Origin of the sequence: Verticiella sediminum (assembly GCF_007558815.1) — a bacterium.
GTDB classification, from domain to species: Bacteria; Pseudomonadota; Gammaproteobacteria; order Burkholderiales; family Burkholderiaceae_B; genus Verticiella; species Verticiella sediminum.
This window is the reverse complement of the sequence record NZ_VLTJ01000010.1, coordinates 57,053-113,556: the sequence shown is the minus strand read 5'-3', so window position 1 is coordinate 113,556 and position 56,504 is coordinate 57,053. Positions and strand designations below refer to the sequence as shown.

General features: G+C 68.1%; 50 protein-coding genes and 1 pseudogene (2 of these 51 running past the window's edge). 22 read left to right on the top strand and 29 right to left on the bottom strand.

Annotated features, from left to right (window positions below):
• Positions 1 to 603, top strand: partial view of an alpha/beta hydrolase gene (locus FOZ76_RS06540; protein WP_143947331.1) — the 3' portion only. Its footprint begins 375 nt before the window's first position; only the last 603 of its 978 coding nucleotides appear in the window; its start codon lies beyond the left edge, outside the window; the stop codon is at positions 601 to 603.
• Between the two features lie 3 nt (positions 604 to 606).
• Here the strand turns inward: FOZ76_RS06540 and FOZ76_RS06535 are convergent, their stop codons facing one another.
• The 8 genes from FOZ76_RS06535 to FOZ76_RS06500 form a co-directional block, all read right to left on the bottom strand.
• A complete protein-coding gene (locus FOZ76_RS06535) occupies positions 607 to 2,709 on the bottom strand; it encodes an acetate--CoA ligase family protein (RefSeq protein WP_143947330.1) in 2,103 nt (700 codons plus the stop codon).
• Positions 2,706 to 3,860, bottom strand: coding sequence for an acyl-CoA dehydrogenase family protein (locus FOZ76_RS06530; RefSeq protein ID WP_143947329.1), 1,155 nt, complete (start codon positions 3,858 to 3,860; stop codon positions 2,706 to 2,708). The genes FOZ76_RS06535 and FOZ76_RS06530 overlap by 4 nt, the downstream gene beginning before the upstream one ends.
• A gap of 3 nt (positions 3,861 to 3,863) precedes the next feature.
• Positions 3,864 to 5,027, bottom strand: a complete 1,164-nt coding sequence (locus tag FOZ76_RS06525) for an acyl-CoA dehydrogenase family protein (protein ID WP_143947328.1) — start codon at positions 5,025 to 5,027, stop codon at positions 3,864 to 3,866.
• Positions 5,028 to 5,044: 17 nt separating this feature from the next.
• Positions 5,045 to 5,815: an enoyl-CoA hydratase/isomerase family protein gene (locus FOZ76_RS06520; protein WP_143947327.1), complete on the bottom strand. Its 771-nt coding sequence runs from the start codon at positions 5,813 to 5,815 to the stop codon at positions 5,045 to 5,047.
• A 73-nt stretch (positions 5,816 to 5,888) separates the two neighbouring features.
• Positions 5,889 to 6,653, bottom strand: coding sequence for an SDR family oxidoreductase (locus FOZ76_RS06515; RefSeq protein WP_281282953.1), 765 nt, complete (start codon positions 6,651 to 6,653; stop codon positions 5,889 to 5,891).
• Between the two features lie 163 nt (positions 6,654 to 6,816).
• The gene (locus FOZ76_RS06510; protein WP_170235316.1) at positions 6,817 to 7,815 is read right to left on the bottom strand and encodes a Bug family tripartite tricarboxylate transporter substrate binding protein; all 999 of its coding nucleotides are present in this window, start codon (positions 7,813 to 7,815) and stop codon (positions 6,817 to 6,819) included.
• Positions 7,816 to 7,871: 56 nt separating this feature from the next.
• Positions 7,872 to 8,663, bottom strand: a complete 792-nt coding sequence (locus FOZ76_RS06505) for an alpha/beta fold hydrolase (RefSeq protein WP_170235315.1) — start codon at positions 8,661 to 8,663, stop codon at positions 7,872 to 7,874.
• A 19-nt stretch (positions 8,664 to 8,682) separates the two neighbouring features.
• Positions 8,683 to 9,732, bottom strand: coding sequence for an amidohydrolase family protein (locus FOZ76_RS06500; RefSeq protein ID WP_143947324.1), 1,050 nt, complete (start codon positions 9,730 to 9,732; stop codon positions 8,683 to 8,685).
• A 134-nt stretch (positions 9,733 to 9,866) separates the two neighbouring features.
• Here FOZ76_RS06500 and FOZ76_RS06495 point away from each other — a divergent pair, with 134 nt between their 5' ends.
• Together FOZ76_RS06495 and hppD are read left to right on the top strand one after the other, a co-directional pair.
• On the top strand, positions 9,867 to 10,790 hold the full coding sequence (locus tag FOZ76_RS06495; protein ID WP_143947323.1) for a LysR family transcriptional regulator: 924 nt from the start codon (positions 9,867 to 9,869) through the stop codon (positions 10,788 to 10,790).
• Between the two features lie 339 nt (positions 10,791 to 11,129).
• A complete protein-coding gene (hppD, locus tag FOZ76_RS06485; RefSeq protein ID WP_143947321.1) occupies positions 11,130 to 12,206 on the top strand; it encodes a 4-hydroxyphenylpyruvate dioxygenase in 1,077 nt (358 codons plus the stop codon).
• On the opposite strand, the gene FOZ76_RS06480 is transcribed toward hppD, so the two are convergent.
• Positions 12,142 to 13,173 carry a LysR family transcriptional regulator gene (locus tag FOZ76_RS06480; protein WP_143947320.1) on the bottom strand — a complete coding sequence of 344 codons (1,032 nt, stop codon included), beginning with the start codon at positions 13,171 to 13,173 and terminating at the stop codon, positions 12,142 to 12,144. The two genes, hppD and FOZ76_RS06480, sit on opposite strands and share 65 nt — an antisense overlap.
• A 108-nt stretch (positions 13,174 to 13,281) precedes the next feature.
• Between FOZ76_RS06480 and FOZ76_RS06475 the strand changes: the two genes are divergently transcribed.
• From FOZ76_RS06475 to FOZ76_RS06465, 3 genes are read left to right on the top strand one after another with little or no spacing between them, the layout of a single operon-like run.
• Positions 13,282 to 14,256: a Bug family tripartite tricarboxylate transporter substrate binding protein gene (locus FOZ76_RS06475; protein WP_170235314.1), complete on the top strand. Its 975-nt coding sequence runs from the start codon at positions 13,282 to 13,284 to the stop codon at positions 14,254 to 14,256.
• 16 nt (positions 14,257 to 14,272) lie between these two features.
• Entirely contained in the window at positions 14,273 to 15,715 is a 1,443-nt protein-coding gene (locus FOZ76_RS06470; protein WP_143947318.1) for a sulfatase-like hydrolase/transferase, read from the top strand.
• Positions 15,716 to 15,731: 16 nt separating this feature from the next.
• A complete protein-coding gene (locus FOZ76_RS06465) occupies positions 15,732 to 17,084 on the top strand; it encodes an FAD-binding oxidoreductase (protein WP_143947317.1) in 1,353 nt (450 codons plus the stop codon).
• A gap of 69 nt (positions 17,085 to 17,153) precedes the next feature.
• Here FOZ76_RS06465 and FOZ76_RS06460 read toward each other — a convergent pair whose 3' ends face one another.
• On the bottom strand, positions 17,154 to 18,017 hold the full coding sequence (locus FOZ76_RS06460) for an isocitrate lyase/PEP mutase family protein (RefSeq protein WP_143947316.1): 864 nt from the start codon (positions 18,015 to 18,017) through the stop codon (positions 17,154 to 17,156).
• Between the two features lie 539 nt (positions 18,018 to 18,556).
• Between FOZ76_RS06460 and FOZ76_RS06455 the strand changes: the two genes are divergently transcribed.
• A complete protein-coding gene (locus FOZ76_RS06455; RefSeq protein WP_143947315.1) occupies positions 18,557 to 20,788 on the top strand; it encodes a TonB-dependent siderophore receptor in 2,232 nt (743 codons plus the stop codon).
• A gap of 37 nt (positions 20,789 to 20,825) precedes the next feature.
• Here the strand turns inward: FOZ76_RS06455 and FOZ76_RS06450 are convergent, their stop codons facing one another.
• Positions 20,826 to 21,626: a GntR family transcriptional regulator gene (locus FOZ76_RS06450; RefSeq protein WP_143947314.1), complete on the bottom strand. Its 801-nt coding sequence runs from the start codon at positions 21,624 to 21,626 to the stop codon at positions 20,826 to 20,828.
• Between the two features lie 102 nt (positions 21,627 to 21,728).
• Between FOZ76_RS06450 and FOZ76_RS06445 the strand changes: the two genes are divergently transcribed.
• From FOZ76_RS06445 to leuD, 4 genes are read left to right on the top strand one after another with little or no spacing between them, the layout of a single operon-like run.
• Entirely contained in the window at positions 21,729 to 22,706 is a 978-nt protein-coding gene (locus FOZ76_RS06445) for a tripartite tricarboxylate transporter substrate binding protein (RefSeq protein ID WP_143947313.1), read from the top strand.
• Positions 22,703 to 23,824, top strand: a complete 1,122-nt coding sequence (locus FOZ76_RS06440; protein WP_143947312.1) for a TauD/TfdA family dioxygenase — start codon at positions 22,703 to 22,705, stop codon at positions 23,822 to 23,824. Before FOZ76_RS06445 ends, FOZ76_RS06440 begins: the two co-directional genes overlap by 4 nt.
• Positions 23,821 to 25,224, top strand: coding sequence for a 3-isopropylmalate dehydratase large subunit (gene leuC / locus FOZ76_RS06435; RefSeq protein ID WP_143947311.1), 1,404 nt, complete (start codon positions 23,821 to 23,823; stop codon positions 25,222 to 25,224). The genes FOZ76_RS06440 and leuC overlap by 4 nt, the downstream gene beginning before the upstream one ends.
• Positions 25,221 to 25,856 (top strand): 3-isopropylmalate dehydratase small subunit, encoded by a 636-nt coding sequence (gene leuD / locus FOZ76_RS06430; protein WP_143947310.1) that lies wholly within the window; start codon positions 25,221 to 25,223, stop codon positions 25,854 to 25,856. The genes leuC and leuD overlap by 4 nt, the downstream gene beginning before the upstream one ends.
• Before the next feature lie 28 nt (positions 25,857 to 25,884).
• On the opposite strand, the gene FOZ76_RS06425 is transcribed toward leuD, so the two are convergent.
• The gene (locus FOZ76_RS06425) at positions 25,885 to 26,409 is read right to left on the bottom strand and encodes a gamma carbonic anhydrase family protein (RefSeq protein ID WP_143947309.1); all 525 of its coding nucleotides are present in this window, start codon (positions 26,407 to 26,409) and stop codon (positions 25,885 to 25,887) included.
• A gap of 262 nt (positions 26,410 to 26,671) precedes the next feature.
• On the opposite strand from FOZ76_RS06425, the pseudogene queC reads away from it, so the two are divergent.
• The 5 genes and pseudogenes from queC to FOZ76_RS06400 form a co-directional block, all read left to right on the top strand.
• Positions 26,672 to 27,403, top strand: a pseudogene (queC, locus tag FOZ76_RS06420) (7-cyano-7-deazaguanine synthase QueC); the annotation flags it as partial.
• Between the two features lie 173 nt (positions 27,404 to 27,576).
• A complete protein-coding gene (queE, locus tag FOZ76_RS06415; RefSeq protein WP_143947307.1) occupies positions 27,577 to 28,212 on the top strand; it encodes a 7-carboxy-7-deazaguanine synthase in 636 nt (211 codons plus the stop codon).
• Positions 28,209 to 28,598 (top strand): 6-pyruvoyl trahydropterin synthase family protein, encoded by a 390-nt coding sequence (locus tag FOZ76_RS06410; protein ID WP_143947306.1) that lies wholly within the window; start codon positions 28,209 to 28,211, stop codon positions 28,596 to 28,598. Before queE ends, FOZ76_RS06410 begins: the two co-directional genes overlap by 4 nt.
• A gap of 192 nt (positions 28,599 to 28,790) precedes the next feature.
• A complete protein-coding gene (locus FOZ76_RS06405) occupies positions 28,791 to 29,477 on the top strand; it encodes a GAF domain-containing protein (protein ID WP_246129325.1) in 687 nt (228 codons plus the stop codon).
• A 323-nt stretch (positions 29,478 to 29,800) separates the two neighbouring features.
• Positions 29,801 to 30,607 carry a TetR/AcrR family transcriptional regulator gene (locus FOZ76_RS06400; RefSeq protein WP_143947305.1) on the top strand — a complete coding sequence of 269 codons (807 nt, stop codon included), beginning with the start codon at positions 29,801 to 29,803 and terminating at the stop codon, positions 30,605 to 30,607.
• Positions 30,608 to 30,639: 32 nt separating this feature from the next.
• Here FOZ76_RS06400 and FOZ76_RS06395 read toward each other — a convergent pair whose 3' ends face one another.
• The 6 genes from FOZ76_RS06395 to FOZ76_RS06370 are packed head-to-tail and all read right to left on the bottom strand — an operon-like array spanning position 30,640 to position 36,890.
• Positions 30,640 to 31,392, bottom strand: a complete 753-nt coding sequence (locus FOZ76_RS06395; protein WP_143947304.1) for a maleate cis-trans isomerase family protein — start codon at positions 31,390 to 31,392, stop codon at positions 30,640 to 30,642.
• On the bottom strand, positions 31,389 to 31,853 hold the full coding sequence (locus FOZ76_RS06390; RefSeq protein WP_246129324.1) for an acyl-CoA thioesterase: 465 nt from the start codon (positions 31,851 to 31,853) through the stop codon (positions 31,389 to 31,391). Before FOZ76_RS06390 ends, FOZ76_RS06395 begins: the two co-directional genes overlap by 4 nt.
• On the bottom strand, positions 31,853 to 33,016 hold the full coding sequence (locus FOZ76_RS06385; protein WP_143947369.1) for an FAD-dependent monooxygenase: 1,164 nt from the start codon (positions 33,014 to 33,016) through the stop codon (positions 31,853 to 31,855). The genes FOZ76_RS06390 and FOZ76_RS06385 overlap by 1 nt, the downstream gene beginning before the upstream one ends.
• On the bottom strand, positions 33,016 to 33,888 hold the full coding sequence (locus FOZ76_RS06380; RefSeq protein ID WP_143947303.1) for a VOC family protein: 873 nt from the start codon (positions 33,886 to 33,888) through the stop codon (positions 33,016 to 33,018). The genes FOZ76_RS06385 and FOZ76_RS06380 overlap by 1 nt, the downstream gene beginning before the upstream one ends.
• A 4-nt stretch (positions 33,889 to 33,892) precedes the next feature.
• Positions 33,893 to 35,581: an AMP-binding protein gene (locus FOZ76_RS06375; RefSeq protein WP_143947302.1), complete on the bottom strand. Its 1,689-nt coding sequence runs from the start codon at positions 35,579 to 35,581 to the stop codon at positions 33,893 to 33,895.
• A 34-nt stretch (positions 35,582 to 35,615) separates the two neighbouring features.
• The gene (locus FOZ76_RS06370; protein ID WP_211366059.1) at positions 35,616 to 36,890 is read right to left on the bottom strand and encodes an alpha/beta fold hydrolase; all 1,275 of its coding nucleotides are present in this window, start codon (positions 36,888 to 36,890) and stop codon (positions 35,616 to 35,618) included.
• A gap of 330 nt (positions 36,891 to 37,220) precedes the next feature.
• On the opposite strand from FOZ76_RS06370, the gene FOZ76_RS06365 reads away from it, so the two are divergent.
• On the top strand, positions 37,221 to 38,195 hold the full coding sequence (locus FOZ76_RS06365) for a Bug family tripartite tricarboxylate transporter substrate binding protein (RefSeq protein WP_143947301.1): 975 nt from the start codon (positions 37,221 to 37,223) through the stop codon (positions 38,193 to 38,195).
• A 101-nt stretch (positions 38,196 to 38,296) separates the two neighbouring features.
• Here the strand turns inward: FOZ76_RS06365 and FOZ76_RS06360 are convergent, their stop codons facing one another.
• The 11 genes from FOZ76_RS06360 to FOZ76_RS06310 all read right to left on the bottom strand — a co-directional run bounded on the left by FOZ76_RS06360 (position 38,297) and on the right by FOZ76_RS06310 (position 51,157).
• Positions 38,297 to 39,277 carry an AEC family transporter gene (locus FOZ76_RS06360; RefSeq protein ID WP_143947300.1) on the bottom strand — a complete coding sequence of 327 codons (981 nt, stop codon included), beginning with the start codon at positions 39,275 to 39,277 and terminating at the stop codon, positions 38,297 to 38,299.
• A 292-nt stretch (positions 39,278 to 39,569) separates the two neighbouring features.
• Complete coding sequence (locus FOZ76_RS06355) at positions 39,570 to 40,775, bottom strand: aromatic ring-hydroxylating oxygenase subunit alpha (protein ID WP_170235313.1); 1,206 nt, start codon at positions 40,773 to 40,775, stop codon at positions 39,570 to 39,572.
• 80 nt (positions 40,776 to 40,855) lie between these two features.
• Positions 40,856 to 41,854: a glycine betaine/L-proline ABC transporter substrate-binding protein ProX gene (gene proX, locus FOZ76_RS06350; protein WP_143947298.1), complete on the bottom strand. Its 999-nt coding sequence runs from the start codon at positions 41,852 to 41,854 to the stop codon at positions 40,856 to 40,858.
• 44 nt (positions 41,855 to 41,898) lie between these two features.
• Complete coding sequence (locus FOZ76_RS06345; protein ID WP_211366056.1) at positions 41,899 to 42,795, bottom strand: ABC transporter permease; 897 nt, start codon at positions 42,793 to 42,795, stop codon at positions 41,899 to 41,901.
• A 3-nt stretch (positions 42,796 to 42,798) separates the two neighbouring features.
• Positions 42,799 to 43,899: an ATP-binding cassette domain-containing protein gene (locus FOZ76_RS06340; protein ID WP_211366053.1), complete on the bottom strand. Its 1,101-nt coding sequence runs from the start codon at positions 43,897 to 43,899 to the stop codon at positions 42,799 to 42,801.
• A 185-nt stretch (positions 43,900 to 44,084) separates the two neighbouring features.
• Entirely contained in the window at positions 44,085 to 45,281 is a 1,197-nt protein-coding gene (locus FOZ76_RS06335; RefSeq protein ID WP_143947297.1) for an FAD-dependent oxidoreductase, read from the bottom strand.
• A gap of 24 nt (positions 45,282 to 45,305) precedes the next feature.
• Positions 45,306 to 46,373, bottom strand: a complete 1,068-nt coding sequence (locus FOZ76_RS06330) for an aromatic ring-hydroxylating oxygenase subunit alpha (RefSeq protein ID WP_170235312.1) — start codon at positions 46,371 to 46,373, stop codon at positions 45,306 to 45,308.
• A 22-nt stretch (positions 46,374 to 46,395) separates the two neighbouring features.
• Entirely contained in the window at positions 46,396 to 47,502 is a 1,107-nt protein-coding gene (locus FOZ76_RS06325; protein ID WP_143947295.1) for a substrate-binding domain-containing protein, read from the bottom strand.
• Positions 47,503 to 47,556: 54 nt separating this feature from the next.
• Positions 47,557 to 48,483 carry an ABC transporter permease gene (locus tag FOZ76_RS06320; protein ID WP_143947294.1) on the bottom strand — a complete coding sequence of 309 codons (927 nt, stop codon included), beginning with the start codon at positions 48,481 to 48,483 and terminating at the stop codon, positions 47,557 to 47,559.
• Entirely contained in the window at positions 48,480 to 50,108 is a 1,629-nt protein-coding gene (locus FOZ76_RS06315) for a sugar ABC transporter ATP-binding protein (protein WP_143947293.1), read from the bottom strand. Before FOZ76_RS06315 ends, FOZ76_RS06320 begins: the two co-directional genes overlap by 4 nt.
• A gap of 11 nt (positions 50,109 to 50,119) precedes the next feature.
• Positions 50,120 to 51,157 (bottom strand): alpha/beta fold hydrolase, encoded by a 1,038-nt coding sequence (locus tag FOZ76_RS06310; protein ID WP_143947292.1) that lies wholly within the window; start codon positions 51,155 to 51,157, stop codon positions 50,120 to 50,122.
• Between the two features lie 175 nt (positions 51,158 to 51,332).
• On the opposite strand from FOZ76_RS06310, the gene FOZ76_RS06305 reads away from it, so the two are divergent.
• From FOZ76_RS06305 to FOZ76_RS06285, 5 genes are all read left to right on the top strand, one after another.
• Entirely contained in the window at positions 51,333 to 52,046 is a 714-nt protein-coding gene (locus FOZ76_RS06305) for a GntR family transcriptional regulator (RefSeq protein ID WP_143947291.1), read from the top strand.
• A 119-nt stretch (positions 52,047 to 52,165) separates the two neighbouring features.
• Entirely contained in the window at positions 52,166 to 53,665 is a 1,500-nt protein-coding gene (locus FOZ76_RS06300; protein ID WP_143947365.1) for an AMP nucleosidase, read from the top strand.
• Positions 53,666 to 53,976: 311 nt separating this feature from the next.
• Positions 53,977 to 54,849, top strand: coding sequence for a DMT family transporter (locus FOZ76_RS06295; protein ID WP_143947290.1), 873 nt, complete (start codon positions 53,977 to 53,979; stop codon positions 54,847 to 54,849).
• A 434-nt stretch (positions 54,850 to 55,283) separates the two neighbouring features.
• On the top strand, positions 55,284 to 55,901 hold the full coding sequence (locus FOZ76_RS06290) for a TetR/AcrR family transcriptional regulator (protein ID WP_143947289.1): 618 nt from the start codon (positions 55,284 to 55,286) through the stop codon (positions 55,899 to 55,901).
• A 42-nt stretch (positions 55,902 to 55,943) separates the two neighbouring features.
• Positions 55,944 to 56,504, top strand: partial view of a thiolase family protein gene (locus FOZ76_RS06285; RefSeq protein ID WP_143947288.1) — the beginning only. Its footprint extends 618 nt past the window's final position; only the first 561 of its 1,179 coding nucleotides appear in the window; its start codon is at positions 55,944 to 55,946; its stop codon lies off the right edge, out of view.

The following is a 56,504-nucleotide window of genomic DNA, read 5'->3' as shown; positions in this document are numbered from 1 at the left end:
TGCCGAGTCGTCGCCGTCGACTACCGGCTCGCGCCGGAGCATCCCTACCCCTGCGGCCTGGAGGACTGCGCGCGCGTGCTCGCCGCTCTGCCCGCCTGGCTGGCGGCACGAGGCTGCGCCGCGCCGGGTGGCATCACCGTGGCCGGCGACTCGGGCGGCGGCGCGCTCACCGCCAGCCTGTCGATGCTCGCCGCGCGCCGGCCCGAACTGGCCATCGCCCGCCAGGTGCTCGTCTATCCCAGCCTGGACTACACCCTCGCCCAGCCCTCGGTCGAGGAGAACGGCAATGGCTACCTGCTCGATGCCGAGCGCATCCGCTGGTATTTCGACCACTATTTCCAAGGCGGCGAAGACCGCGCCGCCGTCTCTCCCCTGCACATGCCCGCGGCCGGTCTGCCGCCGACGCTGCTCGTCACCGCCGGCTTCTGCCCGCTGCGCGACGAGGGCTACGCCTACGCGGGGCGTCTGCGCGCGGCTGGCGTGCCCTGCCAGCACCTCAACCTGCCGGGGATGGTGCACGCATTTCTCAATCTGGAACGGTTGGTGCCGGATGCGTGCGAAGCGGTGTATCGGGCGATGGGGGCGTTCATGCGAGAAGGGTGAGGCTCAGACGGGCGCGCGCTCACTCGGGTTGCGCATTGTGATCACCGCGTCCAGCGCCACACACCCGCTCTCGCGTACCAGCAATGGGTTGATTTCGATGCTCGCCAGCTCGTGCGCATGCGTCGCCGCGAAGGCGGACAGGCGGCACAGCACGTCCACCAGCGCCTGGACGTCGACGGGTGCGGCACCACGCCATCCGTCGAGTAGCGCGCTGCCCCGCGTGGCGCGGATCAGGCGCCGCGCGCGTGCCGGCGACAGCGGCGCCGATGCGAAGGCCACATCCCGGAACAGTTCGACGAAGATGCCACCCAGTCCAAACATCATGACAGCGCCGAAGACCGGGTCGACATGGACGCCGACGATCGTCTCCACGCCGGGGCCCGCCATGGGCGCGACCAGCACACCATCGATACGCGCCTGCGGAGCCGCCGTCCGCACGCGCTGCAGAATCGTTTCGAAGCCCTGCCGGACCGCCTGCCCGCCCTGCAGGCCGAGCGCTACCCCGCCGACCTCGGTCTTGTGCAGGATCTCGGGTGACACGATCTTGAGCACGACGGCACCACCCAACCGTTCGGCATGCGCCGCGGCGTCCTCGGCCGTGTGCACCACCCGCTCGTCCAGAACCGGAACCCCGGCCTGCGCCAGCAGTGCCTTGGCGCCCGCCTCGTCGAACTCCCCTGCGGGCAGGGCCGCGCCCGGCCTCGCCGCAGGCACGGCCTCGCTCGCATCCTGCTGAAGGCGGCGCAGTTCCGCAGCCGCCGCCACCGACCGCACCGCCCGGCTCGGGTCCTCGAAGACGAGGACGCCGGCCTCTTCCAACGCCATGCGCACGCCGTCTTCCGCCGGCATGACGGTCACGAGCAGCACGTCGGGCCGCGCGTGCCGCAGCGCCAATACGGCCTGCTTGGTGGTCTCGAACACGGGCGGGGCCAGCGCATTGTTGGCCAGGTAGATCAGCAGTGCGCCATAGTCCGCATCGTCGACCATGGTCTGGCCGATGGCCGTGATGGCGGCCCGGTTGACCGCGATCTGCGCCGTCACGTCGAGGGGGTTGGCACCCGTGACGAAGGGCAGAACCTCGCGCATCGCATGGAGCGCGCTCGCGCTGGGCGCAGGCAATGCCAGCCCGGCCTCGCTCGCCGCGTCCGCCATCAGAATCCCGATGCCGCCGGAGACCGTGACGATGCCCACCCTGTCGTTGCCCGGCATCCCGCCCAGCGAGCAGGCATAGGCGACGTCGATCATTTCCTCGATCGAACGCGCGCGGTATGCGCCGCATTCGCGAAAAACCGCGTCGTACACCGCGTCGTTGCCCGCGAGCGAACCCGTGTGGGTGGCCGCCGCCGCGGCTCCGACCTCGGTCGTACCCACTTTCATGACGATCACCGGCTTGTTGCGGGCGGCTGCCTTGCGCAGCGCGGCGCGCAGCCGCTCGCCGTCCTTGCAGGCCTCGACGGCGGCGCAGATGACGCGCGTCTGCGCGTCATCTGCCAGCAGCCCGATGAGTTCGGACACGTCGACATCGGCCTCGTTGCCGGTGGCGATGACCCGGCTCAGGCCCAACCCGCGGCGCATGGCCATGACGTAGGCGCAGGAACCGAAGGCGCCGCTCTGCGTGACCATGGCGACCCCGCCGGGCTCGGGGCACATGCCCTCGAGCGCCGTCGAGAAGGTGCCGAAGTAGCGCTCGCCCGGGCTGACCACACCCAGCGCGTTGGGGCCGGTCATCCGCATGCCGGCCTCTCGCGCGATGCGGACCAGCCGGTCCTGGAGGATACGGCCCTCGTCACCCGCTTCGCCGAAACCGGAGCTGAGCACCTGGACCACCTTGACGCCCTTGGCCACGCAGCCGCGCAGGGCGTCCTCCGCCGCGGCGGCCGGGACCACGATCAGCGCCTGATCGACCTCGCCGACGACATCTTCCACGCGTGCGTAGGCCGGCAGGCCCTGGATCTCGGCCGCGTTGGCATTGATGGGCAGGATGCGCCCGGCATAGCCGTACGCCTTCATGAAGCGGATGGGCCGCCCACCGATCTTGCGCGGGTCCGACGAGGCGCCGATGATCGCCACCGAGCGCGGGCTGAACAGATGACGCAGCAGGCTCATTGCACCACTCCCCCATGCTCGGCCAGCAGACGGCCCGCATGGAACATGCGATCGCCGTATTCGAGATCGACCATGAGCAGACGCTTGCCCAGCCGGGTCGCCAGCAGCTCCTCGGTCATGCCCATGCCCCCGTGCAACTGGATCGCCTCATGGGCCGCGGCGCGGCATGCCTCGCCCAGCCGGATTTTGGTGAGGGCGATCTGCCGCATCGGCAGCGGCCCATTCGCGGCGTCGGCCACCGCACGGACGGTGTGGTTCGCCAGCGCCCGGCAGTTCTGGTAGGCCACGTACATGTCGGCCACCCGGTGCCTGAGCGCCTGGAAGCTGGCGAGCGCAACGCCGAATTGCCGGCGGTTCGACAGGTAGTCGATGGTCTGCTCCAGCAACGCACCGAAGGTAGCCACTGCCTCCACGCAGACAAGCACGGCAGCAGCAGCCTGCGTGCGCTCCACCACGTCGGCGACACGTTCGCCGGCGCACAACCTGGCCGAGGCAGGGACGATGGCATCCAGGGCCAAGTCCAGGGTCGGCCTGTCGTCGAGCCGACGCCTCGGGTGAGCGGCCAATCCGGCCGCATCGGCCGGCAGCAGGAACATGCCCGTCTGCGGCTCAGCATCCTTCGCGACGCAATGGCAGGCGATCAGGTAGTGCGTGGCCTGCGGCACCGCCTCCAGGCCCAAGGCCTGGCCATGCAGACGCCAGCCTTCCGGCCGCTGGCTCGCAACGATCGCGTCGGCGGCCGGCACGCCCGCCTGCCAGGCGCATCCCGCGCCCAGGACGGGGGCGACGCGAGCCGAGCCTGCCGCGACGTCCGCCAGCAGCGCCGCAGCCCGCGCGGCGGGCAATGCCGCCTCCAGCAGCATCGGCACGAGCACGCAGGCCCGAACGGTGGGCAAGGGCGTTGCATGGCGTCCCAACCCTTCGAGCAGGGCAGCCATCTCCAGCAGCGTGCAGCCCATGCCGCCGGCGTCGTCGGCGATCAGCGTGGCGCCCCAGCCGAGCTGCTCGGCCTGCGACCACGCGCGCTCGATCGCGGCGGTACGACCGCCGTCGTCACCGGTGCCGATCAGGGTGGTCAGGGCGGTACCGCCCAGCCGTGCCGCCGAGTCGTATAGATCCCCGGGAAACAGGGGTGTGGCTTTGAATGGCATGCTTCAATCTCCGAACAGCGCCTTGGCGATCACGTTCTTCTGCACCTCGTTGGTCCCGCCGACAATGGTGCGCGCGCGAAAGAACAGATAGCTCTGCAGCCAGTTCATGTCCTCCACCTCGCCTTCCTTCGCGCCGAAGCGGCCCGCGAGAGTCGGCCCCAGCACCTCGAAGGCGATTTCGCTGACCTGCTGCATAAGGCGGGACGAGGCCATCTTCAGCGCCGACGGAGCGAGCCCGAGCGGGCGGGCCTGCACCACATCCTCGATCGCGCGCACGCCCAGCTCGCGCTGGCCGACGATCTCGGCCTCGGCCATCAACAGACGCAGGGCGAGGTGCTCGCGACGGCGCGCTTCGGCCGGGCCCTCGAGCCGGCTGGCGACCAGCCGCTTCGTACGCTCGAGCAACTGGAACAACGGCGCGACATTGGCCGAGCCGAGACGCTCGCGCGACAGCAGGAACTTGCCGTACTCCCAGCCACGGTCCTGCTCGCCCACCCGATTCGCCACCGGCACGCGCACGTCGTCGAGAAAGACCTCGTTGACGTGATGCCAGCCGTCGATGGTCCGGATCGGACGCACGGACAGGCCGGGGGCGTCCATCGGGATCAGCAGCATCGTGATCCCCTCCTGCTTGCGGCCCGTGCTCGCCGTGCGCACCAGCGTGTACATCAGGTCCGCCTCGTGCGCATGGGAGGTCCAGATCTTCTGGCCCGACACACGGTATACGTCGCCCTCGCGCTGCGCAGCCGTCTTCAGCGAAGCCAGGTCGGAGCCCGATCCCGGCTCCGAATACCCCTGGCACCACCAGTCCTCACCGCGCAGGATCCCGGGCAGAAAGCGCTGCTGCTGCTCCGGCGTACCGTACTCGATCAGGACCGGGCCGATGTGCCGCAGCCCATGGTGGTACTGCGGCGGACAATCGCATTCGGCCAGGACTTCATCGAAGATGTGCCGCTGCCAGACGTCCCACCCGGTGCCGCCATAGGCCTTGGGCCAGCTTGGCGCACCCCAGCCGCGCTCGTACAGGATGCGCTGCCACTCGGCCAGGCGCGTGCGCGTCAGCTTGCCGCTCTCGGCAACGATGCGCCGCGTCCCGGCCGGACAATGGGCCAGCACGAAGTCGCGCACCTCGTTCTGAAAGGTCTCGTATTGCTCTGCTGCGAACATGGATCGGTCCGAAAGGTTCAGCGGCCCTGGAAGACGGGCGGACGCTTTTCGAGGAACGCACGGCGCGCTTCCTTGGCGTCCTCCGTGCGTGAGAGCTCGACCGTGAAGTTCTGCTCGAACCGGTAGGCGTCGCGCAGCGGCATCAGCTCGACCATGTTGGCGGCGTTCTTCGCATAGCGGATTGCGATCGGGCTCTTGCCGGCGATTTCGCTCGCGACGGCCATGGCCTCGTCCAGCAGTTGCTCGCGCGGCACGCAGGCTTCCACTGCGCCAAGTCGGTACATTTCCGCTGCAGGCACGCGCATGCCGGTGTAGAACATGCGTCGGGTACGCGAGCGGCCGAAGAGCTTGACCAGCGTGGACACGCCGCCGGCCAGGCCGACGTTGATCTCGGGCATGCCGAAGACTGCGTTCTCGGAGGCGAAGATGATGTCGCAGGCCGCCGCCAGGCCCAGGCCGGCGCCCAGCGCCGCGCCATTGACCGCGGCGATCACCGGCTTGGCGCACTCGCGGATGCTGTTGGACGTCTCACGCACGATGCGGTTGTGGCGGCCGAAATCGCCGGGGGTGTCGGCCGACGGCCTGTCCTTGAGGTCGGCGCCCGCGCAGAAGGTGTCGCCCTGTCCCGTGAGCACAGCCACGCGGATGTCGTCGCGGTCGTTGATCTGGTCGAATATCGCGATCATCTCGGCCCGTGTCTCGGCGTTCAGGGCGTTGACCGGGGGGCGGTTCAGGGCGACGAGAGCGATATGGTCGCGCACCTCGAGCGTCACGTTCGGTGATGACATGTCGAATGACTCCTGTTCGATGGGTGTATCCGGCAGGACGGTCCGGTGCGGCGGCCGCTGCCGGGACAGCGTGCTAGATCATCAGCACACCGCCGTTGATGTCGAAGGTCGCGCCGGTGACGAAGCCGGCCTCCTCGCCCGCCAGATAGGCCACCATGGCGCCAATCTCCTCGGGTGTGCCGAAGCGGCCGACCGGTATCGTCTGCAGCACCTGGGCCAGCACCTCGGGCGGCGAGCCCGCGGACATCGCCGTCTCGATGCGTCCGGGCGCCACGGCATTGACGGTGATGCCCGCCGAGGCCACTTCCTTGGCGAAGGCGCGGGTCATGCCGAGTACGCCGGTCTTGGTGGTCACGTAGTGCGCACCGGCCACGCCGCCGGGCGAGCGTCCCGCCCGCGACGAGATATTGACAATGCGGCCCCAGCGCCGCGCGCGCATCGGCGGCAGGCAGGTCTGGATCATCCGGAACGGTGCGGTCAGATTGATCTTGACCACCCGTTCCCACTCCTGCAGAGAAACCTCTGCCGCGGCGGCCCGGCGACCAGCATGCTTGGGCGAGATCGCGGCATTGTTGACCAGGACGCCCAGCGCCTCGAACCGGTCCCCGAGCCGCGACGGCAGCGCCGCGATCTGGGCGTCATCCGCGAGATCCAGCCGGATCGCCTGCGCCGACAAGCCTTCGGCGACCAGGGCCTGCACCGCGTCATCCAGCGCCTGTTCCAGCACGTCGATCAGCACAACGTGGTGCCCCGCCTGCCCCAGCCTGCGGGCGATTGCCAATCCCATGCCGCGGCCGGCACCCGTGACGGCCGCTGTTCTTTGCGTATCCAATCGCACAACTCCTAGGCTCGATGGAGCCGCAGCGGCTCCTTTCACGCCGGGCAGGATCGCACCTGCGAGCTATGCGATCAATGACAACACTACCCTAGCAGGTATTTATATTTTCGATATCTCGCACGGATAGCGTCTGCCGCCCGTGCAATGCCGCGGGTGGCGTGCGCTACTGCGGCGTGATACCGGCCTTCTCGATGACGCTCGCCCAATGCGCCACCTCCTCCTGCATGGACTGGCGAAACGCATCCGGCCCCAGGTCTTCCGTCATGATGCCGGCGCCCTTCAACTGGGTCTTCACAGCGTCGGTGGCCATGGCTCGCTGGATGTCCCGATACATGCGGTCGCGCACCTCGGGCACGAGGCCGGCCGGTGCGAGCACGCCGTACCAGAGCTCGACTTTGTAGCCGGGGTAGCCCAACTCGGCGATCGTGGGCACGTCCGGGAAATCCGGCAGGCGCTGCTCGCCGGTGATGGCCAGGGCACGCAGCTTGCCGGCGCGCACCTGCTCCAGGGCAATCGAGCCCTGGAAGTTCACCTTGATCTCCCCTGACAGCAGCGCGAGCGCGGTTGGCCCCGAACCCTGGTAGGGGATGTGCAGAAACTGCACGCCCGCGCGCTGCTCGAACAGCACGGCCGCCAGTTGCGGCGCCGAGCCCGCGCCCGTGTTCGCCACGGCGATCGTGCCCGGTTCGCGCTTCACCGCCGCGACGAGCTCGTCCAGGGATTGGTACGGCAGGCTTGCGTTCACCAGCACGGCCATCGGATAGCCGGCGATGCGTGCTATCGGCGTGAAGTCCTCGACCGGATCGAACGGCAGCTTGGGGAACATCGAAGGATTCATCACGTGGCTGGCGGCGGCCAACAGCACGGTGTAGCCGTCCGGCTCGGCGCGAGCCACGTTGGCCGTGCCTATCGTGCCGCTGGCGCCCGGCCGGTTCTCGACCAGCACCGGCTGGCCCCACGTCTGCCGCAATTGCTCGGCGAGCGAGCGGGCGACGATGTCGCCCGGCCCGCCGGGTGGAAAGGGCACGACCATGCGGACCGGCTTCTCGGGCCAGGCATCGGCAGAGCCGGCTGCCCAGACCGGGGCGCCAGCGCCCGCCAGCAAGGCAGAAACGAGCGCACCGATGGCGGCGCGACGCGAGAACCTGCGCGTGAACGTCATGAAAGTCTCCTGTTGTCGTTGGTGACGGAGCGGGGCGGCCATGGCGGCGCCTGCGCTCAGATGGGCAAGAATTCCTGGATGGCCGCAGCCACCTCCGGTGCGGCCTGCACGGGCATGAAATGGCCGGCCGCCAGACGCACCAGCTTCGCGTGGGGCAGGGCGCCAGCCACCGCTTCGGACAATGCGGCCGGCCGCAAGGCGTCCTTCTCGGCGGCCACCACCAGCACCGGGCAACGCACCCGAGGCAGCAGCACGCGCATATCGAGTTGCGCGAGCATGCGGTATTGCCAGGCGAAGCTGTCCGGATCGTTGGCGAGCCAGCGCGCGCGGAACTCGTCGTACACCTGCGCGTCGACGAGTTCGCGCGGGAAACTGACCGACAGCAGGCCGTCTGCGACGACGCGCATGCCTTCGCGGGCCACGCGATCCGCCAAGGCGAGCAAACCCGCCCGGCGTTCGGAAGCGACGTCGGTGACCGGCGTCATCGCGACGACCGCGGCCACCCGCGCCGGATGACGGGCGGCACACGCCAGGGCCACGGCACCGCCCAAGGCGCAGCCGGCCAGCGGCACCGGTTCGTCGATGCCGAGCGCGTCGAGCAGACGGACGATGTCGTCGGCGAGCGCAGCCAGGCCTGGAGCGGCGCGCAGCTTCTCGGACATGCCGCAGCCTCGCGCGTCGTAGCGCAGCACCGAGCGCGCGGTCTCCAGGTGATCGAGCACCCGGTCCCAGTTGTTCAGGCTGCCTCCCAGCTCGTGCACCAACACCAGGGGCGCGTCCTGTGCGCGGCGCCACTCGAAGCGCAGGGCAGTCTCGTCCAGATCGATCCACTGCGTGCGCAGGTTCATCGCGTGCTTCGGCATGAGTTCAAAACGCGATGCGATAGACGCGCGCGGCCGTGCCCGCGAACAAGGCCTGCTTCTCGTGGGTGCTGGCAGCGCCGGCCAGGCGCTTGAAGGCATTCCACAGCGTCCGGTAGCCGAACTGCCCTTTGTCGACCGGAAAGTTGCTCTCGAACATGCAACGCTGCGCGCCGAACAACTCGATGCAGGTGTGCACGTAGGGACGAAACGCTTCGGCCAGATGCGCCGAGTCCGGCGGCTCAGACGCCTCATGAAAGCCGAAGCCGAAGGTATGCATGCCCGCACCGCCGAGCTTGACCACTACGTTCGGACATTCGGCCACGCGGCCCATGGCCGCGGACCATGCGCCGAAGACTTCCTGCCGGCGGCCGGCGAAGGCGCCGCTGCCCAGCGGCGTTCCCATGTGATTGAGCACGATGGTCAGCTCCGGATGCGCGCGCGCCAGGCTTGCCACGTCATCAAGCTGGGTGTGGAACACGTAGACGTCGCACGTCAGACCGAGGGCCGGCAGATGCGCCGCGCCTTTGCGCCATTGCGGATCGAGCAGACGGTGCGCGGGCACGCCGCCGAAGCTCGACTGGACCGAAGGATCCGAACTGGTCATGGTGCGCACCCCGCGCACACGCCCCTGCCCCGCCTCGATCTGGGCCTCCAACACAGGCACCACGCCGTCGCCCAGCATGAGATCGGCCATGCAGACGATGCCCGCCGCCACACGCGGCTCGTCCGGTCCCAGACGTTCCACCACGCGCAACAGGTGCTCGGTCTCGCCGACCGGCCGCAACTCGACCGGTCCGTCCAGGCGGTACATGCTTCGGCACTGCACATACACCGTGGCATCAACGCGATGGCCGCTCGCCAGGTCCGCCAGCAGATCCGGCAGCACGTAGCGCTCGGACGGGCGGTTCCACAGGTGATGATGGGCGTCGAGGATGCGCAGCTCCGGCTCGATCACGGGTTCCACGGCGCGGTCCAGCCAGTCTGGCCGGACAGCGATATGCGGCGGCGGGAAGTCCTTGGCGGCCGGGTCGGGTGAGAAGATGGGATCGGTCATAAAATGCTCGCGGAAGCTGCGGTGCGGTGGCCGCGTACGCGGCGACACAGGGAGGACCGACTCTAGTCGACACCGCGCCGTCCGATCCATCATGGCGGTGCTCTATCGGTTATTCGGTTTTTCTATCGCTCGACATGGACTTCAGCCAGCTCAAGCATTTCGTCTGCATCGCCCAACTCGGCGGTTTCAGCAAGGCCGAAGAGGCCCTCGACGTTTCCCAGCCATCGTTGAGCCGGCAGATGCGCCTGCTCGAGGCCGACCTAAACACCAAGCTCTTCCTGCGCACCGGGCGTGGCGTCACACTCACGCCTGCCGGGGAGATCTTCCTACCGCACGCGATGGCGATCCTCGAGTCGATCGATCGCGGACGCTCGGCACTCAAGGCCGCGAATACGGAGCTGGTCGGCAGGATCGCCGTCGGGCTGGTGCCGCGCGTTGCACGCGTGCTCACTCCACCGCTGGTGCAGGCTTTCCGGGCACGGTTTCCGCGCGCGTCGATTTCCGTCATCGAAGGCAAGACGCCGGTTTTGACCGAGGCACTGAATCTGGGACGCATCGAGCTCGCCGTCGTGTTCAACGTGGATGACAACGGCGAGCTCAACCTCGAACCCTTGTGCGAAGAGCACTACGTACTTGTCGGCCAGCGCAACGACGCGGGCGAACTTCCTCCCAGTATCGATTTTGAGGAGCTCGCGAACTATCCGCTGATCCTGCCTCCGCTGTCCAACTCCATCCGCGCGAAGCTGGAAATCGCCAGACGGCGCACGAACACCGAATTCCAGGTCGCGGTCGAAGTCGAGACCATGCCCGCCGTATTCGACATGGTGAAGCTCGGCATCGGCTACAGCGTCGTGGGGCACGGCGAGATCTCGACCCGAAAGGACGAGATCGAGCTGACCGCAGCCCGCATTGAAGGCATGGGATCGCGCAACGTTACCTACCTCGCGCATTCCCGACGACTGCCCGCCACGCACTTGGGCAACGCGACGACGGATCTGGTGCGCAGTCTCGACATCGCGAAGCTGCTCGGTGCGGTTCCCGTCCGCAGCCCCGGCTAGTCGTTGTCGCACGACCGCAGTGGAAGCGGTCTCGTGCCGGCGCCCGCGGCCAGATTCTCCTTGACACTGCCGGCGATACCAGTAACCTCACGGGTTAACGGCCAAGCATTGCGCATACATCCGGCCAGCGGCGGCGCATCAGGCCCGCCGCCTTACTTCCAGCACATGAGACACCTCGGCTTTCAGCTTCTTCTGGGCGATTTCCTCGCACGCAGCGTGCGAGGTCGTCCGTGCGCCCCGCCGAATTGAGTTGCTCTACGCGCCGCCCGCCCGGGCGCGCGACTTGCGGCACTTTCCGGGTGCCGAGACAACTTGATTCCACGCACACTGGAGCTAGCCATGGCTGACCTCTTCGACAATCCGATGGGCCTGATGGGCTTCGAATTCATCGAATTCGCCTCGCCCACCCCCAACGTCATCGAACCCGTGCTCGAGAGCATGGGTTTCTCCCACGTCGCCAACCACCGTTCCAAGGCGGTCAGGCTGTATCGCCAGGGCGAAATCAACGTCGTGGTCAACAACGAGCCGCACAGCCCCGCCGCGTACTTCGCGGCCGAGCATGGCCCCTCGGTGTGCGGCCTCGCCTTTCGCGTGCGCGATGCGCAGAAGGCCCACGCCCGTGCGCTGGAGCTGGGCGCCCAGCCGATCGAGGTGCCGGTGGGCTACATGGAACTGCGCCTGCCCGCCATCAAGGGCATCGGCGGCGCGCCGCTCTATCTCATCGACCGCTTCCAGGAAGGCCTGTCGATCTACGACATCGATTTCGAGTTCATCGAGGGCGTGGAGCGCCATCCGCGCGGTGCCGGGCTGAAGATCATCGATCACCTCACGCACAACGTGTACCGTGGCCGCATGGCCTACTGGGCCGACTTCTACGAGCGGCTCTTCAATTTCCGCGAGATCCGCTACTTCGACATCAAGGGCGAATACACCGGCCTCACCTCCAAGGCGATGACCGCGCCCGACGGCATGATCCGCATCCCGCTCAACGAGGAGTCGTCCAAGGGCAGCGGCCAGATCGAGGAATTCCTGATGCAGTTCAACGGCGAGGGTATCCAGCACGTGGCCTTCCTCACCGACGACCTGCTCAAGACCTGGGATGCCCTGAAGGCCAGCGGCACGCGCTTCATGACCGCGCCGCCCGAGACCTATTACGAGATGCTGGAAGGCCGCCTGCCCAACCACGGCGAGCCCGTGGGCGAGCTGAAGAAGCGCGGCATCCTGCTCGACGGCACCTCCGAGGGCGGCGAGCGCCGGCTGCTGCTGCAGATCTTCTCCGAAACCGTGCTCGGCCCGGTGTTCTTCGAGTTCATCGAGCGCAAGGGCGACAGCGGCTTCGGCGAAGGCAATTTCAAGGCGCTGTTCGAGTCGATCGAACGCGACCAGATCCGGCGCGGGGTGCTGGCGGCGGAGTGATCCTCCGCTGAGCCTGGGTAACGTCCAGGCCTGCGCCCGCGTCGGTCAGGCTCTTCACGAACAGGCGCAATAGCGGCGTGGCGTGGGAAGGCCGCCAGACGGCGCGCACTTCGTGCGCGGCGCCGGCCAGCGCCAATGGCAGCACCATGAGCTTGCGCCGGTCCACGTCTTCCTGGATGAAGGCCCGCGGCACCGGGCCGACCAAGTGCCCATCCGTGAGCAGGCGAGGCAGGGCGGCTATCGAGTTGCTCACAATGCTCCGCTCGGGGTAGGCGATGCTGTTGCGCTCCAGCGTCGCTCGCAATGCATCGTGAATGGCCGACCCTTCCGGCGGAAGCACCCAGGGATAACCGGCCACGTCCGCCCAGCGCACCGCCTTCCTGCCAGCCAGCGGATGCCGATGGCTGCACGCGAGGACGATAGGGTCGTTGCCCACCAGCATGTCGGTGAGCCCGCTCGCGCTGCGGCCCACGCGGGTGCGCGACACGACCAGGTCCAGTTCGCCCTCATCGAGCAGCGGAAACAACTCGTCGGTGGTCGCTTCCTTCAGCACCAACGTCGCTTTCGAGGCCAGCCGCTGCCAGCGTCCGACCGCCGCGGCGATGAGCGTCGGCATGACGGTGGCGACCGCACCCACCTTGAACCCACCGCCCAGGCCGGCGCCCAGATCTTCGAGCTCGCGCTTGGCGTCATCCAGCCGGTGCAGGATCTCGCGCCCGTAGCGCACCAGGATTTCGCCGGCGGGCGTCAAGGCGACCGACCGCCCGGCGCGCACGACGACGGGCGTACCCAGCACGGCCTCGAGTTCGGCCAGTTGCTTGGAGACGGCCGGCTGCGTGACGTTCAGCAGCTCGGCGACCCGGCTGACACGACCGACCCGCGCCAGCGACGACAGCAGGCGCAGATGGCCGAGCTTGAGGCCTGAACGAAACGCGCGCTCGAGTGAAGAAGCGAATGCAGGGTCCATGATAAATCATAACCAATTGGTAATATGAAGCGGAATATATATCACTGTTTTCCGCAGTTTCCATGGTCGATACTGCGCCCATTCCAACAAGCACAACAGGAGACAACCATGGCATCCAACCTTCTTGGACGGCTGCTGCTGGGCGTCGCGCTTGCGACCTGTGGCATCGGCGGCGTAGCTGCTGCGGCCGAGCCGCCGACGCGACTGGTCGTCGGCTTTCAGGCCGGCGGCGGTCTGGACAGCGTCGCACGCGCGCTGGCCGACGCGTTGAGCCGTTCGAGCGAACGCCGCGTGATCGTGGAGAATCGCCCGGGCGCGAGCGGCATGATCGCCATCGATGCGCTGCGCAACGCGGCCGCGGGCGACAACCTGCTCATCATCCTGCCCAGCGGCAGCATCACGATGACGCCGCATACCAACCGCCATTTCAGCTACGACCCCGAACGCGACCTGGTGCCCGTTGCGCGCGTGGCGACATACGCCATGGGCGTCGCGGTATCGCCCAGTGTGGGCGCCGATACCTTGCAGGGCTACGTCGAGCGCGCGCGCGGCAACGAGGCGCTGCGCGCCTACGGCACGGCCGGCGTCGGCCTGTCGCCGCACTTCGTGGGCGTGGGACTGTCGCAGCAGGCTCACGCCGATCTCATCCACGTGCCCTATCGCGGCGCGGGCCCGGCGATCAACGACGCCGTGGGCGGGCAGATCCCGGCGGTGATCTCGACGGTGCCTTCGCTGCTCGCCATGACCCGCGACGGGCGGCTCAAGCTGCTCGCCACCTCCGGCAGCGAACGCGACCCGAACACCCCGCAAGTCCCGACCCTGCGCGAGCTGGGCTTCAAAGGCCTGGACATCGAGGAATGGTTCGGCGTGCTCGCACCGTCCGGCATGTCGGAAGAGGCCGCGCGAGACTGGAACGAACGCATCAATGCCGCCCTCGAATCCGAGGGCTTGCGCAAGATCCTCCTCGACCAAGGTTTCGTCCCCGCCCCCATGCCTCAGGCCGAATTCCGTGCGCTGGTCAACGAGGACTACCGCCGATGGCAGGAAGTTCTCAAGGACACCGGCGACACCTTCGCCAACTGATCTGCCGAGCCTCGCCATGCCGACCACCAATCTGCTGATCCTGCTTTCCGACGAGCACAATGCCCGCGTCATGGGCTGTGCGGGCCATCCCATCGTGCGCACGCCGCATCTGGACGAGCTGGCTCGCCAGGGCACACGCTTCGAGAATGCCTATACCGCGTCGCCGATCTGCGTCCCGGCGCGCGCAAGCATCGCCACGGGGCGCTACGTGCACCAGCATCGCTGCTGGGACAACGCAATCGCCTACACCGGCGAGCCCGCGAGCTGGGGGCATCGTCTGCAGTCCGCGGGCGTCAGGGTCGAATCCATCGGCAAGCTGCACTATCGGAACGAAGCCGATCCCACCGGCTTCGACCGCCAGCAGCTCGCGGCCCACATCATGGACGGCATCGGCCAGGTCTGGGGCTCGGTGCGCGAGCCGCTGCCCGATCCCTTTCCCACGGCCCCGCTCTTCAAGCAGATCGGCGCGGGCGAGTCGAGCTACAACCGCTTCGACCAGTCGGTCGCCGGCCAGGCCGCGCAATGGCTGCAAGAGCGCGCCGAAGACGAGGCCCGGCGCCCCTGGGTGCTGTTCGTCGGTTTCGTCGCACCGCACTTCCCGCTGATCGTGCCGCAACGCTACCTGGACCTCTACCCGGTCGCGGACATGCCGCTGCCCAAGCTGCATCCCGACAGCGGCTATCGCCGCCATCCCTGGGTCGAGCGGCATGCGCGCTTCAGCCGGCACGACGAACAACTGAGCAACGACGACCGGCGTCGGCTCGCCCTGGCGTCGTACTTCGGCCTGACCTCGTTCATGGACGAGCAGGTAGGCCTGGTGCTGCAGGCGCTCGCCGAGAGCGGCCTGGTCGAGGACACCACCGTCGTGTATTCGAGCGACCATGGCGACAACCTGGGCGCGCGCGGGCTGTGGAACAAGTGCACCCTGTATCGGGAAGCGGTCGCGGTGCCGATGATCGTCAAAGGGCCTGAGATCCCGGCAGGCCGCACAGTACATACCAACGTATCGCTGGTGGACCTCTTCCCCACGGTGCTCGACGCCGCCGGCGTGGCGCCGCATGCCGAGGATGCCGACCTGCCCGGCGTCTCGCTGCGGCACACCGCCGTTGCCGGCGAAGATCCGGATCGCCTAGCGTTCAGCGAATACCATGCGGTGGGTTCCGAATCGGCGGGCTACATGCTGGCCGACGGCCGCTACAAGTATCACTACTACGTCGGGCATCCGCCCGAGTTCTTCGACCTGCATGACGACCCCGAGGAAACCCGGGACCTCGCCGCATCGCCCGAGCATGCCGAGATCCTGGCCGCGTTCGAGCACCGCCTGCGGCAACTCGTCGACCCGGAGGCCGCGGACCGTCTTGCCAAGGACGACCAGCAGGCACTGATCGCCCGCTTTGGCGGGCGCGAGGCGGCGCTGCGCACCGGTACGCCGGGCGCAACGCCGGTGCCCGCCGCCTGAAGCGCCGGGGCACGCCATGACCGAACGCCTGCCTAGCCTGCCGACCGTCGAGGCGCAGATCGAGGAACGCTATCTGAAGGACTGGAGCGGCCTCGCCCGGGGTACGCCACGGGCCGTATTCCGGCCGCGCACTACCGACGAAGTGAGCACACTGCTGCGCGACTGCCATGCGCGCGGTCAGCCCGTGACGATCCAGGGCGGGCTCACCGGCCTGGCCGGCGGCGCCGTGCCCGCGGACGGCGACGTCGTCGTCAACCTCGAGCGCATGAACGCGATCGAACACATCGACGCGCTGGAAGGCGTGATGTGCGTACAGGCGGGTGCCACGCTGCAGGCCGTGCAACAGGCGGCGGCCGATGCCGGCTGGTACTTCCCGCTGGATCTCGGTGCCCGCGGCTCCTGCCAGATCGGCGGCAACGCCGCCACCAACGCCGGGGGCGAACGCGTCGTCCGCTACGGCACCATGCGCGATCAGGTGCTCGGCGTGGAGGCCGTCCTGGCCGACGGTACGGTGTTGTCCTCGCTCACGCGTCTGGTCAAGAACAGCGCCGGCCTGGACCTGCGCTTTCTCTTCATCGGCTCCGAGGGCACGCTGGGCATCATCACGCGCCTCATCCTCAAGCTGCAGCCGGTGCCGCCCGAACCCGTCACGGCGTTTGCGGCGGCCGAAAGCACGCAGGCGCTGACAAAGCTGTTGCGCGGACTCAAGCGGGCGCCCGGCGTGAACCTCACCGCCTTCGAATTCATGTCCGGCGAGTTCGTCGACACGGCCGGGCGACTGTCGGAGCTGCCCTGCCCGGTCGCGCCGGGGCAGCCCTGGTATGTCCTGATCGAGTCTGCCGAAGGGCACGCGAGCCATGATGCGGGCGCGCTGCAAACCGCGCTCGAGCATGCCTTGGAACAAGGCGACATCGTGGACTGCGCGCTGGCCGCCAGCCTGGCCCAGGCAGACGCTTTCTGGCGGATGCGCCAAAGCATTCCGGAGATGCTGACGGCGCTCGCCCCGACGGTGAACTTCGATTGCGGACTGCCCTGGGCCGAGATGGGGGGGTTCATCGCGCGCCTGCAGGACACGCTGCAGCGCCGCTATCCCGATGCCCGGCATCTCTTCTTCGGTCATATGGGCGACAACAACATCCATCTCATGACGGGGCCCCATGCCGGGCCCGACATGCATGCAGTGGAAGCCGAGGTCTACGCGCAGTTGCGCGGCCGTGACGGAACGATCAGTGCAGAGCACGGCATCGGCTTCATCAAGAAGCCCTTCCTGGGATGCACGCGCAGCGCGGCCGAGATCGAGGTGCTGCGCCGCCTGAAGTCGGCACTGGACGCCAAGGGCATTCTCAATCCGGGCCGCGTGATCGATTGACCACGGGCCCGAGCGCAAGCGTCACCAAGCGGGGGACTCACGCCCCGAGGCAGGCTGCCTGCCGGGAGATCACGACGGTGCCTGGCCCCCCGCCCGCAGCGCGTTCCACTCGTCCGCGCCGAAACGCTGAAAGCCCGCCTGCACCGAATCCTGGCCCTCAGCCAGCACCGGCTGACGCGTCTGCGCAAGCTGGCTCAGTACGCGATCGAAGGTGGCGATCGCCGAGCGCAGCAAAATGCCCGGCAGGATCGCGAGCCGATAGCCCATGGCCTGGACCTCGTCCAGGTGCACGAGCGGCGTACGCCCGCCGGGCACGATGTTCAGCAGGCAGGGGCCCTGCACCCGCTGCGGGATGGCGGCCATTTCTTCCCGGCTCTGCGGTGCTTCGACGAAGGCCATGTCCGCGCCGGCGGACAAGGCGGCGTTCGCACGGGCAATCGCTTCGTCGAGACCCAGGGTGGCGCGCGCGTCGGTACGCGCGATGATGAGGAAATCCGGGCTGCGGCGCGCCTGCGCCGCAGCCCGGATCTTGATCACGAATTCCTCGCGCGGCACGATCTCCTTGCCGTCGAGGTGTCCGCAGCGCTTGGGCGCGACCTGGTCCTCGATGTGCAGCCCGGCCACGCCGCGCGCCTCGTACTCGCGCACGGTTCGCGTGACGTTGAGCTCGTTGCCGTAACCGGTGTCCGCGTCGGCGATCAGCGGCAGGTTCACCGAACGCGCGATGACGCCGGCGTTATCCGCCATTTCCGTCATGGTCAGCAGGCCGAAATCGGGAAAGCCCAGGGACGCCGACGTGCCGGAACCCGTCATGTAGACCGCTTCGAAGCCCGCCTGCTCGATGGTGCGCGCCGAGATCGCGTCGTATGCGCCTGGCGCAACCAGCAACTGTTCGCGTTGCAACAATGCTCTGAGTTTGCTCGCTTGGCTCATGCCCTCGCCCGCCTTCAATGACTTAATGCATGACATTATATTGTTAATATGAATTTCGCGGTCTTATGGCCCCGATCATGGCCCCTGCTCCGATCAGGCCCCGGGGCCCGCCGCTGCGGTGATGGCCCCATGCAACACCATCCCGACACCATCCGCCAAAACCGTATTGAAAATCATTCTCCAGTGCTATTCTGATTCTTGTTACGTGCGTTTACCACGCTCGTGCCTTTGTCATACCCGGCCCCAGCCTTTCGGCAAAAGTACTGCCCCTGTCCCGGCAAGCAGGTTTCCCAAGGATCGGCAGGCGTAGTTGGCCACGCCTCGCGCAGCTCGCGCCCCGGGGCCGGGCCATCCATGTACGCACGACACCCTGCCCCAAGAACAAGCGTGAAAACCACTCCAGAAAATCGCCGGCCCGTCGCCTGTATTTGACGACAGGGGCGCCGAACCGCGCCACGCGGAACAGCGTCGCTTTTCCCTGGCCCGGGAGGCCGGTCGCCGCGCGCGTACCGTTGCCCTCCCATTCTGGAACGACATATATGGTGGGCAAACACACTATCCACAACACGCCGGATGAGCGCCGCGCGTCCCACACCACCGTGGGGCTGCGCGCCCTGCCCCTGGCGATGGTGCTGGCATACGCCGCAACCCCGGACATCGCCTCCGCGCAGAACACCGGCCAGGACGAGGCCACGCAACTGGCCCCCGTGGTCGTGTATGGCACGACCGGCTCCAGCACCGGCGGCACCGGCGCCTACACCGCCACCGGCCCAAGCTCGCTGTCGTCGGGCCTGGACCTGACCCTGCGCGAAACGCCGCAATCGGTGAGCGTGATCACCAGCCAGCGCATGCAGGACCAGAACCTCACTCAACTGACCGACGTTGCCAACCAGACGCCCGGCCTGGTGGTGTCGCAGGGCGGCAACGTCGGTTCCGACAGCTCGCCCATCTACGCGCGCGGCTTTGCGATCGACACCTACATGATCGACGGCACCAGGATGACGGGGAGCTACTCCAGCATCTACCAGAGCCAGGACATGAGCCTGTACGACCGCGTCGAGGTGGTGCGCGGGGCCGCCGGCATGATGAACGGCGTGGGCGCCCCGGGCGGGGCGATCAACATGGTGCGCAAGAAGCCCTTCGACGACTTCCGCGCCTCGGCCACCGTGGACCTGGGCTCGTGGCGCAGCCGGCGCGGGTCGGTCGATCTGTCGACCCCGCTGAACGAGACGGGTTCGGTGCGCGCACGCATGGTGGCGACGCTGCAGGATTCCGACGCCTACATCGACCGCTTCAACGACCGGCGCAAAGTGTTCTACGGCGTGGTCGAAGCCGACCTGGGCAGCGCAACGGTACTGCGCGGCGGCATCAGCCACCAGCGCCACGACCTCACCGGCCACTCGCGCGGCGGCCTGCCGGCGTATGCCTCCGACGGCGAGCGGCTGTACTGGTCCCGCTCGGATTCGGCGGCCGCCGACTGGGCCAGCTCGCGCCGCCACGAAACCTCGCTGTTCGCCGACCTGGAACATCGCTTCGCCAACGGCTGGCAGCTCAGGCTGAACGCCGGACACACCATCACCGACTCCGACGAGCTGGTCGGCTACGTCGGCGGCACGCCGGACCGCCATACGGGCGCCGGCGCCAACATCTGGGCCACGCACTGGGTCTACAAGCCCAAGCAGGACGCGCTGAACCTGGCCGCCAACGGCAGCTTCTCCCTGTTCGGCCGCGAGCACGAGGCCGCCTTCGGCGCCAACTGGTCGCGCACCCGCTACGAAAGCCCGTCGTACACGAACTGGAGCCACGCCGGCTGGGACCAGAACATTCCCGACATATTCAACTGGGACGGGAGCTATCCGGCCGAACCCTACAACCCGGCCGTGGGCACGCATGGCATCGACGAGCGCAACAACGGCCTGTTCGGCTCGCTGCGGCTGCGGCCCGCCGATGCGCTGGCGGTGATCGTGGGCACGCGCTGGGTCGACTGGCGCCGCGACCAGCTCTCGTACAACTACGCCAGCGGCGTCAACTCCGGCATCCTGCGCGCCGAACGCAAGTTCGTGCCGTATGCCGCCGTGACCTACGATTTGTCGGACCAATGGACGGCGTACACCAGCTACACGACGATCTTCACGCCCCAGAACAACATGACCGTCGACGGCGACTACATCGATCCGCTCAGCGGCGAGAGCTACGAGGCGGGCGTCAAGGCGGCATTCTTCGACGAGCGGCTCAACCTGGGCGCGGCGCTCTACCAGATCCGGGAGAACAACAAGGCGATCGCCATTCCCGACACCTATGCGCCCGACGGCTCGCAGGCGTACGAAGCCGTGTCCGGCGCGCGCACCCGCGGCTTCGAGATCGAACTCTCCGGCCAGGTGCGACCGGGCTGGGAGATCGCCGCCAGCTTCGCCCGCAACAGCACCCAGGACCGCGAAGGCGAGCGCATCAATACCAACCTGCCGCAATCCATGGCCAAGCTGTTCACCACCTATCGGATGGACGGCCTGGTCGACGGTCTGACGTTGGGCGGCGGCGTGCGCTGGCAGAGCAAGATCTACAGTGAGAACCAGGGCCCCAACCAGGATGCCACCTTCACGCAGCCCGCGTATGCAGTGGTCGACCTGCTCGCGCGCTACGACATCAGCCCGCGCCTGTCGACTGCCCTGCACGTCTACAACCTGTTCGACAAGTCCTACTACCTGAGCACCGGCAGCAGCTATTACGGGTCTCCACGGGCCTTCGTCGTCTCGCTCACCGGCCGCTACTAGCGGGTAAAGCGCGGGCCCGAGCGCGCCGGCAGAGGGCTCAAGGCAGCAGCGGGTCGTGCACGATGCGGCTGGAGATGCCCTGCTCCAGCTCCTTGGGCTGCAGGCTGAGCAGCATCCGGCTGCGGTCCGGGCTGACGTGCAGGGTCAGGTGCTCCACCGGCTCGCCCTCGGTGTCGTAGACCAGGCGGGTCACGCGCAGCAGCGGCGCGCCCACCTCGGTGCGCAGCAGCTTGGCGTATACCGGGTTCGCCAGCACGGCCGTGATCTCCTCGACCACGCGATCGAAGACCACGCCCTGGGCCAGCAGCAGCTCGTACAGCGGCCGCCGCTCGAGTTCTTCGACCGTCACCGATGCGCCCAGCGCCAGCGGCACCCAGGCCTCGGTGACGATCAGCGGCGTGTCGCCCACGTGGCGCAGACGTGCGGCGTACACCGCCTCCTCGTTGCTGCGCATGCGCATCTGCAGCGCAACCGCGCCCGGCGGCACCTCGCGGCGCAGCTCGAGCACGCGCACCTGCGTCTCGCGCCCCCGCATCTTCAAGGCGTCGAGAAAGCCCACGGCCTCGAACGGATGCGCCTGCGGCAGCCGGGTGCTGACGAAGGTCCCGCGGCCCTGCTGCCGCTCGATCAGCTCCTGCTGCTTGAGATCGGACAGCGCGCGGCGCACGGTGATCTTCGACACGCCGAAATGCGCGCACAGCTCGTCCTCGTTGGGCAGCATCGCGCCGGGACCGTACACCCCGCGGGTGATCTGCTCGCGCAGAACGAGGAACAACTGCCGGTGCAGCGCGGTGCCCGGCGTCTTGACCAGCTTCTCTGTGCGTAGGAATTCCGTCATAGGCGGACGATTCTACCGATTGCTATATTCATTATGATATTATGATGTTATATATTTAGTAGGATTATCGAGAGCCCCACGCAGGGCAGCCAGGAGGAGACCATGGGTCCATATCAGCAACACAAGCGTCGTTGGCGTCGTTTCGCGGCCGCCCTCGGCCTGAGCGCCCTGCTCGGCGCAGCGGCACATGCCGAATACCCGGAACGGCCGGTCACCATCGTCGTGCCGTATGCCGCCGGCGGCGGCACGGACGCTGTCGCGCGCACGCTGGCGGCCTCGCTGCAGAGCACGTGGGGCGAACCGGTCATCGTGGAAAATCGCGCCGGCGTGGACGGCTGGATCGGCACCCAGCGCGTCCTGTCGCAGCCGGCCGACGGCTACACCGTGCTGCTGCAGTTGAACTCCATGCTGCTCTGGCCATGGGCCGTACCCGAGGCCAAGGTGGACATCGCGCGCGACCTCACGCTCATCACCAAGCTGCAAAGCTCGCCCATGGTGCCGCTCGTGCGGGGCGACAGCGCCGCCGGGACGCTCGAAGAAATGTTCCAACATTGCAAGGCCCGAGCCACCGGCTGTAGCTACGGCTACGCCACGCCTTCGGCCGAGCTGGTCGGCCGCCAGTTGGCGGAGCTCGGCGGCCTCGAGAACGCAGTGACCGTACCCTACAAAGGCACGTCGCAGATGGTCAACGACCTGCTGGGCGGGCACATCGACATTGCGCTGGTATCGGCCGCCCTGGCAACGCCTCTGCACCACGACAAGCGCGCCAAGGCGCTGGCCGTCGGCACGCCCGAACGCTACACGCGCCTGCCGGACGTACCCACCTTCGACGAGGCGGGCTATCCGGCAAAAGGCGGCACCACGTGGTACGGCCTGATGGTGCGCGAAGGCACGCCGCAGCCTATCGTCGATCGCATCTACCGTGCCGTCCAGGATGCCGGCAAGAAGCCCGACGTGCTGACGGCGATCGAGTCCCAGGGCGGCATCCCGGTGTTCAACACACCCGACGAATTCCGCCGCGACGTGGCCGAGGATCTGGAGGCCATCACCCCCCTCGGCAAGAAATATCTCGCCCGATGAACGCCACGACAGCCCCACAAACCCGCCCGGATGCCCCCGCACCCTGGACCGCGCGCGAGGCCCAGGCGGACCGCGGCTGGGTCCGGCGCCTGAGCCCGGCCGCCCGGGCCGACTTGGGTACAGCCACCCGCCACGCCCGCGCCACCGGCAAGCCGCTGTTGCAATTGCGCCAGGCAGACTACCCGCTGGCCGATGCAACGCGTGCCGAGCTCCGACAGGCCTTCGATGCCACCCAGGGCCGCTGGGGCATGTGCCTGCTCAAGGGCCTGCCGGTGCGCGAATGGGATGAGGCCGACACGCGGCTCGCGCTGTGGGGCATCGGGCTGCACAACGGCGTGCCGCGTCCGCAGAACCGTGCCAGCGAGGTCCTGAACGACGTGCGCGACGAGGGCGGCAGCTACCGTGTCACCAACGGCCGCGGCTACAACACCAACCAGCAACTGGATTTCCACATCGACTTCTGCGACGTGGTCGCCCTGCTCTGCCGCCGCACGGCGCGCCAGGGCGGCGACAGTCTGGTCGCGAGCTCGCTGGCAATCGTCGAAACCATGCGCCGCCTGCACCCGCAGCAGGCGCAGGCGCTGGAAGAGCCGATCCCGTTCAGTTGGCAAGGCGGCCAAGCGCCGGGCGACGCGCCCCTCTATCTGAGCCCCATGCTGGGTCGCGCCGACGACGGCACACCGGCATTTCGCACCAACCGCAAGAACATCGTGGCCGCGCAGCGGGACTTCCCCGACGCGCCGCGGCTCACCCCGGCGCAGCAGGCGGCCGTCGAGACCGTGGATCGCCTCGCGGCGTCGCCCGAACTGTGCTTTTCCATGCAGCTCGAGGAAGGCGACCTGCAGTTGCTGAACAACTACGTGCTGATCCACTCGCGCACCGCGTTCGAGGACCACGCCGAAGCCGACGAGAAGCGGCACCTGCTGCGCCTCTGGCTGGCGCTGCCCCAGGCCCAGGCCCTGCCGGCCAGTTGGGCCGACGCATTCAAGGACGTACGCGCCGGCGCCGTGCGCGGCGGCCTGCGCGGGCAGAACATCACGCCGGCGTTCCTGGCCCTCGAGCAGGCGCAGGCGCAAGCCTTCGGCATGCACGAGCGCTACGCCACGGAGCAATCATGACGACGGCCCCGACCCCGCGCACGCTGTTCGAGAAAGTCTGGCAGCGCCACGCCATTCTCGAGCGCGAAGGCAGCACGCTCCTGCATGTGGGCCGCCACCTCGTGCACGACGGCTCGCGCAACGCCTTCCAGCAACTGCGCGAGCGCGGCCTGCCGGTGCTGCGTCCGGACCGCACCTACGCCACGCCCGACCACTACGTGCCGACCACCAGCCGGCGCCTGGACGACGGGCTGGAGCCTGCCAAACAGGAGATGGCGCTGGCGCTGGAACGCAACGCCGGCGAATTCCGCATCCCGATCTACGCGCTGAACAGCGACCGGCAAGGCATCGTCCACGTCGTCGGGCCGGAGCAGGGCATCACCCTGCCGGGCCTGGTCATCGTCTGCGGCGACAGCCATACCTCCACGCATGGCGCCTTCGGCGCGCTCGCTTTCGGCATCGGCACCTCCGAAGTGGCTCACGTGCTGGCCACGCAGACGCTGTGGCAGGTCAAGCCGCGCGCCATGCGCATCGCCTTCGCGGGCACGCTGCCCGAGCACGCGAGCGCCAAGGACCTCATCCTGGCCGTGATCGCCCACATCGGCGCCGCCGGGGCCACCGGCCACGTGATCGAATACACCGGGCCCGCCATCCAAGCGCTGTCGATGGAAGGCCGCATGACCCTGTGCAACATGTCGATCGAGGCCGGCGGGCGCGCCGGCATGATCGCCCCCGATGCCACCACCTACGCCTATCTGCGCGGCAAGCCGCACGCGCCCCAGGGCGCGGCGTTCGACCAGGCAGTCACCGAATGGGACGGCCTGCGCAGCGATGCGGGTGTGCGCTACGAGCGCGAGGTGGCCTTCGACGCGGCCGGCGTATCGCCCATGCTCACCTGGGGCACCAGCCCGCAGGACGCGGCGCCCGCCGCCGGCCAGGTACCCGATCCGGCCGACCTGCGCGCCGAGCGCCGCGACGCCGCCCGCCAGGCGCTGGCCTACATGGGGCTCGCGCCGGGCCAGCGCCTGGAGAGCGTAACCGTCGATCGCGTCTTCATCGGCTCGTGCACGAACGCCCGCATCGAGGACCTGCGCATCGTGGCCGGCATGCTGCGCGGGCGGCGCGTGCGCGTCCCGACCCTGGTGGTGCCGGGCTCGACACGCGTCCGGCACCAGGCCGAAGCCGAAGGACTGGCCCGCATCCTGACCGAAGCCGGCGCCGAATGGCGGGAGTCCGCCTGTTCGATGTGCTCGGGCACCAACGGCGACATCGCCAACGCCGGAGAACGCGTGGTCTCCACCACCAACCGCAATTTCGTCGGCCGCCAGGGCCCGGGCGTGCGCACCCACCTGGCCAGCCCGGCCACGGCCGCGGCCTGCGCCCTCGCCGGCCGCCTCACCGACCCTCGACAATACGCATGAAGCCCTTCACGACCGTCCGCTCGCGTGCCATTGCGCTGGATCTGGCCAACTGCGACACCGATCAGATCGTGCCCGCGCGCTATCTGTCGCGCCCACGCGCCCAGGGCTTTGCCGAAGCGCTCTTTCACGACCTGCGCCACGAAGCCGGCCGCGAGAAACCGGACTTTCCCCTCAACCGGCCCGAATGGCGCACGGCCGAGCTGCTGATCGCGGGGGAGAACTTCGGCTGCGGCTCCTCGCGCGAGAGCGCGGTGTGGGCCTTGGCCGACGCCGGCATCCGGGCCGTCATCGCGCCGAGCTTCGCCGACATTTTCTTCGGCAACGCGTTCAAGAACGGCCTGCTGCCCATCGTGCTGCCGGCCGATGCCGTCCAGGGCCTGCTCGAACGCGTCCAGGCTCGACCGACGACGGAACTCACGGTGGCGCTCGCCGAGCAGAGCGTCACCTGCCCCGAACTGCCCGTCCACCGCTTCGAGATCGATCCCTTGCGCAAGCACATGCTCCTGGAAGGCCTGGACGAGATCGGGTTGACGCTGGGCCACATGGACGCCATCGCGGCCTTCATGCAACGGTACGAGGCGGGGCGGCCATGGCTGCAGGCGCCGTCCCGGGGCCACCCGGCCGCGCGCTGAAGACCGCCGACCGCGCATCACACTCACCTCAATCAATCGCTTCCAGCTCTTTGCGGAACAACTGCCCCCGCTCCACGTAGGTCGCCGAATTGCGCTTCAGCCGCTCGACGTCCTCGTCCGACAGTTGGCGCACGACCTTGGCCGGTGCGCCCAGGATGAGCGAGCGCTCCGGAAACACTTTGCCTTCGGTCACGATGGCGCCGGCGCCGACCAGACAGTACTTGCCGATGACCGCGCCGTTGAGCACCACCGCCTGGATGCCGATCAGCGTGCCATCGCCGATGGTGCAACCGTGCAGCATGGCCTGGTGGCCGACGGTGACGTGGCGGCCGATGTCCAGGGGCTTGCCGGGATCGGTGTGCAGCACCGAGCCCTCCTGGATGTTGCTGTTGTCGCCGACCGAGATGAGTTCGTTGTCGCCGCGCAGCACCGCGCCAGCCCAGATGCTGACCTTGTCGCCCAGCTTGACCTTGCCGATCACCGTGGCTTCGCGGGCCACGTAGGCGTTCTCGGCGATTTCCGGCGCGACGCCGGACAGTCGATAGCAGGTCATTGCCAATCCTCCGTTGTTGAGACGCTAACTGTAGCCTGCACCGCGCACCGATGGCATTCCCAGGGTCTTCCCACGCGGCGCACAGCCTGCAGTACAATATTCGGTTACGCTCGGTTCGGGCCCCTGCCTGCTGCCGACGCGTTCGTGCCCTGCGGAAATGCCGCCCCGGGCATGCCGCCTGCGCCGTCCGGCCAGGCGGGTCGGCCGCCCCGCGGCCTGCGTGCCGCCTTGTTCCGGTGCCCACGCTTCGAGGTAAGACAACATGAACTTGAACCATCGGCGAGCACTCGTGCTGTTCTCCGGCGGCCAGGATTCCACCGCATGCCTGGCATGGGCCCTGGACAGGTACGCCCACGTGGAGACGGTCGGTTTCGATTACGGCCAGCGCCATCGCATCGAACTCGATTGCCGCACGCACGTGCGCGATCGCATCGCTGCTGCCTTCCCGGCCTGGGCCCCGCGCCTGGGCGACGACCATCTGCTGCGCGTGGACGTGCTGGGCGAGATCAGCGACACCGCCCTCACCCGCGACGCCGAGGTCCAGATGCAGGCCAACGGCCTGCCCAACACCTTCGTGCCCGGGCGCAATCTGCTGTTCCTGACGCTTGCCGGCGCGCTGGCCTATCGCCGCAATCTGGACGTGATCGTGGGCGGCATGTGCGAAACGGACTATTCGGGATACCCGGACTGCCGCGACGTCACCATCAAGGCCATGCAGGTCGCGCTCAACCTGGGCACCGACCGCGCCTTCGTGTTCGAGACGCCGCTGATGTGGCTGGACAAGGCCGAGACCTGGCAACTCACGCAAGACCTGGGCGGCGACGCCCTGGTCGAGATCGTTCGCGCCGACACGCACACCTGCTACCTCGGCGAGCGCGGCGAGCTGCACGACTGGGGCCACGGCTGCGGCACCTGCCCCGCCTGCGCGCTGCGCGCGCGCGGCTACGCGCAGTGGCGCGGGGCGTTGAGCGGAGAGATGGCCGCGCAGCGGCCGGAGGGCCGTCCCCACAGCACCACCGCCCGGCCGCCCGAAGGCGGCGCTGCCTCCCTCGGGGAGGTGGCCGCGCAGCGGCCGGAGGGTCGTCCCCACAGCGCCGCCGCCCGGCCGCCCGAAGGCGGCGCTGCCTCCCTCGGGGAGGTGGCCGCGCAGCGGCCGGAGGGTCGTCCATGACCTACAGCGTCAAGGAAATCTTCTACACGCTGCAGGGCGAAGGCGCGAACGCGGGCCGACCGGCCGTGTTCTGCCGCTTCGCCGGCTGCAACCTCTGGACCGGCCGCGAGGAAGACCGCGGCAAGGCGATCTGCCAGTTCTGCGACACGGATTTCGTCGGCACCGACGGCACCCTGGGCGGCAAGTTCCGCGCGGCGGCCGAGCTGGCCGAGCGCATCGCCGGCCAGTGGCCCACGGCCGACCGCGCGCACCGCCTGGTCGTGCTCACCGGCGGCGAACCCTTGCTGCAGGTGGACGCAGCACTCATCGACGCCTTGCATGCACAAGGCTTCGAGATCGCCGTGGAGACCAACGGCTCGGTAGAGGCTCCGGCAGGCCTGGACTGGATCTGCGTCAGCCCCAAGGCCGGCGCGCCGTGGGTGCAGCGCAGCGGCCACGAACTCAAGGTGGTCTGGCCGCAGCCCGGCCTGGACCTGGACGAACTCGAGCGCGGCGACTTCGCGCACCGCTACCTGCAGCCGATGGACAACGCGCAGCAGCGCGCCAACACCGAGGCCTGTATCGCTCAGTGCATGGCCCGGCCGGCCTGGCACCTGAGCCTGCAAACCCACAAGGTCATCAACATCCGATGAAGTTCGAGCTCTCCCAGCGCTTCTGGTTCGACGCGGCGCACACCCTGGACCGCGAGATCGAACGCGAAGGCAGCCTGCGCATCCACGGCCACACCTACCACGCCGAAGTCTTCGTCGAGGGTGTGCGCAACCCGCGCACCGGCATGGTCATGGACCTGGGCCACCTGCGCCGCGAGCTCGCGGCCGTGCGCGACGCGCTCGATCATCGTTTGCTCGACGAAGTCCCCGAGCTGGGCCCGCCCACGCTGGAGAACCTGTGCGTCTTCATCGCGCGCAAGCTCTCGCCCCAGGTGCCCGTCACCGCCGTGCGCGTCTGGCGCGAGTCGGTGGGCGATAGCTGCAAGCTCACCCTGCCGCCGCAGCCGCAGGCGGACGGGACGAACTGAGCCGGAGCCGGGCGCAACGCCATTGCGTAGCGAACAGTGACAGCGGGCTCGGCTGACGGCAGAATCCGGAGACCTGCCCGGCGCCGTCTTTTCACTTGGCGCATAGACACGACGCTACGCATGAAGCACATACCAGGGCTTAAACGCACGCCTAGATGGCGTTCTCGCGCGGCACTCGAGATATGGGCGGGTGTGCCGGTGCTCATTGCGGCCGTTCTGACCGCAGCGCGACTGTGGAACACGGAGTTGAGAGAACCGTGGGGCTACATGGCCGTAGCCGCCGCCCTATGGGTCGTAGCGCTGTGTGTCGTCAAGTTCGTCGCCGCATCGGATCAGGACAAGCGCGAGGCTCCCGAGGTCACGCACCAGGGAATTCAAGGGTGCGTCTCCGCCCTGCACGCCGCGGTCTGCTATCTTCGGGCTGGCGACGTCCCGCAAGCATCGGACATACGTGCGACGTTCCATCGGGTCGTTCCACCACTCGAAACTGCTCGTGAAATCGAACAGATCATTCCCTATGTGGGTGGCGATGGCGGCGGAGCGGGCCGGCGATTCTCCATCAACACGGGCGTCACCGGGCGCGCTATCCGGGACGGTGAACCGTACATTCTGTCGAGCTCAGCGGAAACCGAGGCCAAACAGCGCGCCGAGCTGAAGTCGGACCTCGGCTACACGGCCGCCGAGGTCCGGGCGCTGACGCCAGGCCGATATTCGGCAATGGCCGTTCCGATCCGGGGCAAAGGTGGACTGCACGTCCTGGGCGTGATCTACTTGGATTCGTCGGGTCGCAACGTCTTCGATGATGAGAGCGTTACAGGCATGATCCTCGCCATTTGCGACTCCATCGACGGTTTCGTCACTCAGAGGTACCAGGAATGAATCGGATCAACCGGAAGGGTTCCGCATCTCCTCTCATCGAACGCATCGAAACCGTATCGCGCCCAGGCGCCACGTTGACGGTGAAGCGCGTCAGGCTCACGGACGCTGGCCGCAGGGCGTTGACGACCAATAGCGCGGGCATTTTGCAAGGCCCGCCCGCGCATTGGGTAGGGCCGATGAAGAAGCACGCTGGCGGCGGGCCCACAGACTAGCCATAGCGAAGGTTGCGTAGCCGGCAGCCCTTCCCCTTGCAACGCTCGCCGGTTGCGCCGCCCGCCTCGGCTGGCTAGCATGCTGGGTCAACTCCAGCAAAGGCCATCGGCATGCCGGCCGCCAAGAAAACCTCGTCCATCACCTCAGCAGCGCCGCCACGGCGCCGCGGCCGCCCGCCCAGGGTCGAATCCCCCATCCACAGCGAAGCCACGGTGACGCGCGCGGCCATCCTCGAGCGCGCCATCGCGCTGAGCAAGCAGATTCCGCTAGACCAGATCTCCATGGTGCAGCTCGCCAAGGAGTTCGGCGTCGCGCCGGGGCTCATCCACTACTACCTGGGCGGCCGGGACCAGTTGATCTCGGGGGTGCTGAACCACTATTACGCACAGCGCGTCGGGCGCATCCCGGCCCTGACAGGCGACTGGCGGACCGATGTGCAAGAGCTCGCGCGCGCGAGCTTCGCAGTCGGCGTGGAGAACCCGGGGGTGAGCATCTATGTGGCCTCGCACAACCGCCACCGGCTGTTCCAGGAGGTCGGCCCGGACGAGGTCGACTACGGGCTGGTGTACTTCAATCACCTGACCTCGGCCTTCAAGCAGGGCGGCTTCACGCCGGAGCAGACCGCGCTCGCCTATCACCTGCTCGCGCAGTTCCTGGTCTCCTCCACGATGGCCGAGGCCGCCCGGCAACTGCCCGCGCACCATGAGGGCTTCATCCTGAAGAAGCTCGAATCCGCTTCGGCGAATCAGTACCCCGGTGCGCGCTACGTGCGCTCGGCTTTCGCGAAACTCGGGTCGGACACGGCCTTCGAGGCCGGGCTGAAGATCCTGCTCGACGGCTTCGCGGCGTGGCTCACGCCATCCGCCGCGGCGGCACCGCGCAAGCGGGCCAGGAAAACCGCGGGCGTCCTGACCTGAGGGCAGGCATAGCCGGCCTTCATCCCGGCCTTCTACAGCCCGACGTTGCTGCCCAGGTACGCACCCGCGCCGGGCGCGGTCTGCGGCAGGCCCAGCAGGCGCAGCATCTGGCGCACCGTGCACACCGCGGTGGACGTGACCGGCACGCCCAGCATGCGCTGGGCCTCTTCGATCGCCGGCAACGACGGCATCTGCACGCAGGCCGACAACACCACCGTATCCACGCCCGCCACGTCGAGCGAACGCACGTCCTCCAGCAGGCGCAGCGGGTCGCGCTCGCCCACCGCCAGGTTGTCCAGGATGGAGAAGTTGCGGAAATCCTTGACCTCGATGCCCTCGGCCTCGATATAGGACACGACCGTGCGCGTGAGCTCGTCGCTGTAGGGCGCGAGCAGCGAGATGCGGCGCGCGCCGAAGTTTCGCAACTCATCCACCAGGGCGCCGGCAGAGGTCATCACCCGGGGCGCAGGGTCCATGGGGCCGATGGCTTCGGCCAACTGCCTTTCGGTCTCGCGGTGATGGCCGGCACCCATGGCCATGGTCGCCACCAGGCAGGCAGTGCTCATCACGTCCACGCGGGCGTCGGCGAGCTCCTGCGCGCAGCGGCCGAGATCGGCATTCATGCGGGCAAGCTCCTCGGCCACCACGCGGTGCATGCGCACCCGGCTGGCATGGCAGGAAAAGCGCTCGGGCGCCGCGCGCATGCGGGCGGCGAGGATGGCCGGCACTTCGCGCTCCATGGTCACATTGGAGCTGGGGACGATCTGTCCGATCTTGTAGGTCATGAGAACGAGCCTTGCGGAGAAGGTCGCGTCGCGTGGGCCGACAGGACGGCGCGCAGCGACGCGGGGATGTCGGTGCCGACGCGGGCGTCCCGGCGCACGCAGATCGGCGAGAAGCGGGCGTGGAACACCGGCGTGCCGTCCGGCCGGGTGGCCGTGCACGCCAGGTCGTAGGAGCGCTGGCGGATGTCGCCCACCGCGCAGCGGATGTCGATCTCGTCACGCGGCCACAGCGTGCCTTCGAAGGAGAGCGACAGGCCGCGGCAGGGTGTGTCCACGCCATGCGCTTCGCCCAGCGAGCGCGCACCGGCGGCCAGGTACTCGTTGAAGAGGGACACGGCGCCGAGCAGGTAGTCGGTGAACCTGCCCGTATAGACGACCCCGGCGGGGTCGCAATCGCTCCAGCGCACCACGCGGCGCACGATGAAGGGCGATTCGCTGATGACGTACTCGGTGCCGCGCATCAGCGTGCTCCGGCCAGGTCGCCGTCCGGCAAGGCGCCGGCGGCGGCGAATTCGGCGACGAGCTCCGGGAACTGGCGCTTGAGCCGCTCCAGGTCGACCCGGCCGGTGCGGGTCATGAACCGATAGACGAACTCGTGGGGCGTATAGCTCGAGATCCAGCGCCGGATGTCCTCGTACCAGGTGTAGGACGCCTCGGAGGCATCGATCAGCTTGGCCTTCTCGGGCTTGCGCGCCGTCTCGTAGGCGCGCAGCGCGCCGGCCACGTCGCCCGGATGCGCGACGATGGCGTCGGCCAGGGCGATGGCGTCCTCCATCGCGATGCGCGTGCCCGAGCCGATCGAGAAATGCGCGCTGGTGAGAGCATCGCCGATCAGCACGCGGTTGCCCGCATGCCAGCGCGCGTTGCGCACCACCGGGAACTGCCGCCACTGGCTGTTGTTCGAGACCAGGGCGTCGCCCGCCAGCTCGTCGGCGAACACGGTCTCGAACAAGGCCTTGCGCGCCTCGTCGCTCATGTCCTGCATGCCCAGGTCCAGCCAGGTCTGGTGGTCGCACTCGGCCACGAAGGTGCTCATGCCATCGGAATACGGGTAGTAGTGCGCCACGAAATAACCGCCCCGGTACTCGCGGAACACCAGGGCCGGATTCTCGAACGGACGCGCCACGCCGAACCAGGCGAAATGGTTGGTCAGGTGCGACATCGACGTCTGAAAGCCCGTCTCGTCGGCCTGGCGCACCATCGAGTTGATGCCGTCTGCGCCCACGACGAGATCGGCGTCCAGCGCGTCCAGCGAACCCAGGCGGTGCTCGTAGTGCACCTCGATACCCAGGCGCTGCGCGTGCGCCTGCAGGATCTCGAGCAGGCGAATGCGCGGAATCGCCCCGCCGCCCTTGCCCGGGCGCTGGATGCGCACCGGCGTGCGGCCCAGCACGATGGTCTGGCATCCGGTGAACACCATGGCCCGCTCCAGGTCCGCGCACACGTCGGGCGCGGCAGCACGCAGCCGCGACAGGCCGGTGTCCGCCAGCACCACGCCGAAGCCGAAGGTGGCGTCCCGGGGATTCTGCTCGTACACGGTGACGTCCACGTCCGCCAGGCGCTGGCGCAGCAGGATGGCGAGGAACAGGCCCGAGGGGCCGCCGCCGACGATCGCAACCTTCATCATGCCTCCTGCGGTTCGATGACGAGCTCGTCCATGTCGAAGCGCGCGATGCGCCCGCTGAGCCCGCCCGTGGCGGCGCCGTACCAGACCGCCGGCTTGAAGCCCAGCGCCTTGCGCGAGAAGCTCAGCGCAGGCGCGCCGTCGATGCGCAGGTAGCCATCCTCCACGCGCGTGACGGCATAGCCCTCGCGCTCGCGCGCCGAGCGCACCAGGGCCGAGAACTCGGGCACGTCGAGCACGAACAGCGACGCCCGCGGCGCATCGGCCTGCGACAGCTCGGCCGCCTTGGCGCGCCAGACCGGCTCGATCGACTCGAAAGGGGCCTGCTCGCGCGCGCGCTCCAGGCGGATGGCGGCCTCGAGCGTGCGTTGGGCGTCGCTCGCATCCTCGGCGGAGAACGCGCGCATCTGCCAGGTGATCTCGATCGGATAGCCGTTGGGATCGTTGAAGTAGATCGACTCGATCACTTCGTGGCGGATCTGGTAGCGCAACGGAATGCCGACTTTCTCCACGCGCTCGCGCCACCGCAGCAGCTCGGCCTCGTCGCGCACCCGCCAGGCCGTGTGCGTGGCGCGATCCTGGTAGTGCGAGCGCACTTGCAGCCATTCCGGGCGCTCGGTGCCGATGTAGTAGAAGAAGGCGATGGTGCTGCCGCAGCCGCTGTCGAAGAAAAAGTGCAGGAAGTCGGCATGATCGTCCGGGCCCCAGCCCTTGGCCGAGATCGCATGGACCAGCGGCAGGCCGAGCAGGTCGCGGTAGAAGTGCACGGTCTCTTCGAGCTTCCAGGTCGGCCGTGCGGTGTGGTGCACGCCATGCAGTTGCACGCTGGGGATGTCGGTGGTCGACCTGGTGTTGAGGGTGGTGCTGGCCATGGGTTTACTCCGTGGAAGTGGCGGCAGCGGGGGCGGCCATCATGGCCGCGACGCGCTCGCGCAGGATTTGCTTGCTGAGCTTGCCGGAGGCGGTCAGCGGCATCTCGTCGATGATCTCGAGCCGCTCGGGCCACTTGAACTTGGCCATGCCCTCGGCGAGCAGCCAGGCGGCAAGGTCGGGCAGGCTCATCGGATCGTGGCCCTCGCGCAATACGACAAAGGCACAGACACGCTCGCCATACACCCGGTCGGGCATGCCGACCACGGCGCTGGCCACGACCGCGGGGTGGCGATTGATGACACCCTCGACCTCCTCGGCATTGATCTTCTCGCCGCCGCGGTCGACCACGTCCTTGATGCGCCCCTTGAAGAAGTAATAGCGCTCGCCGTCGATGACGCGGGATTCCATGAGATCGCCGGAGCGGTAGTAGCCGTCCGCGGTGAAGCGATTGACGTCTTCCTTCTCGGACTTGTAATAGCCCTGGATGGTGTAGGCGCCACGGAACAGGGCTTCGCCCGCCACGCCGTCCTCGACCGGCTCCTCGGTGCCGGGCACGACGATCTTCACCTCGTCGTAGCGGCACACCGGCCGGCCCACGCCATCGTCCTTCACCTCGTCGGGATCGGCGTCGCCCGTGAACATGATCACCCCCTCGGTCATGCCGAAGATGTGATACGCAGGCGAGCCGGTCAGCCGGCTCAGGCCGGGGGCGTTCTTGGGGGCGATGAACTTGCGGCGCGCCTTCTGCTCGGGCGTGCCCTTGGCCAGCTCGGGCAGAATGCGCTGCAGGATGGGGCCCGCCACGCCGAACCACGTCGGCTGGTAGTCGCGCACCAGCGCGCACAGCGTCTCGGCGGAGATGTCGCGCGCGACGGTGACAACCCCCCCGTTGAGCAGCACCGGGCCGAAGAAGCAGCCCATGTTCAGGTTGTGCATGAGCGGCGTCGGAAAGAACAGCACCTCGTCCCGGGTGTAGCCGTTGCAGCGCGCGACCGCGCGCATGTTGTACAGGTATTCGCTCTGAAAGCGCGGGATGATCTTGGGCACGCCGGTGGAGCCGCCCGAAAGCTGGAACACCGCCACCTGGAAGGGGTCGTGCGCGACCTCGGCGAGCAGGCTGCGCGCGCGGGCAAGCGGCATGTCGACGATGAGCGCATCCAGCCCCACCGCGCCTACGCGCGGCTCGCCGCGCGCCTGCAGGATGTAGGCGAGGCTCGGCACCTCGGCCTGCATCTCGCGTGCGAACGCCACGTCGTCGAACTTCGGATCGTCACCCTGCACAAAGTGCAGCCTGGCTTCGGCCAGGTTGCCGAGATAGGCGATCTCGTGGCGGCGAAAGGCCTGCAGCGCGCAGATCGGGACGATCCCGGCCTTCAGCGCCGCGAAGAACCCGACCAGCAGCTCCTGGCTGTTGCCGCACTGGAACACGGCGGCATCGAGCGGGCGCAGCCCCATGGCCAACAAGGCGCCGCCCAGGCGGTCGCTCTTCTCGTCCAGTTCGGCATAGGTCAGGCTGCCGTCCGGACCGGCCAGTGCGACACGCTCGGCATGCGCCGCGAACGACGCACGAAAGCCGTCCACCAGCGTCTCTCGAGTCAATACCCCTTCGCGTAGATAGCGGCGCAGCCGCGGCTCGTCCGGATAGCGTACGCCGGGCATCAGCACCGGCGGCCGGACTCGTTCCTCGATCATGGTTTCCTCCTCCGTCATGCGTTTCGGGCGCGTCTCAGCGGCCGGCGCTGGCGAACTGGCCGGCGCGTTCGCGCAGCCAGCGCGTGACGACCTCGCTCGCGAGTTCGCGGCCCGGCCGCTCTCCCTCGGCCAGCGCCATGCCATGGTGATTGCCGCGGATGCGCTCGAAGCTGAGGTCGATGCTGCCGATCTGCCCGCGGATGGCCTGGATGTCCGCGGGGAAGGTGCACTGGTCGCCGGTGTACTCGATGAGCAGCGTGGGCTGCACGATGGCCGGCGCGGTGCGCTCGAGCGACGCATTGGACGCGATGCCCGACCATGTCGACAGCCACGACTCCGGCGTCACCACCCGCGCAAAGCCCACACTGCCCCAGTTGGAGACGAAGGGATTGCGTCCCCAGAGCGATCCCACCTTGCGATCGGAGGGGTCGAGCGTGGGGTCCCAGGCGCGCAGGTCGGCATCCGTGCGCCAGACCTGGAAGATGGGCGCATGGGCCGCGACCCGGCGATCCTGTTCGGTGGCGCTGCCCTGCTTGAGCCGTCGGCGCGCTTCGCCCTTGGCGTCGAGTAGCCGGCGCGCCTGCGCGTCCAGGCGCTCCACACGGGCGCGCTGCGCCTGGCCGTAGGCCGCGACGAACTCGGGCGTATAGCGTCCCACGCCCTTGTCCGCGTCGAAGCCGTTGGCGCGGCTGAACGGGTCGAGCGCGGGATCGCAGCTCATCGCATCCTGCTCGTCGAGCACCGACGGGTCGAGCCCGACCATCAGCAGCCGGCCCTGTCCCGGATGCGGCGAGAGCAGCACGATGCCCTCGGGCACCGGCATCTGCAGCTCGGCGAGCCGGGTCGAGCGCCCACCCGGCGTCTTCGCAATGCGCTGTTCGGGCGCGCTCCGCGCCTGCTCGTTGTAAAAGGTGTAGAGCCCCGCACCGCCCGAATTGCCGAGCAGCACGATCTCCTCGAAGCCGTGTGCGCGCAGGTGATTCAGGCCGGCGGCGACGTCGAACAGCGCGATTTCGTGTTCCAGGCGCAGATCGTTGCCGGGCGAACGCGGCGCCTGCACCCAGCAGGCCCAGCCGGCGTCGAGCACGGCGGGCACCATGTAGTGCGTGATCGCGATCTCGCGCGGATGCATGATGCACACCACGCCCTTTTCCTTGCCGGTCACGCTGAACAGAAAGCCCAGCGTGCGCTGTCCGTCAGCCGTGCCCAGCGCGTAGGGCACCATCTCGAACGGACGCTGCATCAGGCGCGCGTCCCACGAGGCGCCACGCATGCCGGCGGTCACTTCCGCCTTGTTGTCCTCGGCCATGTCGTCTCCATGAGTCGCTCCCGCCTGAAGGCGGAAGCTTTCTCGTCACTGAATGGGGGCGCCTTCGGCGCCAGGATGGGCTTGCCTCGCCAGGCCTCGCCGTTTACGGCGACGCTTGCGCTTCGGCCCGCGGTCAATGTTGGTTCATGGCCGTCAATCTAGCGTCTTATTTGATATGCTGTCAATTAAAATCCATACGCACTGCCATGCTCGAAAACCCTTATTTATCTGCCTATCAATTAACCGCTACATTTAATTGAGTGTATGTCAATAAAAAGCTGGACATCCTCGGTGCGGCGCCCCGCCGCTCCACGCATCCCGGAGACAACCATGAACATCCGACACCGTCTGTGGTGGGGCGCCCTGGCGCTGGCGCTTGGCGCCGGTGCCGGCGTCGCCCAGGCTGCCGACTACCCCGACCGCACCCTGCGCGCCATCGTGCCCTCGCCCGCCGGCTCGGCGCCCGACATCATCACGCGCCTGCTGGCCGAGCGCATGTCGCGCGCGCTCGGCCAGAGCATCGTCACCGAGAACAAGCCCGGCGGCAACGGCATCATCGCCATGAACGAACTGCGCCGCGCCAAGCCCGACGGCTACACCTTCGGCGTCTTTCACGCCGCGGCCGCCGTGGTCACGCCCATGATGTACAAGGCCGCGGACTTCGACGTCCAGAAAGACACCGACGTCGTCGCCACCATCGCCTACACCCCGATGCTGGTGGTCGCCAATACGTCCACGCCCTACAAGAGCCTGGAAGACGTCGTTCAGGCCGCCCAGGCCAAGCCCGACGATCTGGTCTTCGGCAACCCGGTGCACGGTTCCGTGCCCCATCTCACAGCCGAGCGCATCGGGCAGATCCGCAAGGCGGTGTTCCGCCAGATCAGCTTCAATGGCACGTCGCAGGCGATCCAGTCGACCATCGGCGGCGACGCCCAGGTCTACGTCGACGGCGTGGCCCCGCTGCTGCCCCTGGTGCAGAGCGGCCGCCTGCGCGCCCTCGCCGTGACAGCGGACAAAGAGCTGCCCGGCCTGGAAGGCATCCCGCTGGCCAAGAACACGGTGCCCGAGCTGGTCTCCACCGGCTGGTTCGTCATGCTGACCCCGGCGGGCACGCCCCCGGAAGTGACGCAGCGGCTGCACGAAGAAGCCACCAAGGCGCTGGCCGAGCCGGACATGGTCGAGCGGCTGAAGGATCTCGGCACCTATCCGATGCCCACCAGCATGGCCGACGCGCAGACCTTCATCAGCAACGAAAAGCAGATCTGGCGCAAGGTGATCGACGACGCCGGCGTCAAGCCCGAGTGAACGGCGACGGGGCGCCGCTGCGGGCAGGCAACCGGGCTGCCCGCAGCGCATCCGGCCCGCGACACAGGCCGGCACATCGCGCACGGCCTGCCGTCATGCCTTCAGCCCGGCAGCAAGGGCACCGACAGCATCACCAGCGCCATGCTGGCGAGCCCGACGATGGTCGAGAGCGCCACGGCCGCACTGGTCTCGCTCTCCGCCACGCGGTAGCGCAGTGCGAAGAGGTACACGTTCGCCCCGATCGGCAGCGAGGCCGTGACCACCATCACCTTGAAAGGCAGGCCGGAGAGGCCGGCCGCCAGGCCGATCACCACCAGTGCGAGCGGATGCACCAGGTTCTTCATGATGACCAGGGTCAAGGCCGAGCGGATCTGCTTGGCCCACGCGTTGGAGGCCAGGGTGATGCCCACCAGCACCAGCGCCATCGGGGCGAACGCCGAGCCCAGCAGTTGCAGCGCCTTGTCCACCACCCCCGGCAGGGGCAGGCCGGTCTGCGCAAAGAGCAGCCCGCAGATGATGGGCAGCGGCACCGGATGCAGGATCGCCCCCTTGGCCGCCTTGCATACGGTCAGCGCCATGCGCCGCGCGCGCACCGCCAGCGGCGCGCTCTCTCCATGCGCAGCCCGGGCCCGGTTCTCCTCGGCCACCACGACGAACTCCAGCACCACCGTCACCAGGGTGAGCATGATGAAGGAGTGCACCGAAACCAGCGAGAACAGCGTGACCAGGCCCGCATCGCCGAAGGCCAGGCCGACGATGGGCACGCCGATCATCAGGGTATTGGAGAAGGTCGACGCCAGCCCCATCACCGCCGCGCGCCGGTTGAAGCCCTGCTTGAGCATCACCAGCACGAAGACCACCCCCATGGCCGACATGTAGGCGATCACGGGCTGGAAATCGATGCTCTCCAGGTGCACGTTGCTCATCGTGCGAAAGAGCAGCGCGGGCGCAAGCACCAGGAACACGATGTTGGAGATGTCGCCGGTCGACTTGCCACCGACCCAACCCAGGCGCCCCGCCAGATAGCCCGTGAAGATGAGGAGGACCACGGGGACGAGTGCTTGGAAGACCAGGTTGGACATCGGAGAGCCAGGCGTTGCGGGAAAAGGCGGGGGGTCACGATATACCCGCGCGCCGCCCGGCTCAAGTCCGCCGCAGGCGGTGAGTGCCGTCACGGTCGAATCGGCCGGCGTCGGCGATGCTGCCATCCGCCGCCACCGACAACCGGCCGGCGACGAAGTACAAGGTGCCGGTCTCGACCTTGCCGACGTGGGAGTAGAGCCCTTACGCCGGGCAGGCGCCCGGCGGATTCAGGTATTCGACTGCGGTGCTCATGGAGGATCTGTGTCTCGTGAGGGGGGTGAAAGAGCCCGCTCAGGCTGCCGAGGCGCCGTAGGCGCGCCGGGCGACGCCTTGCTGGAAGAGCTTCACCGCCTCTTCCCAATAGGGCGAGAAGCGGGTCTGCATGCCGATTTCCTCGCGCTGCGCGCTCAGGCGCTGCACGCCGGTGGAATAGTCCGCATCCTCGCCGGTGATGCCCAGCCAGATATCGACGTATTTCTGGCGCGCGGGCGCGGCCTCGGCGGAGATCGCGCTATCGCCGATGAAATACATGTTGCGGCGCACCCCGGTGCGCGTCGGGGAGATCGGCCGCAGCAGGGTGGTGATGATGGCCTCGGGCCACGCCGCGAAGATCACCGTCGGCGTCACGAAGCAGATGGTGTACGGGATGCGCCGGCCTTCGCTCACCGCGGCGGCCGCGGCCGGGTTCATGTCGAAGGTGTCGTCGGGCAGGCCGACCCAGGCACCCAATCGCTTGTATTTGATGAGAGAGCCGGTGAGGCTGGTGAAGGCCTCGGGGTCGTTGTCGATGTGGTAGCGGTCGGGCAGCTCGAGCGCCGGGTGCACGAAGGGAATGTGATAGCCCTCCAGGCCGCCCTCGTGGTAAAGCTTCCAGTTGATATCGAGCACGACCTCGTCGTGCCGCGCCGGGTGGGTGAGGTCGTAGCCCTCCAGGTGGTAGGGCTCGAAGAGGCGGGCGAGCGACGCGGTGAAGGCCTCGAACGAGCGCGCCTTGCCGTCGAGATTGACGAACACGGTGTCGTGCCAGACGCCCGAGCGCGCCTCGACCAGGCCGAGCGACTCGCGCTCGAAGCAGTCGTGGCCGGAGGTGTTCGGGCCATTGAGGATGGGCATGCGCTGCAGCCTGCCCTCGAGGTCGTAGGTCCAGCAGTGCCAGCCGCACTGAATCATGCGCAGGTTATCGGGCTTGGTCACGAGCTTGGTGCCGCGGTGCCGACAGATGTTGTGAAAGACGCGCACACGGTCGTCCAACCCGCGCACGAGCACAAGCTCCCAGCCGGCGATGCCGACCGGCATGACGTCGCCCACCGCCGGCACGTCGCTCGCGCAGCCGATGGCGAACCAGTCCTCCTTGAACAGGCGCTCGCGCTCGAGCGCCCAGTACTCGGGGTTGGAATAGACGCGCCCGGGTAGGCCATCGGCGACCTCGACGGGGGCGAAGAGGGCTTGCTGTTCGCTCTCGCTGAGCACGGGCATGATGGGGATCACTGAGTTCATGAAGGTCCTCTCTGCGCCGGGTGGCGCGTGTGATGTGTGGCGCCCGGCACGCGCGACGGCGCGGACCGGAGGGCGGAAAGTCAGGTGCGCGCGCTTTCGACCCAGCCGTCGAAGGCCGCCTGGTTCGCCTTGATCCATTCGGCGGCATGCCGCTCGATGTCGCGCTCGCGCTTCTCGCCCTTGACCATCAGCAGGTTCTGCTCGACGCGGTCGTTGAGCTGCATGCGCAATGCGGACAGGAACTTGCGCGCGCTCGGGTTGGCGTCCAGCCAGGCGGTGTTGCCGCCGACGTAGTACGTGGTTGATGACCAGCCCGTGTTGCAGCTATCTTGCTGGCTGGCGCAGCCCGGAACGTTCTGGAACGCGAGCTTCGGGTCGCTTCCCGGCTCCTCGAGCCACACCACCTCACGCCCGGGCATGAGCTCGACGGTGGCGATGTTGGGGAACCAGGCATAGAAGAACACCGGCTTGCCGGCGCGCTGGCGCGCCACCACGTCGGCCACCATCACGTTGTACTCGCCGATCACCAGGTTGACGGTGTCCTTCAGCCCGAGGCGGTTGATGTCGTCCAGAGCGCGCTTCTCGTCGTTCCAGCCGGCGCCCGGGCCGATCAGGCGGGCGCGCTTGTCGGCGCCCTCGGCGAACAGCGTGGCGACCTCGGGCTTCTGGAAGTCGGTGATGTTGCGGATGCCGTGCTTCTCGGCGGTCGCCTTGTCGATCAGGTAGCCCGCCACCGACCCGGGTTCGACGGTGGGGCCGAGGAGCTCGACCCGGTCCTTGACGGTCTCGTGGATGACGCGCGACGAGGGCATGACCACGTCCATGGTGAACTCGGCGTCGCCCTGGGCCAGGGTCTGGAACATGGCGGCCGGGGTCATGACGCGCGGCTCGCCCACCGTGTAACCGAGCCGCTCCAGACCGGCGGCAGCGACGTAACCGCCGAACCAGAACGAATCCCAGGGCGCACGCAGCGGGCGCACGGCGCCGGTGGCCGCGTGTGCCCGCGTGATCAGCGCAGGGGCGACGCAGATCAGGCTGCCGGCGATCAGGGTACGGCGCCGGGTGGGGGATATCGGCATGACGGAACTCCTGTTGGATGCGAAGGACGGAACGCGCCGGCCGGTCAGGCGGCCGCCACGGGCTGACGTTGAAGACGGGCGTACAGGCCGGCCCAGGGCCGGGCGCGCCGGCGCGGGGCGCTCTGGGCCAGGCCATCGGTGGCGAGCGCGAGCAGCACGAGGCACAGGCCGCCGGTGGCCGCCATCCCGACGTCCAGGCGGGCGATGCCGCGCAACACCGTGAGCCCCAGCCCTTCGGCGCCGATCATCGCGGCGATCGAACTCATAACGATGGCAAGCATGATGGTCTGGTTGATGCCGGCGCGGATGGTGTCGAGCGCAAGCGGCAGCTTGACGTGCACCAGCAGTTGCAGCCGGGTGGCGCCGAAGGCGTTGCCCGCCTCGCTGGACTCGGGCGAGACCTGCACCAGGCCGAGATAGGTGAGCTTGATGAGCGGCGGCGTGGCGAACATGATGGTGGCGATCGCGCCCGGCACGGTGCCGATGCCGAACAGCATGACCACCGGCACCAGGTAGACGAACGACGGGGTGGTCTGCATGACGTCGAGCACCGGCTTGGCGATGCGCCAGGCAGGGCGGTACTCGGCGAGCAGGATGCCGATCGGTACCCCGATCAGGGCGGCGAAGGTCACGGTGGTGGCGACGATGCTGATCGAAGTCATGGATTCGCGCCAAAGCCCGACCCAGCCCATCAAGAACAGCGTGAGGCCGATGAAGGCGGCGAAGGCCGCGCCACGTCGCCAGGCGGCGAGCGCGGCCAGCACGGCGATCAGCAGCAGCGGCGGGACGGCGAGCAAGCCCTGGTTGATGCCCGTGAGGAGTTGTTCGATGGGCAGGCGCAGCATCTGGAAGAACGGGCGCCAGGCGCCGACGAAGGCGTCCACCCAATCCTGGATCCACACGTCCAGGGGCAGCATCGGCAAGCCGAGGAAGTCGTCCATGGTTCAGCTCTCCTGCCGTTCGGCGTACAAGGCGCCGATATGGCGCAGCACATGGGATGTGCCGAGCACGCGCGGCGGCGCACCGTCGCGGCGCACGGCGATGCGGTCAGCGCCGTGCGCCGCGCACAGCACCTGGGCCAGGGTGGCGTCCTCGTCCACTCGGGGCGCCTGGCGCGCACCGTCGGCGGCCGGCGGATCGGCTGCCTCGGGAATGACCCGGCACAGTGTGCCCGCGGTGATGACGTGCATGAAGTCGGCATGGGCGGTGAAGGCGCGCACGTACTCGTCGCAGGGGTCGCAGAAGAGTTCGGCGGCGGTGCCGGTCTGCACCGGCCGGCCGGCCTTCATGATGAGGATGCGGCTGCCGATGCGCAGAGCCTCGCCGAAGTCGTGCGTGACGAAGACGATGGTCTTCTGCAGTTCCTTCTGCAGCCGCAGCAGTTCGTCCTGCAGCGAACGCCGGATCAGCGGGTCGAGCGCGCTGAAGGGCTCGTCCATGATGAGGATGTCGGGATCGGTGGCGAGCGCGCGGGCGAGCCCGATGCGCTGCTTCATGCCGCCGGAGAGCTCGTCCACACGCCGCTCGCCCCAGTCGGCGAGGCCGACCATGTCGAGCACCTCGGCGGCGCGGCGGCGCCGCTGCTTCGTCTCGTCGCCGCGCAGCATCAGGCCGAACTCGACGTTGGCCGTCACCGACAGGTGCGGCAGCAGCGCGAAGCTCTGGAAGACCATCGACATGTGGCGCTGGCGCAGCTCGCGCAGCGCGGCTGGCGTCGCGCTCGACACGCAAGCGCCGGCCACCATGACGCGTCCGTCGGTGGGCGCGATGAGGCCGTTGATACAGCGCACGAGGGTCGACTTGCCCGAACCGGACAAGCCCATGATGACGTGGATCTCGCCGCGCTCGACCGTGAGGTCCACGGCGTCGAGCGGCGCGGCCAGGCCTTCGTTGGCGACGGCCTCGGCGAAGCTCTGTCCGCGCCGCATGCGGCGCCGTACGCGGTCCTCGGCATCGCCGAACACCTTGGAGAGGCCTTCGACGCGCACGATGGGCGCGGCAGAATCACGGCCGCAGGCAGTGTCCGGCCGTACGGGGTCGGACACTGCCTGCGGCAATGAGGCAACGGCAGCCCCTGGCCGCGCACCGGCCGCCCGCCGTTCGAGGCCGAGCCCACTGCGTGCGTGGATGGGGTCCGGCCCTGCGGGGTCGCCCCCCATCGGCGACGAGGCGGCGACAGCCGGAATGCGTTGCCAAAGGGACATGGCGCGTGCTCCGATCGGAAAATGGGTCACAGGGAAGTGGGCGACAGCAGCCCGCGGGCGGCGGCCGCCAGGCGGGCGCCCGCCGTGGCCGCGAAGCCGACATAGCCGGCCGGCACATGGCGCGCGCCTCGGTTCAGGCCCTCGTCGAACCACTCGGTGCGGGCGAGGGAGACGATCGCGTCCGAGCGCAGCGACTGCAGGCTCGCCGGCCACTTGCCGAGCACGAAACCGTAGGCATAGGACCACCACTGCACGTGATCGGTGAGCGGGCGCTGACGCTTCTCCCAGGCGCGCAGTGCGGCGGGCAGGTCGGCCGCGCCGGTGGCCATCTCGGCGAGCGCCATCACGTTGAAGAAGGCGGTGTTGGCCGCCTGACCGAGATTGGGCGGCATGGCGTGGGCGGCATCGCCGACGATCGCCACCCGACCCTCGGTCCACTGCCGGCACTTCACGTTAACCAGGCGGTCCCAGCGGCTGTCCGGCACGAAGCGGCGGATGAGCGATTCGGCGCCAGGGAATTTCTCGATCCAGAGATCGGTGTCGAGCGGGATGCGGCGCGCCCGCTGGTCGCCCACCGGGGCGCTCAGGAAGATGTAGTTCTTGCCGTTGGTACAGGGGTTGTAGAGCAGCCGCCAGGGGCCGTTCCAGTGCTCCACCAGCGTGTCGACGTTGTCGTCCGGATGCGCGTCGATCAGCATGCGGATGCCGGCCTCCATGCCGAAGTCCATCCAGCGCGTGCCGAGGATGGATTCGCGCAGCCGCGAATAGGCGCCGTCGGCGATCACCACCAGATCCGCGCGCGCCTGTCGGCCGTCGTCGAACACGACCTCGCCCTCGGGGCTCACGCTCACCGCGTTCGACGAGGTGACGATGTCGACGTTCTGATCGACCGCGCGATCGATCAGCGCCTGGTAGAGATCGGCCCGCGGCGGCAGCAGGAGGCGATCCTCGGGCGTGGTGAGGCGCGACATCAGCAGCCTGTCGCGCTGGTCGCGGATCTGCCATTCGCGGATCACGCGGGCCTGCGCGGTGGCCCCGGCGTACGCGCCGATGGTCTCCAGCGTCTTCAGGCCGCTTTCCCAGAGCCAGATCCCGGCGCCGAACATGCGCAGGTCGGCATTGCGTTCATGGATCCTCACCTGCCAGCCCAGTTGGGCGAAACGGTTCGCGGCGACCAGTCCGGCCAATCCCGCTCCCACGATCTCGACACTTCGTGTGGCCATGCAAACTCCCGTGTGTTGGTCGGCTCAGGTGGCGCTCGCCTGTTCGCGCTCCAGGAAGTGGCGCAACTGGCGGCGGGCGAGCAGGCCGCCGCGGTCGGCGATCGCGCTCACCTCGGGCATCCGGGTCGGGTCCGGGCTCTCGTTCAGGCGCAACTGGATCGCTTCCAGGATTTCCTTGTCCTCGCGAAACGCGGTGGACGCGATCTGCTCGAACCACTCGCCCGGATGCGGGTCCAGGCCGTAGTTGCGCGAGATCACCCACCAGTAGTGATGCGACGAGTTGGTCTGCGGCGTGGTGAGATGCTGGAAGCGGAAGAGATAGGGCTCTTCGCGCATGGGATCGCGGATGGTGGCGGTGAAGAAGTGCTCGGCCGGCGAGATCGACTTGCCCATGTCGATGCGGTCGACGTGACGCCCGCCGAGGTTGAGGTCGCGGTCGTAGATTGGCGACAGCGGCTGGTCCATGAAGCGCTTCACGAAGGTCACCACCCCGTCCTCGTACGAGAACTCGGCGGCCGACTCGTAGTCGTCGAGCGCCCCGAAGGTCGACTTGTGCGCGAACGGAAAGTGCGTGAGGTCCAGCACGTTCTCCTTGAGCAACATGTAGTTCGAGCGCACGTTCATGTGGCGGCTCGCCCACACCCAGCCCGGATCGCGCAGCCACGCGAAATCGGGCGCCTGCGCCGGGTCGGCCGCGGCGGGATCGCCCATCCAGATCCACACGAAGGGCGGGTTCTCCACGACGGGAAAGCTGTCGACCCGCGCGGTCTTGGGACAGGCGTTCTGAGTCGGGATGCAGGTGACCTTGCCCTCGGTGTCGTAGCGAAAACCGTGGTAGCGGCACACCACCTCGTCGCCTTGCTTCCAGCCCATCGACAGCGGCAGGCCGCGGTGCACACAGCGGTCCTCGATGGCCCATACAGTGCCGTCGGCGCGCCGCGAGAGCAGCACGTCCACGCCCAGCAGCTTGCGCGACACCAAGGAGTCGGCGGTAATCTGCGCCGAATGCGCCGCCACCCACCAGAGCTGGCGCGGGAAGTTGGATACGCGCGGGTCGTACGGCTGGCAGGCCGCGCCGTTCGGTCTGTTCATGATGGCCTCCTGCATCGGGGTGTCAGGGCGTGGCGCCGACCTTCCAGTCCTGCGGCGGATACTCGAACACGTCGTAGGGATGCGTGCCGACGTTCTCCTTGGTGATGAGCACGTTGGGCACGTTGAAGTGGGGATAGGGCACGCTCTCGGTGGGCTCGGCAAGCGGCGGCATGGGCAGCCCTTCGTTGGCGCGGATCGCGTACTGCACGATCAGCCGGCCCATGATGATCCCCGGCTCGGAGGCGACCGCGAGCATGCGGCCGTCCTCGATCATGGCCTGCTCCTCCTTCACCATGGTGGCCGTGAGCACCTTGACCTTGCGACCCGTCTGGCGCACCGCCTGGGCCGCACCCATGCCGAGATAGCTGACGGGGGTGAACACGTATTCGGCGTCCGGCACGCGCAGCAGTTGGTCGTAGGTCTGTGTGAGGCCGTCCTGCAGCGTCATCTCGCCCTTGTAGGCAGCGGGTTCGAGCACCGCGCCGCATGCCTGAGCCACCGCCTGGAAAGCTTCCACGCGCAGCCGCGACCACTCCAGGCCAGGGGCGCCCGGCACCTGCAGCACCTTCTTGCCCTGTGGCTTGTCGGCGCACAAGGCCTCGCCGAGCGCGCGGCCGATTTCGGCGTCGTCCTGCAGCACGCCGAAGGCGATGTTCTTGCTGCCCGTGGGAATGCCGACCGACAGCGTCTCGATGCCCGACTTGGCGAGCGAGGCGAGCACGTTGTCGTAGCCGGAATACGCGGCCGGGGCGAGCACGGCGTAGTCCACGCCAAGCGAGCGAAAGGCCTCGAGCTGCGCGAACTGCTGCTGCACATCGCCGTAGTTGCCCGCCACCGAGACCTGAGCCACCTCGACGCCGCTGCGCCGGGCTTCGTCGCTGATGCCGTAGATGATGCCGGTGTAGAAGTTGTCCATCAGGTGCACCACCGTCACACCCAGCCGCAGCGGCTTGGCGGCCTTGATCGGCTCGACCAGGCCGAGCAGCCGGTCGTTCACGTCGAGATCGGCCGGCGCGCCGGCCTGTTGCGCGAGGCCGGCCGCCGGCAAGGCCACCAGGGGCAGGGCGAGGACCGGCGCGGCACAGGCCTTGAGAACGCGCGCGATACCGCGGGGGCGGGCAGTGTTCATGGCAATTACCTGTCGTGATGCGCAAGGAAAGGGTTGGCGTAGCGGCCTGCGGAGTCAGGTCCGGCGAAAGCGATCGAGCACGACGGCGATGACGATGACGATGCCGACCACCAGCGTCTGGTAGTAGGCCGACACGCCCGTCATGTTCATGACGTTGGAAAGCAGGCTCAACACGAGCACGCCGAGAAACACCTGCCAAATGCCGCCGCTGCCGCCGGTGAGGGCGACACCGCCCAGCACCACCGCGGCGATCGACTGCAGCGTGAGCGTGGGCGAGGCGACCGGCTGCGCCGAGCTCACCCAGGCGGTGAGCACGACCGCGCCCACGCCCGCGCAGAGGCCCGACACGCCATAGACCAACATGGTGTAGAAGCGCACGTTGACGCCGCTCTTGACCGCCGCCGACTCGTTCGAGCCGAGAGCGTAGACGTAACGCCCGAACACCGTGTGGCGCAGGATGACGGTGGCGGCCACCGCCAGCACCAGCGCGATCCACACCATGACCGGCACGCCCAGGACGGCGTTGAAGCCGATCGCGTCGACGTAGGTGGCGGGCACATTGTGGATCGGCACGCCGTTCGAGAGGATGAGGGCGATCGCCTGGGTCACCGACAGCATGCCGAGCGTGACCACCAGCGGCGTAGTGCGGAACCAGGCGATGATGAAGCCCGACACCAGCCCGGCCAGACACCCGACCAGAACCATGGCGATCACGCCGGCCGGCACGCCGATATGCGGCATCAGGGTCACGCCCAGCACGCCGGAGAGCGACAAAACCGAGGCCATCGAAAGGTCGAGGCCGCCGCGCATGATGGCGAACGCCTGCCCGATGGAGATGATGAGCAGCGGGACGAGCTGGCGCGAGAGGTTGAGCAGGTTGTCGACCGACAGAAAGCGCGGCTGGATCGCCGTGGCGACCGCGGCGATGGTGAGGACGATCAGCGGCAGCATGGCATCGGCGAGTTTGATCTTGGCGTTCATGTCGCTTGCAGACTCCACTCGTTGACGGTAGGCGCAGCCTGGCTCCGCGGCTGTTCGGGCCGGGCAGCGGAGCGCTGGCCCAGGATGTCGGCCAGGATGGCGTCGTGATCGCCCGCGGCGGGCGCGACGTGGCAATCCATCACCGTGCCCGCGAAGAAGGTGTAGACGACGTCGCACAACGCCAGCGTCTCGGGCAGGTCGCTCGAGAGCACGAGCACGGCGAGGCCTGCACGCGAGGCGGCGCGGATGCGCTCGTGGATCTGCTGCTTGGCGTCGATGTCGACGCCGGCGGTGGGCTCTTCGAGGACCAGCAGCGCCGACGCGCCCGCCATGGCGCGGGCGAGCAGGACCTTTTGCTGGTTACCGCCGCTGAGAGTGTCGATGCCGGCGTCCAGGTCGGCGAACTTCACCGCCGAGGCGCGCAACTGGTCGAGCGCGACCGAGGTTTCGCGCCGGCGGTTGATGAAGCCCAGGCGGCTCACGCGCCGCAACTGGCTGAGCATCAGGTTCTCGCGGATCGAGCGCGTGGGGAACACAGCATTGGCCTGGCGTCCGGCAGGCAGGTACGAGATGCCCGCGCGCAGCGCCTCGGCCGGCGTGGCCGGGCCGAACGGCCGGCCGTTCAGGCGCATGCTGAAGTCGCGTGCGCGCTGGACGCCAGCCGCAGCGCGCACCACGCGCTCGGCGCCACAGCCGACCACACCGTACAGACCCACGATGCCGCCGCGGTGCACGCCGACGGTGGCGCCACCGTCGTCGCGGCCCGGCAGGCCGCTGATCTCGAGCACCGCCGATTCGCCCGCCGCCGGCGCCGTGCGCGGGCTGCGGACAGCAGCGGCGCCGCGCCTGCCGGTCAGGCGCTCGAGTACGTGCTCGGCATCGATCGCGCCGGTCATCGGGAACGACTCCACCACCCGGCCGTTGCGCATGACGGTCACGCGATCACCTACGGCCGTGACATCGTCGATGTGGTGGGTGATGAGCAGCGACGCGATGCCGTTGTCCCGCAGCGTGCGCAGCACCGAGAAGAAGCGCTGCTTCTCGATCGCCCCCAGCATGGCGGTCGGCTCGTCGAAGACCACCAGGCGCGGGCGGTGCATCAGCGCCTTGCCGATCTCGAGCAATTGCTGGGTCGTGACCGGCAGGTCCTTGACGCGGGTCTCGGGATCGAGCTCGACGCCGAGCTGGGCGAGCACTTCGCGCACGCGCGGCGTCTCGCGCCGGCGGCCGACACGCGCCAGCGGCAGCCGCGCACCTTCCGAGCCGAGCCAGAAGTTGGCGCGGATCGAAAGGTCGGGCACCAGCGACAATTCCTGGTAGACGATGGCGATGCCCATGGCGCGCGCCTGGCCCGGGTTGGCGAACTGCACGGGCGCCCCGTCGAACACGAGCACGCCGGCGTCAGCCCGGTACAGCCCGGCGATGACCTTGCCGAGCGACGACTTGCCCGCGCCGTTCTCGCCCAACACGCAATGGATCTCGCCGGCGTGGGCGGCGATCGACACATCGTCGAGCGCGAGCGTCGCGCCGAACCGCTTGGTCGCGCCGCGCACCTCGAGCAAGGCCGCGCGGCCGCCGGCCGCGGTATGCCCGCAGGGCGCAGCATGCAGAGACAGGGTAGACATAGCGTATCCCGTCAGCTCACCAGCCGACCGTCGCCGCTCTCGGCGTCGAAAGTGTAGAGGCCGTTCAGAAAGATCTTGTGCCGCTCGTACCACATGCGCTGGCGCGGGGCGGGAGGCGTGCGATCGATCGGCCTGCCGCCCTCGAATATCCAGTCGAAGCGCGCCGGAAACTGGAGCAGTCTGATGTCCCCGGTCGGGTCGCCGGGCACGACCAGGACATCCGCCAGTCGCCCCGCCTCCAGCCGGCCGACCTCGTGGCCGTAGCGGAGCAGCGTGAGCGTGGGCGTGATGACGCAGTTGCTGCGCAGACAGGCCTCGATGCCCTCGTCGTCGATGTAGGACGCGTGAAAAAGGTTGTCGAAGCCGGCGCGCGCACAGTCGAGCACGGCGTCGCGCGAGCGGGCGTGCACGCTGCAGATGCGGCCCAGGCGGTGCGTCTCGTCGGCGATGAGCTTGAACGCCTCGTAGGTGAAGGCCGCGCCGCCCAGCGCGTTGGACGTGATGAGGTTGTCGTTCGAACCCGAAACCTTGATCGCGTCCACCTCGTCCTTCACCTGAAGCCGGATCGCCTCGATCAGCTCATCGCGGCTCTTGACGAGCACCGCGCTCTGGCCGGGCGGGAACTCCATGTTGTTGGGAAAGGAATCTTCCAGCCCCTGGTGGTTGGTGAGCTGCTTGCTCGAGATCGTGAAGCGCGGACCCTCGAACATGCCGCTGTCGATCGCGTCGCGCACCGCCTGGCCGACGTTGTAGGTAGTGGCCGCGTCGAAGGCGCTGGTCACGCCCGCCTGCAGGACCTTGCGGGCGTTCCAGACCGCCTTGAGCGTGCGGAAATAGCGCGGGGAGGGTTTGCGCCCGCTCTGACCGAAGCCGACCAGGTCCATCGCATACACGTGGAAGCGCTCGGCCAGCGGCCCGAACACGGCGCTCCAGTTGCCGCGGCTCGAGGCGCCGGGGCCATGCAGCAGCAACAGCGGTAATCCGGCGCCGGCTTCGTAGAAACCGACAGCGATGCCTGCGAACTCGAACTGCAAAGCATGCTGCTGCATTTCGACACCTGGCCCTCAACCGTTTCATTCATGTTGCTCTGGGCAAAATCCATTGTCAATACAAAAATCCATCATCCAACATTTCAATTTGAATTTTGTATTTGAATACATATTCAAGTAGAAAAGCATCTTTATGGTACATTCATGCACTAGTTTGGAACTTGATGGAACGACCATGAAAGCTGGTACACAGAGCACCACGTTGAACGGCGCCGTCTACGAGACGCTCAGGCAGCAGGTGCTGACCGGCAAGCTGCAACCCCGCCAGCGGCTCAAGGTGGCGAGCCTGGCGGCCACGAACGGCGTGAGTCTCAACGTGATCCGCGAGGCGCTGAACCGGCTGGTGGGCGAAGGTCTGGTGCACATGGAGCCGCAGGTCGGCTTCACGGTGCAGGGGCTGTCCGCCGACGATCTCGAGGACCTCGTGCGGCTGCGCATCGAACTGGAAAGTCATGCCCTACGACAGTGCATCGCGCGGGGCGGGGTGGAGTGGCAGGCCGATGTGCTGGCCGCGCACCATCGGCTGCATCGCACACCGCTGGTGCTGCCCGACGATCCCGACACGCTGAATTCCCAGTGGCTCGAGCGTCACGACATGTTCCACGCCGTGATGCTGCAGGCGTGCGGCAGCCCGCGGCTCTATCGCATGGTGCGCCAGCTCGCGGCGGCGGCCGAGATGTATCACCGCGCGCTGCTGCCGGTAGTCTCGCGCGACGAGGAGATGGAGGCCGAACACCAGGATCTGCTCGATGCCATCCTGGCATCGGACGCCGATCGCGCGGTGCAGACCCTCGCCATGCACCTGGAGAAGACGCGCGACGTCATGCTGCCCATGCTGCGCAAGGAGGACGGGGTGGTGCAGCGGGCGACCCGGGCACTGCCGCAATGAGGGTGGACGTCGGTCCGCCTTCACCGGCCCCGGCATGACGCACGGATAGGGCCTGCACGCGCGCGTCATCGGCACGCCGATAAAATGCTTCTGTCCGCATCCTGCAGGCTGAAACCATGATGTCCGGTATCCCCACGCTCGATATTCCCGTGCTGCGCCCCGAGCCGGCGCCCTTCGAGCCCTACCGCGACCCGGTCGCCGCGGTCGAGCGGCTCGTCGCCCTCTATGACCGAAACACACGCTTCATCCGCGACGGCTTCCAGGCCATGGTGGAAGGACGCGGCCCGGCCGAAGGCCGCATCCGCGCCTGCTATCCGGCCGTGCGCCTGGTCGTGCCCACGCACACCCCGGTCGATACCCGGCTGTCCTACGGCTACGTCGCCGAGCCGGGCGAGTACACGACCACCATCGCCCAGCCCTCGCTCTTTTTCGCCTACCTGGTGGAGCAGCTCTCGCAGCTCCTGCATCACCACGGCCTGCCGGTGGAAGTGGGCGAATCCGACGTGCCCATCCCGCTGCATTTCGCGTTCCCCGAAGGCACCCACATCGAGGGGGTGCAGATGGACGCGCTCACCAAGCCGCTGCGCGACATCTTCGACGTACCCGACCTCGCCGTCACCGACGACGCCATCGTCAACGGCACCTGGTACGGCCGCCCGGGCGAGCCCAACCCGCTCGCGCCCTTCACCGCGCCGCGCATCGACTTCTCCCTGCACCGGCTGCAGCACTACACCGCGACCGCGCCGGTGCACTTCCAGAACTTCGTGCTGTTCACCAACTACCAGTTCTACGTCGAGGAGTTCTGCCGGCACGCGCGCGCGCTCCTCGATACACCCGACAGCCCGTACGAGACACTGGTCGAGCCGGGCAATGTGATCACCCGCCGCGGCGAAACAGCGCCCTCCTCGGGCACGCCGCTCGGTCGCCTGCCGCAGATGCCCGCCTATCACCTGGTGCGCCCCGGCCATTCGGGCATCACCCTCATCAACATCGGCGTGGGCCCGTCCAACGCCAAGACCATCACCGATCACGTGGCCGTGCTGCGTCCGCATGCCTGGCTGATGCTCGGCCACTGCGCGGGCCTGCGCGCCTCGCAGCGCCTGGGCGACTACGTGCTGGCCCATGGCTACGTGCGCGAGGACCACGTGCTCGACGCCGACCTGCCGACCTGGGTGCCGATCCCGCCCCTGGCCGAAGTCCAGGTCGCGCTGGAGCAGGCGGTCGAGCAGGTGGCGGGCCTGTCGGGCTGGGACCTGAAGCGCATCATGCGCACCGGCACCGTGGCCTCGATCGACAACCGCAACTGGGAGCTGCGCGACCACCTGGAACCGGTGCAGCGCTTCTCGCAGTCGCGCGCGATCGCGCTCGACATGGAATCGGCCACCATCGCCGCCAACGGCTTTCGCTTCCGGGTGCCCTACGGCACCCTGCTGTGCGTCTCGGACAAGCCGCTGCACGGCGAACTCAAGCTGCCGGGCATGGCCAGCGCCTTCTACCAGCGTCAGGTTGCCCAGCACCTGGAGATCGGCATGCGCGCGCTCGAACTGCTGCGCGAGATGCCGCCCGAGCGCCTGCACTCACGCAAGCTGCGCAGTTTCATGGAGACGGCGTTCCAGTAGCGCCGGGCACGCACGGCCTCACCAACCCACCCGTCCGGCCCGGGGCGCAACGCTCCGGGCCTGTGGTGTCGACGGCACAGCGCTGGGCCGGGCAGGAGCCACGATGTATGATCAAGCCCATCGACTGAGTGGCAACTAGGGTTCCGGCCGCACGGAACACCCAGGTCGGCAGACCGGGCTCCATCCTACGCGGCGCCTGGCACCGAGCGTTGCAGAAACCCGGCCCCCGGCGGCCGGGCGGCACCCGAGGGACAAAAGCCCAGAGGCGGAGACGTCGAGTCTTCGTTTCGTCCTTACTGGGTCGTCCATCCATGTCGCTTGCCGCACTGTCTCTCGTCGTTCTCGCCGCCCTCATCCACGCCTCCTGGAACCTGCTCGCCAAGCGCGCTGCCAAGGTCGGGCCCGCCTTCGTCTTCGCCTACTGCGTCGCCTCCACGCTGCTCTATCTGCCGCTGGTCCTCTGGATACTCTGGCACGACACCATGGACTGGAACTGGCCGGTCGTCGCCTGCATCGTGGCGAGCGGCGCCCTGCACCTGGTCTACAGCCTGTGCCTGCAGCGCGGTTACCAGCAGGCCGACCTTTCCGTGGTGTACCCGGTGGCACGCGGCACCGGGCCCTTGATCTCCGTGGTCGGCGCCTTCCTGATCCTGGACGAACCCGTCACGGGCGCCGGCCTGATCGGCGTGCTGTGCGTAGTCGCCGGCATCTTTCTCATCGCCACCCAGGGCGAATGGGCGAAGTTCCGCCAGCCTGCCGCCTGGGTGGGCGTGCGCTGGGGCGTCACCACCGGGCTCATGATCGCGGCCTACACCGTGGTCGACGGCTATGGCGTCAAGGTGCTGCTGGTCGCGCCCGTGGTGCTGGACTGGTTCGCCGGCGTGGTGCGCATGGTGATGCTCGCGCCCTTCGTGCTGGTGCGACGCGAGGCCAACTGGGAGGCCATGCGCGGCTACTGGGGGCTGGCCTTCGCGGTGGGCCTGCTCGCGCCGCTGTCCTACATCCTGGTGCTGCAGGCCCTGCAGGGCGGCGCGCCGCTGAGCCTGGTCGCCCCGGCGCGCGAGATGTCGATGATGGCGGGCGCGCTGCTCGCCATGTTCTTCCTGAAGGAACGGGTGAGCACGTGGCGGCTGGCCGGCTGCGCGGTGCTCATCACGGGGGTGGTGCTGCTGGCGTCGGCGTGAGCGCCGCCCAGGCCTGTCGAGCGCATCGGCGTGTTCTGCGGTGCTCAACCGCAAAGGCTCATTCCTGATCGAAGCTGTCGCCTGACGAACGTGCCGACGCCTGGCAATGCCGGTGCGTCCGGTCGCCGCAGAGCGTCGCCTGCGCTTTCGACAACTGCGGACGGACTCCTGCCGCACGCGCACGGCCTGCGGCGTCAAGGCACGGCACGTCCCCCGCCGAATCATCGCACCCCAGGGTAAATACCGAGTCACCATGCCAGTAACTTTGTTACCATGCCATGAGTAACATCGTTACTGGACGCGGACAGGCCGTCACTTTCCGGGTTCTGCCGGAAAACGGAAACCCAGGCGCCTGGCCGCGGGCAGTCATTCCGCGTGATCCGGACAGAGCGCGTCAGGCTCACGCAAACGCAGTCACTACAGAGAGGTGAGCATTGCCTGCGCAGGAACGGGAAAGAGAAGAGACCGGCGCCGTCATTCCGGAACACATGGCCGCACGCCTGGACCCAGTGGTGCTCGCGATGTTCGCAAGCACGGATTTTCACGGCGTCGATATGCGTTCGATCGCCCGGGAAGCCGCCATGAGCTTTGCAACGATCTATCGCTATTTCCAGAACAAGGAAAAGCTCCTGTTCTGGTTCATTGCGCGTTGGCTGCAGCCCTTGAACGAAGCTGCGCAGCGGGCGATAGAGACCAGCAAGCCATTGCGCGAAAGGCTGCTCGACCGCCTGGAGGTCCACCTCCGGTTCTACGAAGCAAACCCGCAGGTAGGGCGAATCATTTTCCTGACCGTGCCGCTGCAACGATGGATGCAGGACGAGACGTTCGCCTACGGCGAGCCCGTCAAATCGCTGCTCGCCGCCATCAGTGCGGGCCAGGAAAGCGGTGAGCTGCGCAAGGACGTCCCTGCCGTCACCATTTTCGACGCCTACATGGCCATGTTCAACCGTACGTTCCTGATGTGGGAGTACCGCGGCCGGAAGACGTCGCTCCTCTCCCAGCGGGACCACATATTCCACATCCTCTGGGATGGCATCAAGGCCCCGGGCTGAAATCGCCGACCAACGCCTGCAAGAACACTCATCGGAAACATCATGACCACCCAAACGGCGGTAGTGGGAACCGGCATCGTTCCCTTCGGAAAATTCCTGGATCGGTCCATCAGAAACCTGGCGGAGGAAGCCGTGAAATCCGCCCTCGATGACGCCGGCATCGATGCCGGCCTGATCGACCAGGTGTACTTCGGCAATTCGGCGGCCGGCCTGATCACGGGGCAGGAAATGATCCGCGGCCAGGCGGCCCTCAGGAACACCGGACTGCTGGGCAAGCCGATCATCAACGTGGAGAACGCCTGCGCATCGAGCAGCACCGCCTTCTTTCTCGGCTGCCAGGCCATCGCGGCGGGGCAGGCCGATTTCGTACTGGTGGTCGGCGCGGAAAAGCTTACGCACGTCGAGCGCAGGGTGTCGCTGGAGGTCTTCGGCAGCGCGGTGGACCTGGAGGAGACTCAGCCCCCGAGCATCGGATCCGGCAGCGGCTCGATCTTCATGGACATCTATGCCGAGAAAACCCGGCAGTACATGGCCGCGACGGGAGCGACACGGGAGGATTTCGCGCAGATCGTCGTCAAGAGCCGCCGGGCCGGCGCCCTCAAC

Bases quoted from the DNA above. Each gene is read 5' to 3' on its own strand.
- FOZ76_RS06370 (WP_211366059.1), bottom strand. From the start codon at position 36,890: ATGGCCGAGGACAACAAGGCGGAAGTGACCGCCGGCATGCGTGGCGCC.
- FOZ76_RS06320 (WP_143947294.1), bottom strand. From the start codon at position 48,483: ATGAACGCCAAGATCAAACTCGCCGATGCCATGCTGCCGCTGATCGTC.
- queE (WP_143947307.1), top strand. From the start codon at position 27,577: ATGACCTACAGCGTCAAGGAAATCTTCTACACGCTGCAGGGCGAAGGC.
- FOZ76_RS06495 (WP_143947323.1), top strand. From the start codon at position 9,867: ATGGACTTCAGCCAGCTCAAGCATTTCGTCTGCATCGCCCAACTCGGC.
- FOZ76_RS06525 (WP_143947328.1), bottom strand. From the start codon at position 5,027: ATGTTCGCAGCAGAGCAATACGAGACCTTTCAGAACGAGGTGCGCGAC.
- FOZ76_RS06445 (WP_143947313.1), top strand. From the start codon at position 21,729: ATGGGTCCATATCAGCAACACAAGCGTCGTTGGCGTCGTTTCGCGGCC.
- FOZ76_RS06375 (WP_143947302.1), bottom strand. From the start codon at position 35,581: ATGATCGAGGAACGAGTCCGGCCGCCGGTGCTGATGCCCGGCGTACGC.
- FOZ76_RS06365 (WP_143947301.1), top strand. From the start codon at position 37,221: ATGAACATCCGACACCGTCTGTGGTGGGGCGCCCTGGCGCTGGCGCTT.
- proX (WP_143947298.1), bottom strand. From the start codon at position 41,854: ATGCCGATATCCCCCACCCGGCGCCGTACCCTGATCGCCGGCAGCCTG.
- FOZ76_RS06535 (WP_143947330.1), bottom strand. From the start codon at position 2,709: ATGAGCCTGCTGCGTCATCTGTTCAGCCCGCGCTCGGTGGCGATCATC.
- FOZ76_RS06390 (WP_246129324.1), bottom strand. From the start codon at position 31,853: ATGCGCGGCACCGAGTACGTCATCAGCGAATCGCCCTTCATCGTGCGC.
- FOZ76_RS06455 (WP_143947315.1), top strand. From the start codon at position 18,557: ATGGTGGGCAAACACACTATCCACAACACGCCGGATGAGCGCCGCGCG.
- FOZ76_RS06450 (WP_143947314.1), bottom strand. From the start codon at position 21,626: ATGACGGAATTCCTACGCACAGAGAAGCTGGTCAAGACGCCGGGCACC.
- FOZ76_RS06530 (WP_143947329.1), bottom strand. From the start codon at position 3,860: ATGCCATTCAAAGCCACACCCCTGTTTCCCGGGGATCTATACGACTCG.
- FOZ76_RS06300 (WP_143947365.1), top strand. From the start codon at position 52,166: ATGTCCGGTATCCCCACGCTCGATATTCCCGTGCTGCGCCCCGAGCCG.
- FOZ76_RS06470 (WP_143947318.1), top strand. From the start codon at position 14,273: ATGCCGACCACCAATCTGCTGATCCTGCTTTCCGACGAGCACAATGCC.
- FOZ76_RS06355 (WP_170235313.1), bottom strand. From the start codon at position 40,775: ATGAACTCAGTGATCCCCATCATGCCCGTGCTCAGCGAGAGCGAACAG.
- FOZ76_RS06505 (WP_170235315.1), bottom strand. From the start codon at position 8,663: ATGAACCTGCGCACGCAGTGGATCGATCTGGACGAGACTGCCCTGCGC.
- FOZ76_RS06510 (WP_170235316.1), bottom strand. From the start codon at position 7,815: ATGACGTTCACGCGCAGGTTCTCGCGTCGCGCCGCCATCGGTGCGCTC.
- FOZ76_RS06395 (WP_143947304.1), bottom strand. From the start codon at position 31,392: ATGACCTACAAGATCGGACAGATCGTCCCCAGCTCCAATGTGACCATG.
- FOZ76_RS06475 (WP_170235314.1), top strand. From the start codon at position 13,282: ATGGCATCCAACCTTCTTGGACGGCTGCTGCTGGGCGTCGCGCTTGCG.
- FOZ76_RS06335 (WP_143947297.1), bottom strand. From the start codon at position 45,281: ATGGCCACACGAAGTGTCGAGATCGTGGGAGCGGGATTGGCCGGACTG.
- FOZ76_RS06345 (WP_211366056.1), bottom strand. From the start codon at position 42,795: ATGGACGACTTCCTCGGCTTGCCGATGCTGCCCCTGGACGTGTGGATC.
- FOZ76_RS06460 (WP_143947316.1), bottom strand. From the start codon at position 18,017: ATGAGCCAAGCGAGCAAACTCAGAGCATTGTTGCAACGCGAACAGTTG.
- FOZ76_RS06295 (WP_143947290.1), top strand. From the start codon at position 53,977: ATGTCGCTTGCCGCACTGTCTCTCGTCGTTCTCGCCGCCCTCATCCAC.
- FOZ76_RS06465 (WP_143947317.1), top strand. From the start codon at position 15,732: ATGACCGAACGCCTGCCTAGCCTGCCGACCGTCGAGGCGCAGATCGAG.
- FOZ76_RS06385 (WP_143947369.1), bottom strand. From the start codon at position 33,016: ATGAAGGTTGCGATCGTCGGCGGCGGCCCCTCGGGCCTGTTCCTCGCC.
- FOZ76_RS06380 (WP_143947303.1), bottom strand. From the start codon at position 33,888: ATGGCCAGCACCACCCTCAACACCAGGTCGACCACCGACATCCCCAGC.
- FOZ76_RS06315 (WP_143947293.1), bottom strand. From the start codon at position 50,108: ATGTCTACCCTGTCTCTGCATGCTGCGCCCTGCGGGCATACCGCGGCC.
- FOZ76_RS06305 (WP_143947291.1), top strand. From the start codon at position 51,333: ATGAAAGCTGGTACACAGAGCACCACGTTGAACGGCGCCGTCTACGAG.
- FOZ76_RS06410 (WP_143947306.1), top strand. From the start codon at position 28,209: ATGAAGTTCGAGCTCTCCCAGCGCTTCTGGTTCGACGCGGCGCACACC.
- FOZ76_RS06360 (WP_143947300.1), bottom strand. From the start codon at position 39,277: ATGTCCAACCTGGTCTTCCAAGCACTCGTCCCCGTGGTCCTCCTCATC.
- FOZ76_RS06400 (WP_143947305.1), top strand. From the start codon at position 29,801: ATGCCGGCCGCCAAGAAAACCTCGTCCATCACCTCAGCAGCGCCGCCA.
- FOZ76_RS06425 (WP_143947309.1), bottom strand. From the start codon at position 26,409: ATGACCTGCTATCGACTGTCCGGCGTCGCGCCGGAAATCGCCGAGAAC.
- leuD (WP_143947310.1), top strand. From the start codon at position 25,221: ATGAAGCCCTTCACGACCGTCCGCTCGCGTGCCATTGCGCTGGATCTG.
- hppD (WP_143947321.1), top strand. From the start codon at position 11,130: ATGGCTGACCTCTTCGACAATCCGATGGGCCTGATGGGCTTCGAATTC.
- FOZ76_RS06325 (WP_143947295.1), bottom strand. From the start codon at position 47,502: ATGAACACTGCCCGCCCCCGCGGTATCGCGCGCGTTCTCAAGGCCTGT.
- FOZ76_RS06330 (WP_170235312.1), bottom strand. From the start codon at position 46,373: ATGAACAGACCGAACGGCGCGGCCTGCCAGCCGTACGACCCGCGCGTA.
- FOZ76_RS06520 (WP_143947327.1), bottom strand. From the start codon at position 5,815: ATGTCATCACCGAACGTGACGCTCGAGGTGCGCGACCATATCGCTCTC.
- FOZ76_RS06500 (WP_143947324.1), bottom strand. From the start codon at position 9,732: ATGACCGATCCCATCTTCTCACCCGACCCGGCCGCCAAGGACTTCCCG.
- leuC (WP_143947311.1), top strand. From the start codon at position 23,821: ATGACGACGGCCCCGACCCCGCGCACGCTGTTCGAGAAAGTCTGGCAG.
- FOZ76_RS06310 (WP_143947292.1), bottom strand. From the start codon at position 51,157: ATGCAGCAGCATGCTTTGCAGTTCGAGTTCGCAGGCATCGCTGTCGGT.
- FOZ76_RS06480 (WP_143947320.1), bottom strand. From the start codon at position 13,173: ATGGACCCTGCATTCGCTTCTTCACTCGAGCGCGCGTTTCGTTCAGGC.
- FOZ76_RS06440 (WP_143947312.1), top strand. From the start codon at position 22,703: ATGAACGCCACGACAGCCCCACAAACCCGCCCGGATGCCCCCGCACCC.